Source organism: Streptococcus sp. TATVAM-FAB8, from assembly GCF_046592795.1.
In the GTDB taxonomy this organism is placed as follows: Bacteria; Bacillota; Bacilli; order Lactobacillales; family Streptococcaceae; genus Streptococcus; species Streptococcus ruminicola.
Genome location: NZ_JAWVPQ010000001.1, coordinates 1 through 57,671, shown reverse-complemented (window position 1 = coordinate 57,671; position 57,671 = coordinate 1). Strand labels below are relative to the sequence as shown.

The 57,671-nt window shown below is 38.5% G+C and carries 50 protein-coding genes, 1 tRNA gene, 1 pseudogene and 1 riboswitch (1 of these 53 running past the window's edge); of the genes and pseudogenes, 45 read left to right on the top strand and 7 right to left on the bottom strand.

Annotated elements, in window-relative coordinates:
* From SFC32_RS00260 to ftsX, 5 genes are all read left to right on the top strand, one after another.
* On the top strand, positions 1–353 hold the final stretch of the coding sequence (locus SFC32_RS00260) for a cation-translocating P-type ATPase (RefSeq protein ID WP_074564099.1). It extends 2,329 nt beyond the left edge of the window; the window shows 353 of its 2,682 coding nt (coding positions 2,330–2,682); the start codon falls outside the window, past its left edge; it ends in the stop codon at positions 351–353.
* A gap of 97 nt (positions 354–450) precedes the next feature.
* Complete coding sequence (locus SFC32_RS00255; RefSeq protein WP_074626435.1) at positions 451–1,098, top strand: HAD family hydrolase; 648 nt, start codon at positions 451–453, stop codon at positions 1,096–1,098.
* Positions 1,099–1,475: 377 nt separating this feature from the next.
* Positions 1,476–2,571 (top strand): peptide chain release factor 2 gene (prfB, locus tag SFC32_RS00250; protein WP_142349661.1). Its coding sequence is split into 2 segments (ribosomal slippage): positions 1,476–1,547 and positions 1,549–2,571, totalling 1,095 coding nucleotides; the frame shifts between segments, so codons are not numbered across the junction.
* A gap of 47 nt (positions 2,572–2,618) precedes the next feature.
* Positions 2,619–3,311, top strand: coding sequence for a cell division ATP-binding protein FtsE (ftsE, locus tag SFC32_RS00245; RefSeq protein ID WP_074481476.1), 693 nt, complete (start codon positions 2,619–2,621; stop codon positions 3,309–3,311).
* Positions 3,304–4,233, top strand: coding sequence for a permease-like cell division protein FtsX (gene ftsX, locus SFC32_RS00240; protein WP_039696556.1), 930 nt, complete (start codon positions 3,304–3,306; stop codon positions 4,231–4,233). Before ftsE ends, ftsX begins: the two co-directional genes overlap by 8 nt.
* Before the next feature lie 33 nt (positions 4,234–4,266).
* Here the strand turns inward: ftsX and SFC32_RS00235 are convergent, their stop codons facing one another.
* Positions 4,267–4,980, bottom strand: a complete 714-nt coding sequence (locus SFC32_RS00235) for an alpha/beta hydrolase (protein WP_205399397.1) — start codon at positions 4,978–4,980, stop codon at positions 4,267–4,269.
* Positions 4,977–5,618: an MBL fold metallo-hydrolase gene (locus SFC32_RS00230; RefSeq protein WP_074564091.1), complete on the bottom strand. Its 642-nt coding sequence runs from the start codon at positions 5,616–5,618 to the stop codon at positions 4,977–4,979. The genes SFC32_RS00235 and SFC32_RS00230 overlap by 4 nt, the downstream gene beginning before the upstream one ends.
* 125 nt (positions 5,619–5,743) lie before the next feature.
* Here SFC32_RS00230 and SFC32_RS00225 point away from each other — a divergent pair, with 125 nt between their 5' ends.
* From SFC32_RS00225 to SFC32_RS00200, 6 genes are all read left to right on the top strand, one after another.
* Positions 5,744–8,227 (top strand): bifunctional DnaQ family exonuclease/ATP-dependent helicase, encoded by a 2,484-nt coding sequence (locus tag SFC32_RS00225; protein WP_411049603.1) that lies wholly within the window; start codon positions 5,744–5,746, stop codon positions 8,225–8,227.
* A 30-nt stretch (positions 8,228–8,257) separates the two neighbouring features.
* A complete protein-coding gene (locus tag SFC32_RS00220; RefSeq protein WP_074560656.1) occupies positions 8,258–8,728 on the top strand; it encodes a DUF5590 domain-containing protein in 471 nt (156 codons plus the stop codon).
* On the top strand, positions 8,725–9,906 hold the full coding sequence (locus SFC32_RS00215) for a pyridoxal phosphate-dependent aminotransferase (protein ID WP_411049604.1): 1,182 nt from the start codon (positions 8,725–8,727) through the stop codon (positions 9,904–9,906). The genes SFC32_RS00220 and SFC32_RS00215 overlap by 4 nt, the downstream gene beginning before the upstream one ends.
* A 1-nt stretch (position 9,907) precedes the next feature.
* Positions 9,908–10,351 (top strand): protease inhibitor I42 family protein, encoded by a 444-nt coding sequence (locus tag SFC32_RS00210; protein ID WP_411049605.1) that lies wholly within the window; start codon positions 9,908–9,910, stop codon positions 10,349–10,351.
* An 18-nt stretch (positions 10,352–10,369) separates the two neighbouring features.
* On the top strand, positions 10,370–11,716 hold the full coding sequence (asnS, locus tag SFC32_RS00205) for an asparagine--tRNA ligase (protein ID WP_039696562.1): 1,347 nt from the start codon (positions 10,370–10,372) through the stop codon (positions 11,714–11,716).
* Positions 11,717–11,959: 243 nt separating this feature from the next.
* Entirely contained in the window at positions 11,960–12,244 is a 285-nt protein-coding gene (locus SFC32_RS00200) for a hypothetical protein (protein WP_074560653.1), read from the top strand.
* Positions 12,245–12,280: 36 nt separating this feature from the next.
* Here the strand turns inward: SFC32_RS00200 and SFC32_RS00195 are convergent, their stop codons facing one another.
* Together SFC32_RS00195 and SFC32_RS00190 are read right to left on the bottom strand one after the other, a co-directional pair.
* Entirely contained in the window at positions 12,281–12,838 is a 558-nt protein-coding gene (locus SFC32_RS00195; RefSeq protein WP_074965162.1) for a LytS/YhcK type 5TM receptor domain-containing protein, read from the bottom strand.
* Positions 12,839–12,841: 3 nt separating this feature from the next.
* Entirely contained in the window at positions 12,842–13,825 is a 984-nt protein-coding gene (locus SFC32_RS00190) for a nucleoside hydrolase (RefSeq protein ID WP_157629215.1), read from the bottom strand.
* Positions 13,826–13,934: 109 nt separating this feature from the next.
* Positions 13,935–13,978: riboswitch (PreQ1 riboswitch) on the bottom strand.
* Positions 13,979–14,134: 156 nt separating this feature from the next.
* Here SFC32_RS00190 and SFC32_RS00185 point away from each other — a divergent pair.
* On the top strand, positions 14,135–14,515 hold the full coding sequence (locus SFC32_RS00185; RefSeq protein WP_006532694.1) for a RidA family protein: 381 nt from the start codon (positions 14,135–14,137) through the stop codon (positions 14,513–14,515).
* Positions 14,516–14,592: 77 nt separating this feature from the next.
* On the opposite strand, the pseudogene SFC32_RS00180 reads toward SFC32_RS00185, so the two are convergent.
* Positions 14,593–18,963 (bottom strand): annotated as a pseudogene (locus tag SFC32_RS00180) (acyl-CoA dehydratase activase-related protein).
* 296 nt (positions 18,964–19,259) lie between these two features.
* Between SFC32_RS00180 and SFC32_RS00175 the strand changes: the two are divergent.
* From SFC32_RS00175 to SFC32_RS00140, 8 genes are all read left to right on the top strand, one after another.
* The gene (locus SFC32_RS00175) at positions 19,260–19,871 is read left to right on the top strand and encodes a TetR/AcrR family transcriptional regulator (RefSeq protein WP_039696567.1); all 612 of its coding nucleotides are present in this window, start codon (positions 19,260–19,262) and stop codon (positions 19,869–19,871) included.
* A 72-nt stretch (positions 19,872–19,943) separates the two neighbouring features.
* A complete protein-coding gene (locus SFC32_RS00170) occupies positions 19,944–20,714 on the top strand; it encodes a DUF1003 domain-containing protein (RefSeq protein WP_039696568.1) in 771 nt (256 codons plus the stop codon).
* Positions 20,707–21,597, top strand: coding sequence for an RNase adapter RapZ (rapZ, locus tag SFC32_RS00165; RefSeq protein ID WP_039696569.1), 891 nt, complete (start codon positions 20,707–20,709; stop codon positions 21,595–21,597). The genes SFC32_RS00170 and rapZ overlap by 8 nt, the downstream gene beginning before the upstream one ends.
* Entirely contained in the window at positions 21,594–22,571 is a 978-nt protein-coding gene (locus SFC32_RS00160; protein ID WP_204983066.1) for a YvcK family protein, read from the top strand. The genes rapZ and SFC32_RS00160 overlap by 4 nt, the downstream gene beginning before the upstream one ends.
* Entirely contained in the window at positions 22,568–23,479 is a 912-nt protein-coding gene (gene whiA, locus SFC32_RS00155; protein WP_074602435.1) for a DNA-binding protein WhiA, read from the top strand. Before SFC32_RS00160 ends, whiA begins: the two co-directional genes overlap by 4 nt.
* A 24-nt stretch (positions 23,480–23,503) precedes the next feature.
* Positions 23,504–24,901, top strand: a complete 1,398-nt coding sequence (locus SFC32_RS00150) for a C69 family dipeptidase (RefSeq protein WP_074602433.1) — start codon at positions 23,504–23,506, stop codon at positions 24,899–24,901.
* Between the two features lie 136 nt (positions 24,902–25,037).
* Entirely contained in the window at positions 25,038–26,558 is a 1,521-nt protein-coding gene (locus SFC32_RS00145; protein WP_411049606.1) for a zinc ABC transporter substrate-binding protein AdcA, read from the top strand.
* Positions 26,559–26,709: 151 nt separating this feature from the next.
* Entirely contained in the window at positions 26,710–27,468 is a 759-nt protein-coding gene (locus SFC32_RS00140) for a glucosaminidase domain-containing protein (RefSeq protein ID WP_411049607.1), read from the top strand.
* 96 nt (positions 27,469–27,564) lie between these two features.
* Here the strand turns inward: SFC32_RS00140 and SFC32_RS00135 are convergent, their stop codons facing one another.
* A complete protein-coding gene (locus tag SFC32_RS00135) occupies positions 27,565–27,810 on the bottom strand; it encodes a type B 50S ribosomal protein L31 (protein WP_021142736.1) in 246 nt (81 codons plus the stop codon).
* Between the two features lie 158 nt (positions 27,811–27,968).
* Positions 27,969–28,910, bottom strand: a complete 942-nt coding sequence (locus SFC32_RS00130; RefSeq protein ID WP_411049608.1) for a DHH family phosphoesterase — start codon at positions 28,908–28,910, stop codon at positions 27,969–27,971.
* Between the two features lie 177 nt (positions 28,911–29,087).
* Between SFC32_RS00130 and SFC32_RS00125 the strand changes: the two genes are divergently transcribed.
* From SFC32_RS00125 to SFC32_RS00005, 25 genes are all read left to right on the top strand, one after another.
* Positions 29,088–30,239, top strand: coding sequence for an iron-containing alcohol dehydrogenase (locus tag SFC32_RS00125; RefSeq protein WP_411049796.1), 1,152 nt, complete (start codon positions 29,088–29,090; stop codon positions 30,237–30,239).
* 122 nt (positions 30,240–30,361) lie between these two features.
* On the top strand, positions 30,362–31,381 hold the full coding sequence (gene add, locus SFC32_RS00120) for an adenosine deaminase (RefSeq protein WP_411049780.1): 1,020 nt from the start codon (positions 30,362–30,364) through the stop codon (positions 31,379–31,381).
* A gap of 41 nt (positions 31,382–31,422) precedes the next feature.
* Positions 31,423–31,866, top strand: coding sequence for a flavodoxin (locus tag SFC32_RS00115; protein WP_006532664.1), 444 nt, complete (start codon positions 31,423–31,425; stop codon positions 31,864–31,866).
* An 85-nt stretch (positions 31,867–31,951) separates the two neighbouring features.
* Positions 31,952–33,337 (top strand): Fe-S cluster assembly protein SufB, encoded by a 1,386-nt coding sequence (sufB, locus tag SFC32_RS00110; protein WP_039696579.1) that lies wholly within the window; start codon positions 31,952–31,954, stop codon positions 33,335–33,337.
* 84 nt (positions 33,338–33,421) lie between these two features.
* Positions 33,422–34,129: a TVP38/TMEM64 family protein gene (locus SFC32_RS00105; RefSeq protein ID WP_411049781.1), complete on the top strand. Its 708-nt coding sequence runs from the start codon at positions 33,422–33,424 to the stop codon at positions 34,127–34,129.
* 34 nt (positions 34,130–34,163) lie between these two features.
* Positions 34,164–34,451, top strand: a complete 288-nt coding sequence (locus SFC32_RS00100; RefSeq protein WP_133017885.1) for a chorismate mutase — start codon at positions 34,164–34,166, stop codon at positions 34,449–34,451.
* A 13-nt stretch (positions 34,452–34,464) separates the two neighbouring features.
* The gene (locus tag SFC32_RS00095) at positions 34,465–35,685 is read left to right on the top strand and encodes a chloride channel protein (protein ID WP_411049782.1); all 1,221 of its coding nucleotides are present in this window, start codon (positions 34,465–34,467) and stop codon (positions 35,683–35,685) included.
* A 146-nt stretch (positions 35,686–35,831) separates the two neighbouring features.
* Entirely contained in the window at positions 35,832–36,179 is a 348-nt protein-coding gene (gene rplS, locus SFC32_RS00090; protein WP_021142699.1) for a 50S ribosomal protein L19, read from the top strand.
* Between the two features lie 57 nt (positions 36,180–36,236).
* Positions 36,237–36,308, top strand: a tRNA-Arg gene (locus SFC32_RS00085).
* A 235-nt stretch (positions 36,309–36,543) separates the two neighbouring features.
* Positions 36,544–37,755 (top strand): FtsW/RodA/SpoVE family cell cycle protein, encoded by a 1,212-nt coding sequence (locus SFC32_RS00080; protein WP_074965172.1) that lies wholly within the window; start codon positions 36,544–36,546, stop codon positions 37,753–37,755.
* Between the two features lie 152 nt (positions 37,756–37,907).
* Entirely contained in the window at positions 37,908–38,468 is a 561-nt protein-coding gene (locus tag SFC32_RS00075; RefSeq protein WP_258250265.1) for an HAD-IA family hydrolase, read from the top strand.
* On the top strand, positions 38,469–40,421 hold the full coding sequence (gene gyrB / locus SFC32_RS00070; protein ID WP_074560621.1) for a DNA topoisomerase (ATP-hydrolyzing) subunit B: 1,953 nt from the start codon (positions 38,469–38,471) through the stop codon (positions 40,419–40,421).
* A 105-nt stretch (positions 40,422–40,526) separates the two neighbouring features.
* Entirely contained in the window at positions 40,527–42,251 is a 1,725-nt protein-coding gene (gene ezrA / locus SFC32_RS00065) for a septation ring formation regulator EzrA (RefSeq protein WP_074564051.1), read from the top strand.
* Positions 42,252–42,702: 451 nt separating this feature from the next.
* Positions 42,703–43,770, top strand: a complete 1,068-nt coding sequence (gene hisC / locus SFC32_RS00060) for a histidinol-phosphate transaminase (protein ID WP_074602410.1) — start codon at positions 42,703–42,705, stop codon at positions 43,768–43,770.
* A gap of 16 nt (positions 43,771–43,786) precedes the next feature.
* Positions 43,787–44,755, top strand: coding sequence for an ATP phosphoribosyltransferase regulatory subunit (locus tag SFC32_RS00055; RefSeq protein ID WP_411049783.1), 969 nt, complete (start codon positions 43,787–43,789; stop codon positions 44,753–44,755).
* Complete coding sequence (gene hisG, locus SFC32_RS00050) at positions 44,755–45,402, top strand: ATP phosphoribosyltransferase (protein ID WP_006532651.1); 648 nt, start codon at positions 44,755–44,757, stop codon at positions 45,400–45,402. The genes SFC32_RS00055 and hisG overlap by 1 nt, the downstream gene beginning before the upstream one ends.
* Positions 45,399–46,676 carry a histidinol dehydrogenase gene (hisD, locus tag SFC32_RS00045; RefSeq protein WP_411049784.1) on the top strand — a complete coding sequence of 426 codons (1,278 nt, stop codon included), beginning with the start codon at positions 45,399–45,401 and terminating at the stop codon, positions 46,674–46,676. Before hisG ends, hisD begins: the two co-directional genes overlap by 4 nt.
* Complete coding sequence (serB, locus tag SFC32_RS00040; protein WP_411049785.1) at positions 46,669–47,316, top strand: phosphoserine phosphatase SerB; 648 nt, start codon at positions 46,669–46,671, stop codon at positions 47,314–47,316. The genes hisD and serB overlap by 8 nt, the downstream gene beginning before the upstream one ends.
* 25 nt (positions 47,317–47,341) lie before the next feature.
* A complete protein-coding gene (gene hisB / locus SFC32_RS00035; protein ID WP_039696589.1) occupies positions 47,342–47,926 on the top strand; it encodes an imidazoleglycerol-phosphate dehydratase HisB in 585 nt (194 codons plus the stop codon).
* Between the two features lie 72 nt (positions 47,927–47,998).
* Positions 47,999–48,607, top strand: a complete 609-nt coding sequence (hisH, locus tag SFC32_RS00030) for an imidazole glycerol phosphate synthase subunit HisH (protein ID WP_411049786.1) — start codon at positions 47,999–48,001, stop codon at positions 48,605–48,607.
* 47 nt (positions 48,608–48,654) lie between these two features.
* A complete protein-coding gene (gene hisA, locus SFC32_RS00025; RefSeq protein ID WP_411049787.1) occupies positions 48,655–49,374 on the top strand; it encodes a 1-(5-phosphoribosyl)-5-[(5-phosphoribosylamino)methylideneamino]imidazole-4-carboxamide isomerase in 720 nt (239 codons plus the stop codon).
* A 3-nt stretch (positions 49,375–49,377) separates the two neighbouring features.
* Positions 49,378–50,136, top strand: a complete 759-nt coding sequence (hisF, locus tag SFC32_RS00020) for an imidazole glycerol phosphate synthase subunit HisF (protein WP_074965180.1) — start codon at positions 49,378–49,380, stop codon at positions 50,134–50,136.
* On the top strand, positions 50,133–50,453 hold the full coding sequence (hisI, locus tag SFC32_RS00015; RefSeq protein ID WP_039696592.1) for a phosphoribosyl-AMP cyclohydrolase: 321 nt from the start codon (positions 50,133–50,135) through the stop codon (positions 50,451–50,453). Before hisF ends, hisI begins: the two co-directional genes overlap by 4 nt.
* A gap of 11 nt (positions 50,454–50,464) precedes the next feature.
* Positions 50,465–50,779: a phosphoribosyl-ATP diphosphatase gene (gene hisE / locus SFC32_RS00010; RefSeq protein WP_074560609.1), complete on the top strand. Its 315-nt coding sequence runs from the start codon at positions 50,465–50,467 to the stop codon at positions 50,777–50,779.
* 204 nt (positions 50,780–50,983) lie between these two features.
* A complete protein-coding gene (locus SFC32_RS00005) occupies positions 50,984–57,640 on the top strand; it encodes a pullulanase (protein ID WP_411049788.1) in 6,657 nt (2,218 codons plus the stop codon).
* The last annotated feature ends 31 nt before the right edge of the window (positions 57,641–57,671 follow it).

Sequence of the window (57,671 nt, the reverse complement as noted above, 5' to 3'; positions counted from 1 at the left end):
TGTTCCCAGAACATGCTTCAAATCGTATGATGCACGAAGATGCTTTGACAATGGCATTTGCTACCCTTGGTTTGATTCAATTGCTTCATGCTTTTAACGTTAAATCTGTTTACCAATCAATCTTTACAGTTGGAGCTTTCAGAAATAGAACCTTTAACTGGGCAATTCCAGTAGCCTTCCTACTATTGATGGTAACTATTGCAGTACCTGGATTTAACCAATTATTCCACGTTTCACACTTGAGTGTGACACAATGGTTAGCAGTCATCATCGGAAGCTTGCTCATGGTTGTTTTGACAGAAATTGTCAAAGCTATCCAACGTGCCCTTGGTCAAGATGAAAAAGCTATTTAAAATATGCTAACTATTAGCTAGGACAAATTGTCCTAGCTTTTTTGCTTTCTGAAAATCTTTGAAAAAATTTATGGTAGAATATTCTGGGGAGGCTTTCATGATTAAAGCGATTATATTTGATATGGATGGTGTTTTATTTAACACTGAGAATTTTTATTTTGACCGTCGTGAGGCATTTTTAGGAAGCAAAGGCATTTCTATCAAGCATTTGCCACCTAAATTTTTTGTAGGTGGACGGATGGATCAGTTCTGGGAAAAAATTTTAGGTGACAAGATTTCAGACTATGATACAAAAGCTTTGGAAGCAGAGTACACTGCTTATAAAAATGTTCATCGACCAGATTATAGCCAATTAGTTTTTCCAGATGCCAAAAAAGTTTTAGCTGATTTAAAGGCAAAAGGATTTGTCTTAGCATTGGCTTCAAACACTGTGCGAAAAGATGTTGAACGAGCTTTGACGAAATGTGGTTTGATTGAATATTTTACCTACATTTTGACAGGTGATGATTTTAAAGAAGGTAAACCAAATCCTGCAATTTACAATGCTGCTTGTGCTAAATTAGGATTCGATAAAGGTAATATTGTTATTATTGAAGATAGTCAAAAAGGAATTCAAGCTGGAGTAGCAGCGGGAGTGCGAGTGATTGCTATTCGTGATAAAGTATTTGGCATTGATCAATCACAAGCTAGTGTCTTGGTTGATAGCTTAACAGAAGTTATGCAAGTGATTGAAAAAGAAGCTTAATGGCATTGTCATATTGAAAGGTAATTGTTTTAGGAATAGTAGCCTAAGCTAGGTAAAGAAAATGACTGCTAATGGTAGCCAATAGCAATTTTACAGCCTTTATGATAAAATAAAAAGGCAGTAAGGAAATCTATAAAAGCGTCAAAAAGTAAAGATAAACTGATTATAGATTTGATTAATTAAGTCTAAAAAGCAGAGTGAAAATTCCTATTTTCATCTTGCTTTCTTAACGGACTTAATATCTTATGTTAACTGAATACGTTCTACGAGTTGTGCAAAAAGATAATTTTTCCTAGAGCTTAAGAGCTCTTCGTCAAAATTCCTATTTTTGTTATACTCGTTTAACGAACTTAATATCTTAATAAAGGAGTTATCTCATGGAAGTGGCTGAAATCCGCCAAAAAATAGTAGAAAATCAAGAGAAGTTGACTAGCTTCAGGAGGTCTCTTTGACTTAGATCGTTTGGAAGAAGACATTGCGCTTCTTGAAAATAAAATGACTGAGCCAGATTTTTGGAATGACAACATTGCAGCACAGAAAACATCTCAAGAATTGAACGGTTTGAAACAAACCTATGAAACATTTAACGAGATGCAAGAATTGTCTGATGAGACAGAACTATATTTGGAAATGTTAGATGAAGATGATTCTATTCAAGCTGAGTTAGAAGAAACTCTTGAAAAACTTGATAAAATCATGACAAGTTATGAAATGACACTTCTTCTATCAGAACCTTATGACCGTAACAATGCTATCTTGGAAATTCACCCAGGATCAGGTGGTACGGAAGCTCAAGACTGGGCTGATATGCTTTTCCGTATGTACACACGTTATGGAAATGCCAAAGGCTTTAAAGTTGAAACCCTTGACTATCAAGCTGGTGATGAAGCTGGTATCAAATCAGTAACCCTTTCTTTTGAAGGACCAAATGCATATGGTCTTTTGAAATCAGAAATGGGTGTTCACCGTTTGGTTCGTATCTCACCATTTGATTCGGCGAAACGTCGTCACACATCATTCTCTTCTGTCGAAGTAATGCCAGAATTGGATGATACGATTGAAGTTGAAATTCGTGATGATGATATCAAGATGGATACTTTCCGTTCGGGTGGTGCTGGTGGACAAAACGTCAATAAGGTTTCAACCGGTGTTCGTTTGACTCACATTCCAACAGGAATCGTTGTTGCGTCAACTGTTGACCGTACACAATACGGTAACCGTGACCGCGCTATGAAAATGTTGCAAGCAAAACTTTATCAATTAGAACAAGAGAAAAAAGCGCAAGAAGTGGATGCTCTTAAAGGTGATAAAAAAGAAATCACTTGGGGAAGCCAAATCCGCTCATACGTCTTCACTCCATATACAATGGTTAAAGACCACCGTACAGGATATGAAGTTGCTCAAGTTGATAAAGTCATGGATGGTGACATTGACGGCTTCATCGATGCTTTCTTGAAATGGCGTATTGATTAACTCGAAAGTAAAATTTTAGGATAACAAAATCGTAAAGGAAAATACAAATGGCATTAATTGAAATGAAAGGTGTAACTAAAAAGTATCACCGCTCAACAACTGCTTTGAGAGATATCAATGTATCTGTCAACCCAGGTGAATTTGTTTATATTGTTGGTCCTTCTGGTGCTGGTAAATCAAGTTTCATTAAATTGCTTTACCGCGAAGAAAAAGTCTCTGCTGGAACACTTAAAGTTGGGGAATTTAACCTTACAAAAATGAAAAAACGTCAAATCCCAATTTTGCGTCGTAGCATTGGCGTTGTCTTCCAAGATTACAAACTTCTTCCTAAGAAGACTGTTTTTGAAAACGTTGCTTATGCCATGCAAGTAATTGGTGAAAAGCCACGTGAAATCAAAAAACGTGTGCCTGAAGTGCTTGAACTTGTCGGGCTTAAACACAAAATGCGTTCATTCCCTGATCAACTCTCTGGTGGTGAACAACAACGTGTGGCAATTGCGCGTGCCATCGTTAACAATCCAAAAGTTTTGATTGCTGACGAACCAACTGGTAACCTTGACCCAGAAATTTCTTGGGAAATCATGCAATTGTTAGAACGTATCAACCTTCAAGGAACAACCGTTCTAATGGCAACACACAACAAACAAATCGTTGATAACCTTCGCCATCGCGTTATCGCAATTGAAGAAGGACGTATTGTACGTGATGAAGAGGAAGGAGAATACGGATATAATGATTAGACACTTTTTCCGCCACTTATGGGAATCTATTAAAAGTTTAAAACGAAACATCTGGATGACCATTGCATCAGTCAGCTCAGTTGCGATTACATTGACACTTGTTGGTATTTTTGCAGCTGTGCTTTTGAACGTTGAAAAAATTGCTCAAGGTATTGAAAATAATATTCAAATTAGTGTTTATTTGGATGTTAACTCTGCTGATAATTCAGAAACAAAAACAAATGAAGTTGGTGAAACTGTTCAAAATGATGCTTATCACCAAGTTTATGACCAAATCAATGCACTTTCTGGTGTTAAATCAGTTACTTTCTCAAGTAAAGATGACCAATTAGCTAAGTTGAAAGAAACATATGGTGATGACTGGGCAATGTTTGATGGAGATTCAAATCCATTGCAAGATGTTTACGTTGTAGAAGCGACATCAGCATCAAAAGTTAAGAAAGTAGCTAATAAAATTTCTAAAATTGAAGGTGTTGAATCAGTTAACTATGGTGGTTCAAACTCAGATCAACTCTTCAAGATTTCTAAATTTATCCGCACATGGGGAGTTGCAGGTACTGTTCTTCTCGTTGTTGTAGCTATTTTCTTGATTTCAAATACGATTCGTATGACTATCATGTCTCGTCACCGTGATATTGAAATCATGCGTTTGGTTGGTGCGAAGAACTCTTATATCCGTGGCCCATTCTTCTTTGAAGGTGCTTGGGTTGGTTTGCTTGGGGCAATTGTTCCATCAATCATCATTTACTTTGGCTATAAAGCTGTTTACGCATCAGTAAATCCACAATTTGAAGTACAAGGATTGACTCTATATCCTGCGGATACATTCCTTCCAATGATTATTGGTGGTATGTTCGTTGTGGGTATTCTTATTGGATCACTTGGTTCAGTTATCTCAATGAGACGTTATCTTAAAATTTAATAAAAAAACAACTTCTGATTTTCAGAAGTTGTTTTAATTTATAAAGCTTGTAATAGCTGTAGCAATTTCTTTTTCTTGTTCTTTTTGAGAAATACTTGCTTTTCCGTCTTTTGCTTGGTGACCATAATCTCCAAATTCGCTGTGATTACCTCCAGAGATATTGACGTATTTTGTATCTTGCGGAAGTCTCTTTTTAGCTTTGTTATACTGGTTCCATTTAAGGATTTTATCTTTGCTAGCTGTGATTGAGAGAACTTTTAGCTTGTCTTTTGATAAGTCTGTTTTCTCACTTGGATAGCTTGCAAGAAGAATTAAACCAGTAACGTTTGTTTTGGCTGCATCAGCGTTCATGCAGGCAACAACGCCACCTAGTGAGTGCCCAGCGAGGTAGACATTTTTTAAGTTTTTTTCTTTGATGACGGCTAAAGCTTTTTTACTCGATAGCACAGGTAGATTTAGGGGTGTTTTCAAGATGTAAACATTATATCCTGATTCGGCTAAATCATTTGCTAAATTAGCGTAGGCTTTTTCCTCAACGAGAGCACCTTGGTAAAAGATAATAGTTGCTTTTGCGCTTTCTTTACTTTCAAAGAGTAGATAGTCTTTTGTGATTTTAGCGGATTTAGCAGCTGCCATAGAACTTTGATGCGCTTGGTAGGTTTTATAACGAATAAAACCAAGGCCTAGAACAAGCAGAGTTGTTAAACAAACTAAAAAGTAGAGTAGACATTTTTTAAGTTTTTTCATAGTGTGTTAAAATACGGGTTAAAATTCTTTTCATGTGCAATAGTCGTTTCACGACCATGACCAGGGTATACGGTGAAGTGATTTGGAAGACTAAAGAGTTCAGTTTTGATACTATTTAGTAATTGTTCTGCGTTACCAGTTGGCAAATCAGTTCGTCCAATGGTTTCACGAAAGAGCGCATCACCAGTGAGAACAAGGTCATCATCAGGGAAAACTAGCGAAACACTTCCCCATGAATGTCCTGGTGTTTGACGTGCTTGAAAACGAAAACCAGCTAATACATAATCTTCTTGATATTGAAAGTGGTGCTCGGCAGGTTTTAAAATCACATCATCCATGTCAGCATGACGGTCTAAGCCTGAGAAATTATCTTTGGGTGAATAAAGCCAAGACGCTTCTTTTTCAGAGATATAAACAGGAGGCTGTCCAAAAGCATCACGAATCACATCAAGCCCCATAATATGGTCATAATGAGCGTGTGTGATTAAGATAGCAGCTACGGGTTTATCAATAGCCGTAATTTTTTCTTTAATTTTATCTGTATTGCTACCAGGGTCAACAACAATGATAGCTTGGTCATTGACCAATAAGTAGGTATTTTCACGTGCAACGTGGTTTAATAATCTAAAAATCTTCATAAAAAAAGTGTATCAAAAAAGTCTTTAAAAGTCATACAATCTCTTTTGTCAAACGCAATTTTTTCGCTATCTTATTTTTTGGATTAGGTGAATGTGGGCTTTAAAAATGGTATAATTTAAATGTTATGATGCAAGTTAATTCTCAAAAATATGCTGTTGTGGATTTGGAGGCAACGGGTGCCCACGCAATGGCAGAAATTATTCAGGTTGGCATTGTCATTATTGAAAATGATCAGATTGTGAAGACCTATCAAACGGATGTTAATCCGCACGAGGCCTTAACTGACCACATTATTCATTTAACAGGGATAACAGATGAGCAATTGGCAAAAGCGCCAGATTTTTCACAAGTTGCTCAAGAAATTTATCACTTGATTTCGGACTGTGTATTTGTGGCTCACAATGTGAAATTTGATGCCAATCTTTTAGCAGAAAAATTATTCTTAGAAGGATACGAACTACGTACGCCGCTTGTCGATACGGTTGAGTTATCACAAGTTTTCTATCCGACCCTTGAAAAATATACGCTAGGTCACCTAGCAGATGTTTTACAACTAGATTTGACAGATGCGCACACGGCTATTTCCGATGCTTATGCGACTGCTCAGCTATTGTTAAAACTAAAAGAAAAAATGGAAAGTCTGCCAAAAGAATTGCTAGAACAACTCTTACCTTTTTCTGATAATCTCTTATTTGAAACGGGGATGTTGGTTGAGGAGAGCTTTAAAAAAGCGAAAGTCATGTCAAAAAAAGACTACCAAGAAGTTGGTGGCTTGATTTTACGACGTGCTAAAGCCATTGGCAGTGAACGTAAGTTGTCTGATGATTTTGAGTTAAATATGGCACTTCTAGGCTTGGATGCGCGTGAGAAGCAGAGCCGATTTGCTCAAATGGTTAAAGATGATTTTCAAAGTTCAAAAATCTCATTCTTAGAAGCTCAGGCTGGTCTCGGAAAAACTTATGGCTATCTTTTGCCACTTTTGCAGCTAGCACAAGATGAGCAAATTATTGTTTCAGTGCCAACAAAGATTTTACAAGACCAAATCATGGCTAATGAAGCTAAAAAGATTCAAGAAGTCTTTAACATTTCTTGCCAATCCATCAAAGGACCCGGCAACTATATTAAGTTGGATTCTTTTGCGGAAACCTTGCACCGAGAAGGGGACAATCGCCTAGTTAATCGTTATAAGATGCAATTGCTTGTCTGGTTAACAGAAACTTTAACGGGAGATTTGGATGAAATCAGACAGAAGCAGCGTTTTGAAGCTTATTTTGAACAGATTAAGCATGATGGTAATCTGAGTGAAAAATCCTTGTATAAGGATGTCGATTTTTGGAATCGTACTTATGAAAATGCTAAGCATAGTAAGCTTTTAATTATTAATCATGCGTATTTCTTAGAACGTGTTCAAGATGATAAGGCTTTTGCGGCTAAGAAAATTTTGGTATTTGACGAAGCGCAAAAATTGATTTTGAACCTAGAGCAATTTTCACGACGTCGTGTTAATGTAACGCAATTGGTTCAAAAACTTGAAAAGCATTTAGATGCTGCCCTGCCAACGCTTGAAAAACGTTTGATTGAGAGTCTTTCTTTCCAATTGAGTCATCTTGCCACACGTTTTTATCAAAATCAAGAAATTTATGTGACGACAGAAGATGCTCACCGAGTAGAACAAGCTGCTAAAGAGTTGCTTGCTCTTAATCCTGAGTGGCGTTATCTGTGCTTGGAAGATTTGTTATCCCTATTTGCACAGCCGTTCACAGATTTTTGGTTTGAGACAAGTTTTGAAAATGAAAAACGTCAGACTTACTTAAATGCAAGTAGTGATGAACTCTTGAATTTCCAAGAATTTTTGCCAGAAACACGCAAGACTTACATGGTTTCTGCGACACTGCACATCAGTCCGCAGGTTAGTCTTGCAGATTTGCTTGGTTTTGAGCAGTACCATTACATGAGCATTGAGCGAGACAAGCAAACGTCACAACGTATTTGGATTGATGAAGAAATGCCAAATGTTGCTGAAATTTCAGATGAAGCATACGCTGATGCGATTGCTGAGCGAATTTATCAGATTAGGCAATTAGATGAACAGATGTTGGTGCTCTTTAATTCTAAAAAAGCCATGTTTGATGTTTCAGAGCTTTTAGATGAGATGGACCTTCATCATTTGACACAAGAGAAAAACGGGACAGCTTATAATGTCAAACGTCGTTTTGAACGCGGAGAAAGTCATATCTTGCTTGGGACAGGCGCTTTCTGGGAAGGTGTGGATTTTGTACAATCCGATAAAATGATTGAGGTCATTACACGTTTACCATTTGAAAATCCAAAAGATTTATTCGTTCAGAAAATCAGTAACCATTTGCTAGCGCAAGCTAAATCACCGTTCAATGATTATTCTTTACCATTGGCTATTTTAAAACTAAAACAAGCTATTGGAAGAACCATGAGACGTGAAAATCAACGTTCGGCTGTGCTTTTGCTTGACCCACGAATTTTGACAAAATCATACGGAAAAATTATCAGTGATGCTTTATCTGAAGAATTTTACATTTCTCATCAAAAATTTTCAAAGAGTCTCACTGAAATAAAGAATTTTCTGCTATAATAAAAGGGATAAACAAAAAGGGAGAAGTAAATGAAAAAATTAACACCAGTAAAACAGTATTTACTTGGTTTTAGCTTGATTTTATTAGTTCTCTTGCTTTCTGCTGCGACTGTTTTGGATTTAGCGATTCAGCCAAAACGAAGAGCAGAAAAACTGGCGACCCAAGTAGCCATTGAAAAAGCTGATTTAGTTCAAACGTCTTCTGTTGACCTTTACAATGGTTCTAAGACATACTATAGTGTTTTTGGAACGACAGCATCAGGTGATCAGAAGATTGTTGCTGTAGGTGAAGACAATGGTAAGGTATTTGTTTATTCTGTAAACGATGGGATTAGTCGTAAACAAGCTGAGCAAGTAGCTGCAGCAAATGGGGCGACTGGTATTTCAAAAGTTGTTTATGGAATTGATGGCAAGACCCCAATTTGGGAAGTCACAGCTACTGATGGTTATTATCTTGTGAATTTTGAAACAAGTGAGCTCGTGAAGAAGGAGGGCATATGACAAACTTATCAAATCGCGTGTTGAACATGGAAGAAAGTGTGACTTTAGCAGCAAGTGCGCGTGCCAAAGCCTTGAAAGCGCAAGGGCGTGATATTTTATCACTAACATTGGGAGAACCTGATTTTGTAACTCCTAAGAATATCCAAGATGCAGCAGTTGAAGCTATTCAAAATGGTAAAGCAAGCTTCTACACTGTCGCTTCTGGTCTTCCAGAATTGAAGGATGCAATCAACAATTACATGGAAAAATTCTACGGTTACTCAGTTAATCGTAATCAAGTAGTTGTTGCAACAGGTGCTAAATACATTCTTTATACTTTCTTTACAACTGTTCTTAATCCAGGCGATGAGGTTATTATTCCAACACCATGTTGGGTGTCTTATGTCGATCAAGTTAAAATGGTTGATGGTGTTCCTGTAACAGTTGCGACAACTGAAGCAAATGACTTCAAAGCTACTGTAGAACAACTTGAAGCTGCTCGTACAGATAAAACAAAAGTTCTTTTATTGAATTCACCATCTAATCCAACTGGTATGATTTACAGCCGTGATGAATTAGAAGCAATTGGTAATTGGGCTGTTGAACACAATATCTTAATCTTGGCAGACGATATTTATGGTCGTTTGGTATATAATGGAAATGAATTCACACCAATTTCAACAATTTCTGAAGCTATCAGAAATCAAACAGTTGTTGTAAATGGTACTTCAAAAACTTATGCTATGACTGGTTGGCGTGTTGGTTTTGCGGTTGGTAATGAAGAAATCATCTCAGGTATGGCAAAAGTTATCAGCCAAACCACTTCAAACTTAACGGCAGTGTCACAATACGCAGCAATTGAAGCATTTACAGGTTCACAAGATTCTATTGAAGTTATGCGTAAGGCTTTCGAAGAACGTCTTAATACCATTTATCCATTGCTTTGCGAAGTTCCTGGTTTTGAAGTGATTAAACCTCAAGGTGCTTTCTATCTTTTCCCTAACGTGAAAAAAGCGATGGAAATGAAAGGCTTCACTGATGTGACTGCTTTTACAACAGCTATTCTTGAAGAGGCAGAAGTAGCTCTTGTTACTGGTGCTGGTTTCGGTGCTCCTGAGAATGTTCGTTTGAGCTATGCGACTGATATGGATACTTTGAAAGAAGCTGTAAGACGTTTGAAAGCATTCATGGAAAAATAAGATGTCCAAAAAACGAAAACTTATTATTGCATTAGTTGCTTTTTCAGGAATTGTTGCAGTTGGACTTGGCATTCATTTTAAACCAACTTCCCCAGAATTAACCAAACTGGGGGATTACTCGGTTACTTCCAAGGGCATGCGTTTTGAGATTGATCTGGCTAGCAATAGTACGACTGGTTATACTTGGACTGTTAGTGGCGTGGATAAGAATAACTGTAGTTTAGATGACATTGTTTATCAATCTTATCCAAGTAAAGATAATCGACTAGGTTCTTCTGGCTACAGTCGTGTGACCGGAAAAGTCAAAAAAGCTGGTCAGACGCAATTTCATTTAACCTATTGCCAAGATTGGGAAGGCGGTAAAAAAGAATTGACTTACCGCGTTACTATCAGTAGTTCAAAAACTAAAATTAATAAGATTAAACTGACAAAAGTGTCAGAGTAATATTTGAAAAGAGGAATTATGTCTAAAGATTACGTATCAATTATTGATGTTAAAGATCATGTTGGCGAAGAAGTCACAATCGGGGCTTGGGTAGCTAACAAATCAGGAAAAGGAAAAATTGCTTTCTTACAACTTCGTGACGGGACAGCATTCTTCCAAGCAGTTGCTTTCAAACCAAACTTTATTGAAAAATATGGTGAAGAAGAAGGAACTGAAAAATTCAACACAATTAAACACCTTAGCCAAGAAACTTCTATCCTTATCACTGGTATCGTTAAAGAAGATTCACGTTCAAAATTTGGTTACGAACTTGATGTGACTGACCTTAAAATCGTTGGCCATTCAGAAGATTACCCAATCACTCCAAAAGAACACGGTACTGATTTCTTGATGGATCACCGTCACTTGTGGTTGCGTTCACGTAAACAAATGGCTATCATGCAAATCCGTAACGCTATCATCTACGCTACATATGATTTCTTTGATAAAAATGGTTTCATCAAATTTGATAGCCCAATCTTGTCAGGAAACGCTGCTGAAGATTCAACAGAATTGTTTGAAACTGACTACTTTGGTACACCTGCTTACTTGAGCCAATCAGGTCAATTGTACCTTGAAGCTGGTGCTATGGCACTTGGTCGTGTCTTTGACTTTGGTCCTGTATTCCGTGCTGAAAAATCAAAAACTCGTCGTCACTTGACTGAGTTCTGGATGATGGATGCTGAATATTCATTCCTATCACACGAAGAATCACTTGATCTTCAAGAAGCTTATGTTAAAGCACTTATCCAAGGTGTTCTTGACCGTGCTCCTCAAGCACTTGAAATCTTGGAACGTGATGTTGATTTGCTTAAAAAATATATTGCAGAACCATTCAAACGTGTATCTTACGATGATGCTATCGATCTTCTTCAAGAACACGAAAATGATGAAGATGCTGATTACGAACACCTAGAACACGGAGACGACTTTGGTTCACCACATGAAACTTGGATTTCAAACTACTTTGGTGTACCTACATTTGTTATCAACTACCCTGCAAGCTTCAAAGCCTTCTACATGAAACCAGTTCCTGGTAACCCAGAACGCGTCTTGTGTGCTGACCTTCTTGCACCAGAAGGATACGGAGAAATCATCGGTGGTTCAGTCCGTGAAGATGACTACGATACACTTGTTGCTAAAATGGATGCTCTTGGTATGGATAAATCAGAATATGAATTCTACCTTGACCTTCGTAAATACGGTTCAGTGCCACACGCTGGATTCGGTATCGGTATCGAACGTATGGTAACATTCGTAGCTGGAACTAAACATATCCGTGAAGCTATTCCATTCCCACGTATGCTACACCGTATTAAACCTTAGAAAGTTGACCGCGACGCTTTTAGAATGAAAACGAAACTTTTTCATTCTAAAAGCCAGTCAGTCCTTTAGCTAAGTTCCAATAGGGCTTAGCGTGTCAAATCAGCAGAGCGAAGTGAGGCGAGATTTGACTAAGGAGTGGTATTAAACCTTAATAAATATTATTAAAGCCTGAACTTTTGAGTTCAGGCTTTTTAAGTTTATTTAAGAAATGTTTGCTAAAATCTCTCATGAGAGGTGATTAACATGATAACTTATATCGCGAAAATTACCTTTTTTGATAAGACATTTTGTATTGCACTAGACCTAAAAAGGGTGTCGCACCCGCTTCTAGAACAGATTAAACGACAAGTAGGTTTAGTTGAGCATGATTTACAAATCTGGCAAGAAGCTCTTTCAGATAGCTTTAAAAGCTTAGCAAGTGATACTTTCTTCAGTAAAACTTTTTTTATCCGAGCTTTGCAGGAACACTTTTCAGATTTAGGAAAGCACGAGGCAGTTGCTTCGATTACTTGCCAAACCTTGACATAAGTTAAAATCCCAGCCTAATTGGTTGGGATTTTTGTTTTAGTTTTTAGCAGTCATAAGGTTTGGCGCAAAAGTTTTGAGTGATTTGATGATAGCAAGTACCAAAGCAAGGCTAATGAGACGGTCTGCATAGTCAGTAATGGCTTGAACCAAAACTAAACTTGCTGTCATGTCAATGCCTAAGCCGTGAAGAATTTGTGCCAAGATGCCAGAACCACTTGAAGTAATACCATGGAAAAGAATGACTGTGATACTTGATGAAACAACTGTTCCAGGAAGTGAGACAAGTAAGCTTTTCCAGATTAGGTCTTTGGATTTGCTTGTTTCTTTAACTAAGAAACCTGTAATAAAAGCAGCTACGATAGCTACAGGTGCAAAGTAAATAGCAAAGATATCAGTCGTCATCCAGCTGATTAATGCGCTGACAATAGCAGCACCAGCACCAAGCCATGGTCCAAAGACCACAGCGACCAACAATGTTCCAATCATATCAAGGTAAATTGGCAGACGTAAGAATAAAGCGATATTTGCGCCAATATAGTTAATTGCAATGGCAATTGCCATAAAAGAAATGATACGAATTGATGAATTTTTCATAATTTAACTTTCTAACTTTAGATTTTTGAGATCATCTTGAATGATGTCTTTTTGTGCATCTAAAAGTACGGTTAGAAAATCTTCCCAGAATAGGCTTGGGTTAACTTGAGTCAAAATAGTACTGTTCTTAGGTTTGTGGTAAAAATCGTATTGATCGACGACAGTTTGCCCAATAGCGATGCCGTCAGTAACAACATCAGTGTAAGCCTCAAAACCTGAGCAGACCTCGCTGTTGACAAAATATGCCAATGCAAGAGGGTCATTAATCACACAGCCAATGATATGTTCGTATTGCCAGTGGAAATCAAAATAAAAACGGGTAATTTTGGTGATGAATGCTGTCATTTCAGCGTTTATACGACTCATATATTCTAAATGATTTGGTGTTAAGACAATGTGGCGAGTGACGTCAAGCCCGACCATTTCGACTTTGCGACCTAAACGTTCAAAAGTGATTTGTGCCGCATGAGGGTCGCACCAGTAGTTGTATTCAGCAACAGGTGAACAATTGCCGTGTGATTTGAAATTTCCTCCCATGCTGACAAAACGGTGACAGTTTTCGCCGAGCTTAGGATTTAGTTCAAGAGCTTTTGCGATATTAGTTAAAGGACCAAGGGCAATGATAGAAGTATCTTTAGGGTCTTTAAAGTAATCGGCTAAAAATTGCTCTGCTGATTTTTCTTGAACATGAGGAGTGTGTTTGAGTTGGAAATTATTTTCGCCAAGCCCGTCCATACCATGAGTATCTTGGGCAGAAACGTAATCGCGTGTTAGCGGAGTAGCAGCTCCTTGGTAGACAGGAACATCTAGTCGATCAAGCAGTTCCAAGCTTGTAAAAGCATTTTTTACACCTAGGTCTGTTGGACAATTTCCAGCGACGATGGTGATTGCAACGACTTCTAAATTTGGATGTTTAAGGGCATAAAGTAGTGCAAGTGTATCATCGATACCAGGATCACAATCGATAATAATTTTTTGCTTAGTCATCCTTTCCTCCTTTCTTAAAAAAATTTATAGAAAATAAAAAATGACCTTGTTTTCTATAAAACAAAGCCACTCAAAAAAGACGCTCAACAAAGAGCAGGTCTCAATTTGTAGATAGCTAGTTTTTTATTCTGGGAGTTTTCGAACCAGTCCAAAAGTAGTACTTTTGATTATGCACGCCTTCTATTATATAAACAATTTGCTTTTTTGTAAATATTTGAAAATAAATGCATTTTTATTTATTAATATGTTTCAATTTTCAGAATATTTTGTTATAATAATCCTAATCTATTTGAGAGAAGGTGAAAATTTATGGCGAAAACAATTCACACGGACAAAGCGCCAGCAGCAATTGGTCCTTACGTTCAAGGAAAAGTTGTTGGTAACTTCCTTTTTGCTTCAGGTCAAGTTCCTTTGTCACCTGAAACTGGTGAAGTTATTGGGACAAGCATTCAAGAACAAACCAAACAAGTCCTTAAAAATATTTCTGCTATCTTAGCAGAAGCAGGTACTGATTTTGACCATGTGGTTAAAACAACATGTTTCTTAAGCGACATGGATGACTTTGTTCCATTTAATGAAGTGTATGCTACGGCCTTTAAAGCTGATTTCCCAGCGCGCTCTGCTGTTGAAGTTGCTCGTTTGCCAAAAGACGTCAAGGTAGAAATTGAAGTCATCGCTTATCTCGACTAGATGTTCTCTTAATATTATTTGACACGAAAAAAGTTCGCTACTCTCTCGGCGAACTTTTTTCTATTGCGTTAGATTGATTAATTTGCTTTTTGCATTTTTTTGGCGGTTGTCATCATCAAGCGGATACGGTTCAATTGGTTAACTTCTGATGAACCTGGGTCGTAATCGATTGGTGAGATATTGGCACCTTTGAATTGTCGTCGGAGTTCTTTTAGCATTCCTTTTCCGACGATGTGGTTTGGAAGACAACCAAATGGTTGAAGACAAACGATATTTTTAACACCGTTATTTAGTAATTCAATCATTTCACCAGTCAAGAACCAACCTTCACCAGTGTGGTTACCGATTGAAACGACTTTTTCAGCACCTTTAGCGATGTCATAAATGGATTCGATTCCATCGAAACGCTCTGATTTTTCAAGAGCTTTGTTCATCGGCTTTTCAAGAAGATTGATGGCATCGATACCAAGTTTTGCTAGGCGTTTTGATTTTTGGCTCATATTGAGCTCATCAGCTTTCCAAATTTGGTTGAAGAGTGAGTAATTCATAAAGCCAATCAAGTCTGGAACAACGGCTTCCCCACCTTCATTTTCAATGATAGCGACAATGTCGTTGTTGGCTGTTGGAGCGTATTTGACAAGGATTTCTCCGACTACCCCAACACGTGGTTTTTGACCAAAGTCGATGGTTTCAAGATTATCGAAGTCTTTAATGATTCGTTTCATGTTATGGTTGAATTCGAAGTAAGAGCCGGATTTGACATTCTTACGAGCGATTTCAAGCCATTTTTCGTATAAGGCATTGGCAGAACCTGGAACGGCTTCATAAGGACGAACACGGTAAAGCACACGTTCAAAGAGGTCACCATAAAGCACACTGATAAGTAGACGTTTTACAAATGGTAAAGTAATATTCCAACCAGGTGTTTCTTCGGTACCCTGATTTCCCATAGAAACAGAAACAACAGGAATTTGAGGATATCCGGCATCTTTTAGAGCTTTTCGTAAGAGTGGGATATAGTTTGTTGCACGGCAACCACCACCTGTTTGCGTCATCATAACACTGGTATTTTCGAGATCGTACTTACCACTTTGAAGTGCTTCGAGCAATTGTCCGATAGTGATGATAGCAGGGTAGCAAGCATCGTTATGAACAAATTTTAGACCGACATCAACGGCTTTTCTGTCCATAGCTGGTAGAATGACAACATTATAACCGGCTTGTTTGAAGGCTTCTTCAATAAGACCGTTTTGGTGAATTGGTGAAAGCATTGGCATGAGAAGGGTGTGTTTCTTCTTCATATCTTTTGTAAAGATAGGTTCTTTACTTTCTTCATCAGCTTGGCTGGTAAATTGTGGAGTTTGGTTGAAAATGTGACTGAGATTAGCTTTTTTAGCTTTCTTGTCACGTTCTTCAACGGCAGCTTTAAGAGAACGAAGACGAATGCGGATGGCACCAAGGTTGCTTCCTTCGTCGATTTTTAAAACAGTGTAAAGCTTGTTGTGAGCTCGCATGATTTCTTCAACTTGGTCAGTTGTGACAGCATCAAGTCCGCAACCAAAGCTGTTTAATTGGACTAATTCAAGGTTAGGATTTTTAGAAACGACTTTAGCAGCAGCATAAAGACGTGAATGATAAACCCATTGGTTAACCACGCGCAAACCTGAAACTTCTTCAAGTCCAGCTACCATATCTTCTGTTAAAACGTGGAAACCTTCTTGGGTGATGATGTTAGCAATCCCGTGGTTGATTTCAGGGTCAAGGTGATATGGACGACCAGAAAGCACAATCGCTTTTTCATTGTTGAGGGCTAGCTTGCTAAGGAGCTCATCTGCCTTGTCTTGCAAATCTTTCTTGAAGTCAGCTAAGACTTGGTAACCATGTTCAACGGCTTCGCGAATATCAGCTTCTGTGATGTCATCATAATCAGCAAAGCTTTTGACAAGTGATTTGACAACAGATTCATGGTCGGCCAAGTTAACAAATGGATGGAAGTATTTGACCTCACCATTGCGGATAGGGTCCATGTTTTTTTCGATAACTTCTGGATAACTTTGGACGATTGGGCAGTTGTAGTGGTTAGGTGCTTTGCTATTTTCAATTTGTTCGTAAATGACACTAGGGTAGAAAATGGCATCTACTTTGCGGTCGATTAAACTTTGAATGTGACCGTGCACCATTTTGGCAGGGTAACAAACCGTATCACTTGGGATGGTTTCGATTCCCTTTTCAAATAAACGTTTGTCTGATTTTGGTGAGATTTGAACACGAAACTTCAAGTCAGTAAGGACCGTGTGCCAAAGTGGGTAATTTTCGTACATGTTGAGCACACGTGGAACTCCAACGACACCGTGTACAGCGTCACGTTTTGAGAGTGCTTTAAATTTAAAGAGTTTTTTATATTTGTAATCAACCAGATTTTCTTTTTGATTACTGCGGTCGAATTTGATTTTAGTTACTTTTTCAGCACCGCGTTCGCAGCGGTTACCAGTAACGAATTTTGAGCCGTCGTTGAAGATGGTAACAGTCAGTGCACAGTTGTTTTCACACATGCCGCAACGAGTGAATTCTTTTTGAGTAGTAAATTGATCGAGTTCTTCAAGCCCCATCAAACTTGACTTAGTGCGATTGGCTGTAAGTGATGTTTCAGTCATGCAATCCCTCCTTTACTGTACCGCGCTGACTTCAAGAGTAGCTTCTTGGTTGGCTAGTTCATCTTCGTATTTTTCTTTAGCGATAATAGCGCAGCCATAAGCTCCCATAAGTCCAGCAATGCTTGGTCGAACGACTTCGCGTTCGCTGACGAGTTCAAAGGCACGAAGAACAGCTTCATTGTAGAAAGTTCCACCTTGAACGACGATTTTCTCACCCAAATCTTCGGGACGTTTTAATTTGATAACTTTGTAAAGGGCGTTTTTGATGACAGAGTATGAAAGCCCTGCTGAAATATCAGCAACCGTAGCCCCTTCTTTTTGAACTTGTTTTACCTTAGAGTTCATAAAGACTGTGCAGCGTGACCCAAGGTCGACAGGGTGTTTTGCAAGAAGAGCGACTTTGGCAAAATCTTTGACATCGTATTTAAGAGATTTGGCAAAAGTTTCAATAAATGAGCCACAACCTGAAGAGCAAGCTTCGTTTAGTTGGATACTCGATAAAGCGCCATCGCGAACACTCATGGCTTTCATATCTTGACCACCAATATCAAGGATAAAATCAACTCCTGGGTTGAAGTAGTTAGCTGCTTTAAAGTGAGCAACGGTTTCAACTTCACCGTAGTCAACGTGAAGAGCAGCTTTAATCAAATTTTCACCATATCCAGTCACGCAAGAACGAGCAATGAAAGCATCTTCTGGCAATTGGTGGTAAAGTTCTTTTAGGATGGCAATGACATTTTCAAGAGGTTGCCCTTGGTTATTGCCGTAGTGTTGGAATAAAATAGCTCCTTTAGGATCTGTGAGGACAACTTTTGAAGTGGTTGATCCTGCATCGATACCAAGGAAAAGAGGCCCAGAAGCAGTGGTAATGTCTTTGTATTCAACGCTAGCTTCATCGTGACGGGCGCGCCAAGCATCCAGTTCAGCTTGATCTTTGAAAAGAACATCAAGAGTATTTTTAGGAACTAGGGATTTTGAAGTATTATTTTCTAAATTATGAATGATTCCAGATAAGTTGATTTGGGTTTGGTTCTCATCAAGAGCAGCTCCCATGGCAACGAAAAGTTGCGGATTTTCAGGGAAAATCACATGTTCTGGTTTGATATCAAGGGTTTCGATGAAACGCTTACGAAGTTCACTCATAAAAAAGAGCGGTCCACCAAGAAAGGCGATGTTTCCAGTGATTTTACGCCCAGAAGCTAATCCAGCAATGGTTTGATTGACAACAGCTTGGAAAATCGAAGCTGCAATGTCTTCTTTTCTGGCCCCTTCATTAATTAAGGGTTGGACGTCAGTTTTAGCAAATACCCCACAACGACTGGCAATTGGGTAAATGGTTTCGTAACCTTTGGCAAGTTCATTGACCCCGTTGGCATCTGTTTTTAAAAGTCCAGCCATTTGGTCGATGAAAGCTCCTGTACCGCCGGCACATGTTCCGTTCATGCGTTGTTCAAGAGTATCGCCAAAGAAGGTCATTTTGGCATCTTCACCACCAAGTTCGATTACTACATCAGTTTGTGGAATGAATTTTTCAACGGTAGTAGTCGCAGCAATAACTTCTTGGACGAAGGGAATTTCAGCCACATCAGCTAAGCCCATACCCCCAGAACCAGTAATGGCAATACTGACAGTTTGGTCGCCAATTTCAGAAATAGCTTCATTTAAAACCTTGATAGTTGCTGTTTTGACGTCTGAAAAGTGACGCTCATAACGTGAAAATAGTAACTGATAATTATCGTCGAAAATGACAACTTTAACAGTGGTCGATCCGACATCTATACCTGCTTTATACATTAATAAAAAACCTAAAAGTGTTAGAAGGTAGTAGATAAATATCATTCCTAAAAATGACTCATTATCTAGCAACGAATAATGTAGTTACGTCGACAGTTCTTTAACACTATTTCAATCCTTTCTTACTTATCTCACACGCTGTTAATGTCACAACAGAATGTTGCTTATTCAACAGAGTGTTTGTTATAATAGTATTATAAAACACTCATTGTCAATTGCAATCGCTAATTTTTTAACTTGTGTTGTTTAAACAACACATTCCCGACAATCTGTTGTTTATCTCGGAGGAATAGCTCATGAAACTTACTGATATTCGTTATTTGAGAACAGAAAAATTGATTTTTGATGCCTTTGCCAAACTTCTCAGCGAGAAACCTTATGAGAAAATTACAGTGCAAGATATTGCTGATGAGGCCATGATTAATCGTGCCACTTTTTATGCGCACTATGCTGATAAAGATGACCTTCAAAAAGGTATTCAACAACAAGTTCTAGAGCAAATGTCTGACATGATTGATGCAGCACAGATTACAAACGGTGAACGTGTAAAAGTTAAGCGAGCTGAGAAACTTTTAACGGAGTTTTATCATGGATTGGAAAAAAATGCTGCGATTGCTAAAATTGTTCTAAAAAGCATCTCTCAGGAAGTCATGCAAGAAGAATTTGGAAGTTTGGTACATGAAAAATACGACCATTTGCTTGCAAAACTAAATGTCACTGAATCTGGCGAGCAAGTGCCAACAGAATTTATCGTGGCCTATCTGACCAGTATTTTTTCAGGGACTTTACTTTGGTGGATTAAGTCAAATTTTTCAATGCCAGCAAAAGAATTAGCCCGCTTGGTTTTGACCTTGGTTAGTAACGGGCACCTTACCGTTATGGGTGTCATCATCGACCGAGAAGATTAGTAGAAAAGAGCTGAGAAGTCAGCTTTTTTGTTTTATTTCTGGTATAATGGAACAGACAGAAAGAAGGATCTTATGAGTCAAAAACAGCTAATGCAAGATAGCATTGATCATCGCGATTATCCAATTGAAGAGGGAGTTATCATCGATTCTCTGGATATTAGATTACAAGAGATTATCAAAAAGCAGCATCCTGATATTGCTAGTGGTGCCTTTATTAGCCATAAGAATCTGACTTATTACCGTCTTCTTTTTTTAGAGGAGATTATCGATAAAGCTAATCGTAAAAATGACTACGTCCGTGAAGCTGTCTACGACGCGACTAAGCACCAAGGTTATACAGCTTTAGATGTCCAAGACCAATTGGACAGAAAGATCACATTTGGACAAAAAATTGCGGATGATGTTGCTCGTTTTGGTGGATCTTGGACCTTTATTATTACCTTCATCTGCTTTATGGGAGCTTGGATGGCTTTGAATGTTTTGAAGCCTTTTGGCATTGTATTTGATAAATATCCATTTATTTTGTTAAATCTCGCCTTGTCAACACTAGCAGCGATTCAAGCCCCTTTGATTATGATGAGCCAGAACCGTGCTTCTGACTATGATCGCCTGCAAGCTAAGAATGATTACAATGTTAACAAGGTATCAGAAGAAGGCATTCGATTGTTACATACAAAATTGGATCACTTAGTTCAGCAAGATCAGTCGGATTTACTAGAAATTCAAAAATTACAAACGGAAATGTTAGCTTCTTTAACAAAACAACTAGTGAGTATGCAGGAAGAACAGGCACGTTTAGTGGGGCAAATTGAAAAAATGAGAAGGAGCGAAGAAAATGTCTGATAAAGAGATTAACTTAGTTATTGTAACTGGGATGAGCGGTGCTGGTAAGACAGTTGCCATTCAATCCTTTGAAGATTTAGGGTATTTTACCATCGATAACATGCCACCGACTTTGGTGCCAAAATTTATTGAATTAGTTGAAAAAACAAGTGACAATAATCGTGTTGCTCTTGTGGTGGACATGCGTAGTCGTCTTTTCTTCAACGAAATTACTTCTGTTTTAGATAAAATTGATTCAAATCCAAAAATTGACTTCAAGATTCTTTTCTTGGATGCAACAGATGGCGAACTGGTAGCTCGTTATAAAGAAACACGTCGCAGTCACCCATTGGCAGCTGATGGACGTATTTTAGATGGAATCAAGTTAGAACGTGAGTTGCTTGCACCTTTGAAAAACTTGAGCCAAAATGTGGTTGATACAACAGAATTAACCCCTCGTCAATTGCGTAAGACAATTTCTGAACAATTTTCAAGTGATGAAAATCAAGCTTCATTTCGTATTGAAGTCATGAGTTTTGGTTTCAAATATGGCTTGCCACTCGATGCAGACTTGGTATTTGACGTACGTTTCTTGCCAAATCCATACTACAAACCAGAACTTCGCAATCAAACAGGTCTTGAAAAAGATGTTTATGATTATGTCATGAATCATGAGGAATCAGAAGATTTCTACCAACATTTGATTGGTCTCATTAAACCTATTTTGCCAGGCTACAAAAAAGAAGGAAAATCTGTATTGACCATTGCTATTGGGTGTACAGGTGGTCAACACCGAAGTGTTGCCTTTGCTCATCGCTTAGCTGAAGAGTTAAAAGCGGATTGGGTGGTTAATGAAACCCACCGCGATAAAAATCGTCGCAAGGAGACTGTGAACCGTTCATGAGAAAACCTAAAATTACCGTTATCGGTGGAGGAACAGGGATTCCCGTTATTTTAAATAGTTTAAGGCACGAAGAGGTCGATATTACAGCCATCGTAACGGTCGCTGATGATGGCGGTAGTTCAGGAGCTTTGCGTTCGGTCATGCAATTGACGCCACCAGGAGACCTTAGGAATGTCCTCGTGGCTATGAGTGATATGCCTAAGTTTTACGAAAAAGTCTTTCAATATCGTTTTGCTGAAGGAGATGGTCCGCTTGCTGGCCACCCTCTTGGAAACCTTATTATTTCAGGAATCGCTGAAATGGAAGGCTCTACTTACAGCGCTATGCAGATTTTGACAAAATTTTTTCACGTTACAGGGAAAATTTACCCAGCAAGTGAAAATCCATTAACCTTGCATGCTGTTTTTAAAGATGGTTATGAAGTCGCTGGTGAGAGTCATATCGCTGGTTATCAAGGAATGATTGACCATGTTTATGTGACCAATACTTACAATGACGATGAACCAACTGCCAGTCGCAAAGTAGTTGATGCAATCATGGATAGTGACATGATTGTTCTTGGACCTGGTTCTTTATTTACATCAATTTTGCCAAACTTGGTTATTCCTGAAATCAAGCAGGCACTTATTGATACTAAAGCTGAGGTTGCTTATGTTTGTAACATCATGACGCAATATGGTGAAACCGAACATTTCACTGATGCTGACCACGTCGAAGTGCTTAATCGTCATCTTGGTAAAGATGTTATTGATACAGTTCTCGTCAATATTCAAAAAGTGCCGCAAGATTACATGGACCACAATAAATTTGATGAGTATTTGGTTCAAGTTGAGCATGATTTTGCAGGACTTCGTAAGCAAGTCAAACGAGTGATTTCATCTGATTTTCTTCGTTTGGAAAATGGCGGAGCTTTTCACAATGGCGACTATGTCGTTGAAGAATTAATGAACCTTGTGAGGGTGAAGAAGCGATGAGTTTTACAGTAAAAGTTAAAGAAGAATTGTTGAATTTGTCGCGATTCGATAAGAGTGAATTATCAGCTATTATCAAAATGTCAGGAAGCCTTGGTTTAACAGGTGCTGGACTGACCTTGTCAATCACAACAGAAAATGCCAAGGTAGCCCGTCATATCTATGAACTGATTGAAACGATTTACCACGTCCAGCCTGAAATCAAGTATCATCAAAAGACGAATCTACGCAAAAATCGTGTTTACAATGTTTTTGTGGCGACAAATGTCAGAGAGATTTTAACAGATTTGCAATTGGCGGATTCTTTCTTTGGTATTGAGATGGGCATTAATCCTAATATCCTTGAAGATGATGACAAGGGACGAGCTTATCTGCGTGGTGCTTTCTTGGCAACGGGTACTATTCGTGATCCAGAATCAGGAAAATATCAGCTGGAAATCTTTTCCGTTTATCAAGACCACGCCGAAGATTTGGCAAACTTGATGCGAAAATTTATCCTTGATGCCAAGGTTATTGAACATAAAAATGGAGCAGTGACCTATTTGCAAAAGGCTGAAGATATCATGGATTTCTTGATTGTCATCGGAGCCATGGAATGTAAAGAAAGCTTTGAAGAAGTTAAGATTATGCGTGAGACGCGCAATGACGTCAACCGTGCCAATAATGCGGAAACAGCTAACATTGCAAAAACCGTGACAGCCAGCATGAAGACTATCAATAATATCATTAAAATTATGGATACCGTTGGACTTGAGACCTTACCAATTGAATTGCAACAAGTGGCTAAGATTCGTGTAGAAAATCCTGATTACTCGATTCAGCAAATTGCAGACCACTTGGAAGGAACCTTGACCAAGAGCGGTGTTAATCATCGATTGCGTAAAATCAATAAAATTGCAAATGAATTATAGAAAAAAATAAGGAGAGAGTTTATTATGGCATGTACAACTATATTGGTCGGTAAAAAAGCGTCATATGATGGTTCTACCATCATTGCTCGAACTGAAGATTCACAAAGTGGTGATTTCACACCGAAACAATTTATCGTGGTTAACCCAGAAGACCAACCACGTCATTACAAATCAGTCTTGTCTTCATTTGAGATTGATTTGCCAGATAATCCAATGCGTTACACATCAGTGCCAGATGCTTTGCGTAAAGATGGTATCTGGGGAGAAGCTGGTATCAACGAAGCCAATGTTGCTATGAGTGAGACAGAAACTATCACGACAAATGCGCGTGTCTTGGGTGCTGACCCGCTTGTTGAATCTGGTATTGGTGAAGAAGATATGCTAACATTGGTGCTTCCATATGTCCGCACAGCGCGTGAAGGGGTAGAACGCCTCGGTGCGATCCTAGAAGAATACGGAACATACGAATCGAATGGTGTGGCTATTTCAGACGTTGATGAAATTTGGTGGTTAGAAACTGTCGGTGGACACCACTGGATTGCTCGTCGTGTGCCAGATGATTGTTATGTCACAAATCCAAACCAACTTGGTATTGACCATTTTGAATTTAACAACCCTGATGATTACATGTACTCAAGTGACTTGCGTGAATTCATCGAAGATAATAACTTGGATTTGACATACTCAAATGAACACTTCAATCCACGCTATGCTTTTGGTAGCCAACGTGATAAGGACCGCCACTACAACACACCACGTGCTTGGGCAATGCAACGTTTCTTGAATCCAGAAATCGAGCAAGACCCACGTAGTTTCTTTATTCCTTGGGCTCAAAAACCTTATCGTAAAGTCACTATCGAAGATGTCAAATACGTCTTGAGCAACCACTATCAAGATACTGAATTTGATCCATATGGTCCAGAAGGAAATGCTGTGACACAACGTACATTCCGTACAATTGGTATCAACCGCACAAGTCAAACAGCTATTCTTCAATTACGACCTGACCAACCACACGATACAACAGGTATTCAATGGTTGGCATACGGTTCAATGCCATTTGGAACAATGGTGCCATTCTTTACTCAAATTTCAACTACACCAGCTTATTTTGCAAATACTGGCGAAAATGCCTCAACAGATTCATTCTACTGGGTAAATCGTTTGATTGCAGCGATTGCTGACCCACACTTCCACCAACACGAAGGTGATATTGAAGCTTACGTGGAAAAAACAATGGCAGCAGGACATGCGCGTATCAAACGTGTTGATGCCGCTTTAGCTAATGGCGAAAGCGTTGATTTTGATGCTGAAAACCAAGCGATGAGTGATTACATCCAAGAAGAAACACAAAAACTATTGAATAAAATCCTCTTTGATGCAAGTAACCTCATGACAAACCGCTTCTCAGTAAGCGACTAATAACGAATCCTCTGAATATTTTTCAGAGGATTTTTTGTATGAAAGCGAAAAAATTTACAAAAAAAGCTTGCAAAAAGTTGAAAGTTTGGATATACTTTACTGGTAAACTATTAACTAGTTAAGAAAAGGAGCCATCATGAAGAAGAAATTTCTTTTGTTGATAAATGTACTTGCACTTTTGCTTGCTTGGCAAGTTAGCCACATTAAACAGGTTGCAGCAGATGACAAGATTAAAGTGGTAACAACTTTTTATCCTGTCTATGAATTCACGAAGGCTGTTTCAGGAGATACAGCTGATGTTACCATGCTGATTAAAGCAGGGACTGAACCACATGATTTTGAACCATCTACTAAAAATGTAGCTACGATTTCAGATGCTGATATGTTTGTCTACATGGATGATAGCATGGAAACATGGGTTAAGAAAGTCAAAAAATCAATTGATTCTGATAACCTAACTATCGTTCGAGCAAGTGGAGATATGCTTCTCATGGCTGGTACAGCTGAAGAAGAAGGCGAAGACCATGACGAGCATGAAGGACATAGTCATGAATATGACCCACATGTCTGGCTCTCACCAAAACGCGCGGTTACTTTGGTTGAAAATATCCGTGATGCTTTTGTTGCTAAATACCCTGATAAAGCTGATACTTTTAAAGCTAACAGTGCAGCTTACATTGAAAAACTCAATGACTTAGATAAAGCCTACACAGATGGACTTTCAAATGCTAAACAAAAAAGCTTCGTCACTCAGCATGCTGCTTTTGGTTATTTAGCACTTGATTATGGTTTGAATCAAATCTCGATTGCTGGAATTTCACCAGAAGTAGAACCTTCAGCAAAACGTATTGCAAGTCTTACAAAATACGTTAAAAAATACGATATCAAATACATTTACTTTGAAGAGAATGCGTCAAGTAAAGTTGCTGCAACGCTAGCAGATGAAGCTGGTGTAAAAACAAAAGTTTTAAATCCGCTAGAAAGCTTAACTAACAAACAAATCAAAGCTGGCGAAGATTACTTCTCGGTCATGAAAGAAAATCTGAAAGCTTTGAAATTGACAACTGACGTCAAAGGTAAAGAAATCAAAGCTGAAACAGATAACACCAAAACTGTTCAGCACGGCTATTTCAAAGATAAAGACGTTACTGATCGTAAATTAAGTGATTGGACAGGAAAATGGCAATCTGCTTACCCATACCTTCTTGATGGTACACTTGATCCTGTCTGGGATTATAAAGCCAAAGCTTCAAAAGGTGAACAAACTGCTCAAGAAGTAAAAGACTATTACACAAAAGGTTATCAAACGGACGTTGAACAAATCATCATCGATGGTAAGAAAAACAAAGTTACTTTTGTTCAAAATGGTGAAAAACACACCTACACTTACAAATACGTTGGTCACAAAATCTTGAAATACAAAAAAGGTAACCGTGGTGTTCGTTATCTTTTTGAAACAGATGACAAAGACGCTGGCGAATTCAAATACATTCAATTTAGCGACCACAATATCACCTCAACAGATGTTGAACATTTCCATCTTTTTTGGGGTAACAGTAGCCAAGACGAAATTCTAAAAGAAATGGAACATTGGCCAACTTACTTCCCAGCTAAAGAATCTGGTCAAGAAATTGCCCAACACCTTGTTGCTCACTAAAATAATGAAAGGCTTGAATCAAATGATTCAAGCCTTTTCTTTTTAAGGGAAGTGGTAAAAAGCTGATTTTTGAGAGCAGGAACTCGCGTTGCCAGCTTATGAAAACTTTGCTATAATGGGTTAAGATAGCACTTACATTTTAGGAGGCCACGTGAAAGACAAGCAAGTGACAAAATTCTTTTTAGCTTGTTCGACCTTAGTTACTTGTATAACATTGGGAATTAACCTCACTTTCAGACATGCAGCTCACGCTGTTATTGCTGAATCAGGACAAGTTTCCCCAACAGCGACAGCTGATTTTATTACAAGTATTGGCGAAACAGCTCGACAAATTGGTCAAGAAAGAAACCTTTATGCTTCAGTGATGATTGCTCAAGCTGTTTTAGAATCAAGTAGTGGCCAATCAGCACTTAGCCAAGAACCTTATTATAATTTCTTTGGGGTAAAAGGGGCTTATAATGGTAATTCAGTCGTCATGCAGACTTGGGAAGATGATGGCAGTGGAAACACTTATGAGATTGATCAAGCCTTTCGCTCATACAACAGCTTAGCAGATTCGCTCAATGACTATGCTAATTTATTGAGTTGGAATCTTTATGCGGATACTTGGAAGTCAAATACCTCTTCCTATCAAGATGCGACAGCAGCTCTGACTGGTCGTTATGCCACAGATACTGCTTACGCTGATAAGTTAAATGCCTTAATTGAGCAATACGGCTTAACAAGCTACGATGAGCCGTTGGTAACCAATGAAGCTCAAGAAACTACCGAACAAGATAACCAAACTCAACAAACCAATCAAGCTACTGAAACCGTTAATCCGAACCACGTTTGGAACAAATACCGCGGTTCATACACTAGTTCAGATATTCTAGCAGAAGACGAAGCTTGGTTAGCTTATATTAGATAAAAAGAGCGTAAGCTCTTTTTTTGTTGCCCCATTTACGGAAAAACAAAAAAGCCATTTCGATTGCTCGAAATGACTTCTTGTAGTAAATGCGATTTCTTATTTTGTGAAACCGTATTTTTTGTTGAAGCGATCCACACGACCATCTGCTTGAGTGAATTTTTGGCGACCAGTGTAGAATGGGTGAGAATCTGATGAGATTTCCACACGTACAAGTGGGTAAGTAGCGCCTTCAAATTCTACAGTTTCGTCAGAAGCTTTTGTAGAACCGCTAAGGAATTTGTAACCAGTAGTTGTGTCCATGAATACTACTGGACGGTATTCTGGGTGGATATTTTGTTTCATTGTTAAAAGATTTCCTTTCTGCCATGGTGATTTTTTACGCACCATAGTTATTTTAACTTCTATAGTTTATCAAATAATGCGATATTTGACAAGACTTTTGTGCAAATTAATTGAATTGAAATATAATTGTTAAAAATCGCTCTACAGCAGGCTTGAGCTTAGTTTTTTGAGGCTAGTAAATCTTTGATTTCTTGATAGATTTGCTCGTTTTCCTCAAGGCTGTAAGAATTGGCTCCGCTGGCAAGTGGGTGCCCTCCTCCGTCGTGACGTTTAGCAATCTCGTTGATGACCTGTGTTTTACTACGCAAGCGAACACGGTAGTTACCATTAGCTTGTTCAACGAAAATTGCCCAAGATTGAACACAATCAATACGACCTGGAGCTCCAACGATAGCAGAAGTTTCAGCTTCAGTGACATTGTATTTTTTCATAGTTTCTTGCGTTAACACCACACGCGCAGCCCCATTATCATCAACTTCTAAGTTATCATAGACAAAGCCTTGAAGTTTGGCAATTTTAAATGAAATAGAATCCATTTGGCGAGCTAGACTTGAAAAATCAAAGTCATATTCGCGAAGTTTACTTGCAATCATGAAGGTTTTGCTGCTTGTAGATGGGTATAAGAAACGTCCTGTGTCTCCAACAATACCAGAGTATAGAAGACGTGCAGCTTCGCTAGAAACTTTTAGACCAGTTGAAAAGGCGAAGTCTGAGATGATTTCGCTGGCACTTGATGCTTTAGTGTCTACATAGAGCAAGTCACCATAAACATCATCGTTAGGGTGGTGATCAATCTTAATAAGGAAATCACCATTTGTGTAGCGGTCATCATCGATACGAGGAGTATTTGCTGTATCTGTAACGATAACCAAAGCACCGTCGTAATCGCTGTCAGACACTTCATCCATTGTCGTAATCCATGCAAGAGTTGGCTCATCAAAACCAGTTGCCAAAACTTTTTTTGCTGGGAAATTATGTTTGATGAGTTCACGTAAACCAGCTTGGCTACCTAGAGCATCTGGGTCAGGTCTTTGGTGACGGTGAATGATAATAGTATCGTAAGCTTTAATTTTTTCTAAAATTTCTTCAAATGTATTCATATCTAAATTCCTTTGTAAGCTAGAGATTTACCCTATTATAGCATGAAATGACCGCGAGGTGGTAATGAGGATTTTTGAAATAAATCAAAGGTTTTATTTTTAATTTTTAGAAGCAAAGTGCTAGAATAATATATGTAAACGTTTTCTAAGATAAAAAATCATAAGGAGGTTATGCTCATGTCAGTATTTTATGTTCCATCTCAAAACCTTATTGGTCGCGGAGGGGTTAAAGAAATTGGTGGTTACATCAAGAGATATGGTTATAAGAAAGCTCTTTTGGTAACTGACCATTTTATTGCTAAGAGTGATATTTTGCCTAAAGTAACGGCACCGCTTGATGCTGAAAACATTGACTATGTTGTCTATAGTGATGTTGACCCTAACCCAACCGTTAAAAACGTTGAAGAAGGATTAGCAGCCCTAAAAGAAAATGGTTGTGATTTCATCATTTCTCTTGGAGGAGGTTCCCCTCAAGATGCTGCCAGCAGTATGTCTATCCTAGCTACTAATGGAGGTCGTCCTCAGGATTACGAAGGCGTTCATAAATCAGAAAAACAAGGCTTGCCAGTCATTGCTATTAATACAACGGCAGGAACATCAGCTGAAATTACAATCAATTACGTCATCACAGATGAAGAACGCAAAGTCAAAATGGTTATGGTTGATAAAAATAGCTTGGCTTTGATGTCAGTCAATGACCCAGAATTAATGGTTTCAATGCCTAAGTCATTAACTGCAGCAACTGGTATGGATGCATTAACTCACGCTATCGAAGCATTGGTAACACCAGGTGCTTATGCTGCAACGAAAAAACTTTCAGTTGGTGCAATTGAGTTAATCAAAGAATATTTGCCACGTGCAGTTGCTGATGGTCATGACCTTGAAGCGCGTGAAGCCATGGTTAATGCTATTTTCTTAGGTGGTATGGCATTTAATAATGCAGGACTTGGTTACGTGCATGCGATGGCTCACCAACTTGGTGCTGTTTATCATTTACCACATGGTGTTTGTTGTGCGATGATTTTACCAATTGTAGAACGCGAAAATGCCAAACATGTTCCAGCAGCTTTCCGTGATGTGGCTAAAGGCCTAGGGCTTCATACCGAAGATAAAAGCGACCAAGAATGTGCTGATTATGCTATCGCAGAAATCGAAAAATTGTCAGCAACCGTTGGTATTCCTAAGAAATTGACAGAACTTGATATCAAGGAAGAAGAATTCGACTTCGAATTTCTTTCTAAAAACGCTTTGCTTGATGCTTGCGCACCAGGCAATCCATTTATGCCAACACTTGAAGAAACAATCGAACTTTACAAACAGCTATTTTAAGCTAAAACTTGGATAAGTTGCAGGAAAAATCCTGTGACTTATTTTTTTAAGAAAAATTTCTTTGCAAAGTAAAAAGAATATGTTAAGATAGTAGCTAAAAAAATTTAATTAGGGAGGCTAACTTGGATACAACAACATTAAAAGACTTGGCAAAAACAGAACTTCATTGTCACTTGGACGGTTCTATCTCACTAGAGACAATTCGTCAATTAGCAGATATGGCAGATATTGCTGTTCCAGCAGCAGATGAAGATTTGAAAGACTTAGTTACCGCACCTGCTGAGGCAGAATCTTTGATGGATTATTTAAAAGCATTTGATTTTGTCCGTCCGCTTTTGCAGACGAAAGAAGCTCTTCATTTGGCTGCTTATGATGTTGCTAGACAAGCTGCGCAGGAAAATGTGATTTATACTGAAATTCGCTTTGCGCCTGAATTTTCAATGGACCAAGGCTTATCAGCTTCTGAAACCGTTGAAGCTGTACTTTCAGGTCTTAAAAAGGCAGAAGCAGATTTTGGCATTGTGGCTAAGGTTCTTGTCTGTGGCATGAAACAATCGCCTGCACATGTGACACGTGATATTTTTGACCATGTTATTCAGTTAGCTGACAAAGGATTAGTTGGTTTTGATTTTGCAGGAAATGAACTAGATTTTCCACCTGCAGAATTAGAGGCCATTATCAAGCACACTCAGGAGTTAGGACTTCCTTTGACATTTCACGCTGGTGAGTGTGGTTGCGCTCACTATATTGCAGATGCTATCGCCCTTGATATCAAGCGCCTTGGTCATACCACAGCTATTTATGACCAACCTGAAATGATTCAAGAATTTGTCAAAAAAGGTGTGACAGCTGAGTTATGCTTGACAAGTAATCTCCAAACCAAAGCTGCGAAATCTTTGGAAGAATTTTCTTTTCTTGCCTTGAAAAATGCTGGTGCTAAGATTACCATTAACACTGATAACCGTACGGTTTCTGATACTAATTTAACAAGAGAATACGCACTCTTTGTCAAACACTTTGGTGTTGGCATCGATGATTTCCTAACATTTAATAAAAATGCTATCCAAGCATCCTTTACAACAGAAGCCCAAAAAGCTGATTTATTATCGAAAATTGACAATTTATATAAAACATTTCTGTAAAAATATGCTACAATAGTGGTAATTTATGTTTGGAGGGAACTATGGCTTTAGTTAAGATTGTCTATGCCAGCATGACAGGAAATACTGAAGAAATTGCTGACATTGTTGGAAATAAGTTCGAAGAACTTGGACACACTGTCGAAGTAGACGAATGTACAACAGTTGATGCAGCTGATTTTGAAGATGCTGATGTTGCGATTGTTGCATCATACACATACGGTGATGGTGAATTGCCAGATGAAATCGTTGATTTTTACGAAGATCTTGCAGATGTTGATTTGACAGATAAAATCTTCGGTGTTGTTGGATCTGGTGATACTTTCTACGATTACTTCTGTAAAGCAGTTGACGAATTTGAAGCACAATTTGCCTTGACTGGTGCAACAAAAGGTGCGGATTCAGTTAAAGTTGACTTAGCTGCAGAAGATGAAGATATTGCAAATCTAGAAGCTTTCGCAGAAACTATTTCTGAAAAAGTAAACTAAATAAGAAACTGAGGTTGGAGTGTGCTCCAATCTCTTTTTTTCTCTTCCTTTCATAAATAATTTTTTTATAAAGTGAGGTGTCATTATGACTAAAAATAGAGATTACGATTATGGTTTTCACGATGATCTTACTCCGACTTATTCGACGGGTAAGGGGTTAACAGAAGAAATCGTGCGAAATATATCTGCTTACAAGCATGAACCCAAATGGATGCTTGATTATCGTTTGAAGAGCTTGGAGTTGTTTTATAAACTTCCTATGCCAGATTTTGGACCAGATTTATCTGGAATTGACTTTGATGATGTCATTTATTTTCAAAAGCTAGCAGATAAGAAGGTTAATGACTGGGATGATGTTCCAGATAAGATTAAAGAAACTTTTGAGCGTTTAGGGATTCCACAAGCAGAGCGTGACTACCTTTCTGGTGCTGTAGCTCAGTACGAGTCTGAAGTGGTTTATCATAATATGAAAGAAGAGTTCCAAAAACAAGGAATTATCTTTACAGATACTGACACAGCTCTGCAAGAATATCCAGACTTATTTAAGGAGTATTTTGGAAAAATTGTCTCAAATAGTGAGCATAAATTTGCCGCTTTAAATGGTGCTGTTTGGTCAGGTGGAACTTTTATTTACGTGCCAAAGGGCGTGCAGTGTGATATTCCAGTACAGACTTATTTTCGTATTAATGGTGAAAATGCAGGACAATTTGAACGTAGTTTGATTATTGTCGACGAAGGAGCTTCAATTCAATACATTGAAGGTTGCACCGCTCCCAATTACACAACCAATAGTCTTCACGCAGCAACGGTAGAAATTATTGTCAAACGTGATGCTAGTTTTCGTTACACGACCATGCAAAATTGGTCTGATAATGTCTACAACCTAGTAACTGAACGTGGTAAGGTCGAAGAAAACGGCATGTTAGAATGGATTGATGGTAACCTCGGAAGTAAGGTCAATATGAAATATCCATGTTCGATTTTAGACGGTCCACACGCCAAAACGTCAGTGCTTTCCATGGCATTTGCCAATTATGGTCAACACCTAGATGCTGGCTGTAAAGTTTATCACAATGCTCCACATACCTCATCAACCTTGATTTCAAAATCAGTGGCTAAGGATGGTGGCAAGACAGACTATCGTGGTTCAGTTTACTTTGGCAAGCATAGTGAAGGCTCAAAATCACACATTGAATGTGATACGATTTTAATGGATGATTTATCAAGTTCAGATACTATCCCATTTAATGAAATTCATAACTCAAATGTATCTTTGGAACACGAAGCTAAGGTTTCAAAAGTTTCTGAAGAACAACTTTACTACATGATGAGCCGAGGAATTTCTGAAGAAGAAGCAACAGCTATGATTGTTAATGGCTTTATGGAACCAATCACCAAAGAACTTCCAATGGAATATGCCGTCGAAATGAATAGTTTGATTACTATGAGTATGGAAGGTTCTGTTGGATAAATGTTTGAAAATTCTAAAAAATAATCTTTTTATCTCTTGAGTCTTCTTGTCAAGCTATAAACTTTTCTTTATAATGGAAACGATATGAAAAAACATGAGTACAAATATGGTCAGCTACGCAAGTTATTAGTAATTCTTGGTTTGCTTAGTATTTGTGGCTATTTTATGATTTATGTCATCAGGCACTGGCAATTGATTGTTTCTTTTTGGCAATCTAGCTCAAAGACAGCTTTGTCACAGTTTTTAATGCAGTTACGAACAAAAAATCTGCTGAATATCACTATTTTGCTATTTTTGACAGCTCTGACAGCAGTCATTCCTTTTATGTCGAATGCGATTTTTGCTATCTTTAATGGCTTGATTTACGGACCTGCTATTGGCTTTTTGATGAATCTCTCAGCAAATGTTCCTGGAAATTTTCTCTTTGTCAGAGTTCTGGAAATGATTGATTTGAAGGACAATGATAGCAAGTTGAAGAAACATTTTGCAGGATTTAAAAATGTCATCAATGCTGTTGAAAATCAAGAACTAGGCATTATGCTAGGTTACATGATTCCTGTGATTCCAACCCTGCTGATCAATTATCACGTGGCAAAAATCAAATTGCCTTGGCGCAGATGGGTTCTCTACGTTACAATCGGAGTATTGCCGAGTAGTTTATTGTATGCCTTAGGTGGTGATGCGGTCGTCGTGGGAAATTTAAGACTGATTATTGTACTGCTTGTTATTTTTATTGCCATCAGCTTATTGGGAACTTATATCAAACGAAAAAAGAATAAGTCATTTCTATAGTAGAAATTCAAAAAAAGATAAGGATAGAGAAAAAATGTCAGTAAAAGATTTGGATGTTATCCGTCAAGAAATTGATCAAGTGGATCAGGAATTAGTAGCACTTCTTGAAAAACGCATGACCTTGGTGAATCAAGTAGCAGCATATAAAAAAGCTACTGGAAAGGCTATTTTAGATACCAGTCGTGAAGATGCTGTCTTAAAAAAAGTTGCTAGTCGTGTTCAAAATAAAGCTTTTGAGGCAACATTAGTTGATACTTTTGCGGATATTATGAAAAATTCTCGCGATTATCAAGCTAAACAATTAAAGGCTGATTTAGATTAAGAAGGTAGCTCTAATGATTAAAAAGTTAAAAGATAACCAAGATTATTCTTATGGTGTCCTCTTAAAAGTTATCGGCGCAAGTTTTCTTATTGGAATTTTAATAGGCTGTGTCGATACTGTATTTGGTCGCGTCTTGTTAATGCTTAGTGCTTTTCGAACAGAAAACTTCAATTATGTGATTCCATTTTTGGGACTAATTGGGCTTGTTATTGTTTTTCTTTATCAAAAAGCGGACAGTCGAGCTAGCAAAGGAATGGGTCTACTTTTTGCGGTGAGTCAAGGAGATGAAAAGAAAATTCCCTTGGTCATGTTACCTTTGGTAACTGTAGCAACTTGGCTAACTCATCTTTTTGGAGGAAGTGCTGGTCGTGAAGGTGTTGCTGTCCAACTTGGGGCGACGATTTCACATGCTTTTAGTAAGTTTTTCTCTTTTGAAAATAGCTCCCGCTTGTTTCTTGTAACGGGTATGGCAGCTGGTTTTGCTGGTTTGTTTCAAACCCCTTTAGCGGCTGTCTTTTTTGGACTTGAGATATTAGTTCTTGGAAAATTGCAATTACCAGCTCTTTTACCAATGACAATTGCTTCATTTGTGGCAAGTGCAACATCGCACGCATTAGGATTAGAGAAATTTGCCCACTTTGTCAATGTTTCACTAACTTTTAATGCTTGGCTGTTTTGCAAACTTGCTTTGCTAGGACTTATTTTTGGACTAGTCGGCAATGCCTTTGCTGCTTTACTTGCCTATGCTAAGCAAAAAGCCAAAGAAGTTATGGAGAATCCCTACTATCGAATTTTGTTTGGTGGGATTGTGCTTAGTCTTCTTTTCTTGATGTTGTATCATGGGCGTTATTCAGGTCTTGGAACTAATCTGATTGATGCTAGCTTTTCTGGGAAAGACATTTACTTTTATGATTGGCTTTTGAAGTTGGTCTTGACTGTGGCAACTTTGGCAATTGGTTTTCAAGGTGGCGAAGTCACACCACTCTTTGCCATCGGTGCATCACTCGGTGTTGTTTTAGCAAATGTCTTTGGTTTGCCAGTTGAATTTGTTGCAGCGGCAGGTTACATCAGCGTCTTTGGTAGTGCCACAAACACACTTTTAGCTCCGATTTTTATTGGAGGAGAAGTCTTTGGTTTTGCCAATTTGCCATATTTTACTTTAGTTATGATTTTTGCTTACAGCCTTAATCGAAAACACTCTATTTACACAGGACAAGAAGTTCTAGCCTTCTAGAAAAAATACTCAAAAAAGTCAGCCATTTTGCTTTACAGTTATGGTGATTTTTGATAAAATACGAAGAGTGTGTAATGGACGCACTAAAATACGGCTAATCCGCTGGGACAAGCACCTAATGATTAGTAAGATAGGAGAATAAATAAATGAATCCATTAATTCAAAGTTTGACTGAAGGTCAACTACGTACTGACATCCCTGCATTCCAACCTGGTGATACTGTTCGTGTTCACGCAAAAGTTGTTGAAGGAAGCCGCGAACGTATCCAAATTTTCGAAGGTGTGGTAATTTCACGTAAAGGTCAAGGGATCTCAGAAATGTACACAGTTCGTAAAATTTCAAGTGGTATCGGTGTTGAACGTACATTCCCAGTTCACACTCCACGTGTAGAAAAAATCGAAGTTGTTCGTCACGGTAAAGTACGTCGTGCTAAACTTTACTACTTGCGTGCATTACAAGGTAAAGCTGCTCGTATTAAAGAAATCCGTCGTTAATTTTGACGATAAAGATTCGATAATAAAAATCTGTCCTTGCGACAGATTTTTTCATAGCTCCCCTTAGTTCAATGGATATAACAACTCCCTCCTAAGGAGTAGTTGCTGGTTCGATTCCGGCAGGGGAGAGAAGAGGCGAGTTTATTTAGGTCGTTCAGACTGAGCTAAATTGACTTGCTTGACCGGTAAAAGACTGAGCCTAATAGGGTTCAGTTTTTTTAGTTTTCTTGAAAATGTACAGGGAAATCCCTGAAAAATACAGCTTAAATTTTTCTGAAAAATTCTCGTATTTTCACCAGCTTTTTTCCTCAATTCTAATTAAAAAATGATATAATATTTTTTGACTAGAAACGAAGGAAGTAAGATGGCAAGAAAAAAATATTCTATTGATAGTCGAATCGACTATTCTGTAATTTTACCTGTTTTTTTTCTTTTGCTAATTGGTTTGGTAGCCGTTTATATTGCAACGTCAAATGACTATCCTGGAACAATTGCAAAAGTAATGACACAACAAGGTGTTTGGATCTTTTTAGGGTGTGTAGTTGCCTTTGTTGTTATGCTCTTTAGTACTGAATTTTTATGGAAAGTCACCCCTTATTTGTATGGCTTAGGCTTGGCTTTGATGATTTTACCTTTGATTTTTTATAGTCCAGAATTGGTAGAATCAACCGGTGCCAAAAACTGGGTAACCATTGGGTCGGTAACCTTATTTCAACCTTCCGAATTCATGAAGGTCTCTTACATTTTGATGCTAGCTCGAGCATCGATTTGGTTTAGACACAAAGTACCAGAAGATAATTTAAAAAACGATTGGAAGCTTCTTGGAATCTTTGCTTTGATTACCTTGCCGGTCATGGTGTTATTAGGTTTGCAAAAAGACCTTGGGACAGCCATGGTATTCTCTGCTATTCTAGCAGGTTTGATTTTATTGTCAGGAATTTCTTGGTGGATTATCTTGCCTGTTGTAATTGCGGTAGCAGTGATTATTGGAGGTTTTCTAGCCCTTTTTCTATCACCGCATGGCAAAGATATTTTCTATGGCTTGGGGATGGATACCTATCAAATTAATCGTATTTCAGCTTGGTTAGATCCATTTTCATACGCTAAATCAATTGCTTACCAACAAACTCAAGGTATGATTTCAATTGGTAGCGGTGGGCTTAGTGGTAAAGGTTTTAATGTTATTGACCTTGCTGTTCCAGTTCGTGAAAGTGACATGATTTTCACAGTTATTGCTGAAGATTTTGGATTTATTGGCTGTGCTGTTGTCATGACCTTGTATCTTGTTTTGATTTATCGCATGATTCGTGTGACTTTTGAATCAAACAACCGATTCTACACTTACATTTCAACTGGATTTATCATGATGATTTTGTTCCATATTTTTGAAAATATTGGTGCTGCTGTTGGTATCTTACCTTTGACTGGTATTCCATTGCCATTCATCTCACAGGGTGGTTCATCATTGATTACTAACTTGATTTGTGTTGGTTTGATTCTCTCAATGAGTTATCAAAATAATTTGCACCATGAGCAAGAAGTTGAAGAACATTTCAGACGAAGTGAACGTTATTAAAAAAGGTTTTGGAAAATTCTTCCAAGCCTTTTTTGTTGGCTAAAAAGTTATTTTTCCAGTCAAAAAATAATTTGAAAATTTTGTTCTCTGGTGTTGGAAATTGATGAGGTAGAGACTATAAAAAAATGTAAAATTGTGATATAATATTGGTTATGAATTACCATGATTATATCTGGGATTTGGGTGGCACTTTACTCGATAATTACGAAATGTCCACTCAGGCTTTTGTGAAAACTTTAGCTGATTTTGGCTGTCAAGCATCGCATGATGATGTCTATGAAAAGCTGAAGGAATCAACAGATGCCGCTATTAAAAAATTTATCCCAAACCAACCACAATTTTTGAAAGCATATAAAGCATTAGAAGCCGATTATTTGAAAACACCGGTTCTTTTTACAGGCGCCAGCGAGGTTTTGCAGGTAATTGTGGCTAGCGGTGGGAGAAATTTTTTGGTTTCTCATCGAAATAAACAAGTCCTTGATATTTTAGAAAAAACAAAGGTACTTCCCTATTTCACTGAAGTCGTGACATCAGAAAGCGGCTTTGCTCGTAAACCAAATCCAGAGTCAATGTTATACCTCAAAGAAAAGTATAAGATTGATAATGCTTTGGTTATTGGAGATCGTGAAATTGATAAAGAAGCAGGTCAGGCTGCTGGCTTTGATACCTTGTTAGTTGATGGAAAAAAATCCTTATTGGAGATAGTGAAGTAAATGACGGAAGAAAATAAAAATTTAGCAGAATTAGCGAAAGAGTACGACGCCAGTCAGATTCAGGTCCTAGAGGGACTTGAAGCTGTACGCATGCGCCCAGGAATGTATATCGGTTCAACCTCAAAAGAAGGATTGCACCACTTAGTCTGGGAAATTGTCGATAACTCAATCGATGAAGCCTTGGCAGGATTTGCCACACACATTGAGGTTTTCATCGAGAAAGATAATTCTATTACAGTTGTCGATGATGGGCGTGGTATTCCTGTTGATATTCAAGAAAAAACAGGTCGTCCAGCCGTTGAAACGGTCTTTACAGTATTGCACGCCGGTGGTAAATTCGGCGGTGGCGGTTATAAAGTATCAGGTGGTCTCCACGGGGTAGGTTCATCTGTTGTTAACGCCCTTTCAACACAATTGGATGTGTCTGTTTATCGTGATGGAAAAATCCATTATCAAGAATATCGCCGCGGTCATGTTGTTGATGATTTGAAAGTTATTGGTGATACAGATCGTCACGGTACAACCGTTCACTTCACTCCAGACGGTGAAATCTTTACAGAAACAACAGTATTTGATTTTGATAAATTGGCTAAACGTATTCAAGAACTTGCTTTCTTGAACCGTGGTTTGCGCATCTCAATTACTGACAAACGTGAAGGTATTGAACAAGAGCAACATTATCACTACGAAGGTGGTATCTCAAGTTACGTTGAATTTATCAACGAAAACAAAGATGTTATCTTTGATAAACCTATTTACACTGATGGTGAAATGGATGGTATCTCAGTTGAAGTTGCTATGCAATATACAACTGGTTACCACGAGACAGTGATGAGCTTTGCTAACAACATCCATACACACGAAGGTGGTACTCACGAACAAGGTTTTCGTACAGCATTGACACGTGTGATTAATGATTATGCTCGTCAAAATAAATTGCTTAAAGAAAAAGACGATAATCTAACTGGTGACGATGTTCGTGAAGGGTTGACAGCAGTTATCTCTGTTAAACACCCAAATCCACAATTTGAAGGGCAAACCAAAACAAAACTTGGTAACTCAGAAGTTGTCAAAATTACCAACCGTTTGTTTAGTGATGCTTTTGGACGTTTCTTGTTAGAAAATCCTCAAATTGCTAAGAAAATCGTTGAAAAAGGAATTCTTGCTTCTAAAGCGCGTATCGCTGCGAAACGTGCACGTGAGGTAACACGTAAGAAATCAGGTCTTGAAATTTCAAACTTGCCTGGTAAATTGGCAGACTGTTCTTCAAACGACGCAACAATGAATGAATTGTTCATCGTCGAAGGGGACTCTGCGGGTGGTTCTGCAAAATCAGGACGTGACCGCGAGCACCAAGCAATTCTACCAATTCGTGGTAAAATCTTGAACGTTGAAAAAGCAAGTATGGATAAAATTCTTGCTAACGAAGAAATCCGTAGCTTGTTTACAGCTATGGGAACAGGTTTTGGAGCAGATTTTGATGTGACAAAAGCTCGTTACCACAAACTAGTTATCATGACCGATGCCGACGTCGATGGAGCTCACATTCGTACTTTGCTCTTGACATTGATTTACCGCTTCATGCGTCCTGTATTGGAAGCAGGATACGTATACATCGCACAACCACCAATTTATGGTGTTAAAGTGGGGAGTGAAATTAAAGAATACATCCAACCTGGTGCTAATCAGGAAGTTGAACTACAAGCAGCAATTGAGCGCTATAGTAATGGTCGTTCAAAACCATCTGTTCAACGTTACAAAGGACTTGGTGAAATGGATGACCACCAACTCTGGGCAACAACAATGGATCCAGAAAATCGCTTAATGGCGCGTGTATCTGTTGATGATGCTGCCGAAGCAGATAAGATTTTTGATATGCTTATGGGAGATAAGGTTGAACCACGTCGTGAGTTCATTGAAGAAAATGCGGTTTACAGTACGCTTGATATTTAATCGAATATTAACATAAAAATACTGCACACAATCTCTAAGTATGTTATAATCGTAATGTTATAGCTATTTTTTACGATAAAAAAGACAATTTATAAGGAGTTTTAAATGTCGAGCGGAATTATTTTACTGCTTGTAGCAATAGTTGTTTTAGTCATTATTGCTTATCTAGTTGGCGTCATCGTACGCAAACGAAATGATTCATTGATTGCAAGTTTGGAAGAAAGAAAGCAATCGTTATTTGGATTACCAGTCAATGAAGAAGTCGAAGCTGTTAAAAATCTTCATCTTATCGGGCAAAGTCAAACAACATTTCGTGAATGGAACCAAAAATGGGTTGACCTTTCATTAAATTCTTTCTCAGATATTGAAAATCATATTTTTGAAGCTGAAGATCTTAACGATAGCTTCAAGTTTATCAGTGCGAAACATGAAATTGACAATGTTGAAAGCCAATTGAACTTGGTTGAAGAAGATATCAATGCAATTCGTGAAGCACTTGCTGTTTTGAAAGAACAAGAAGAAAAGAACAGTGCGCGTGTGAAGCATGCTTTGGACTTATATGAAACTCTTCAAGCTTCTATTTCAGAAAAAGAAGACAATTTTGGTTCAACAATGCCTGAGATTGAAAAACAATTGAAGAACATCGAAGCTGAGTTCTCTCAATTTGTAACACTTAACTCAACAGGTGACCCAGTTGAAGCCTCTGAAGTGCTTGATCGTGCTGAAGAACATACTATTGCACTTGGTCAAATTTCAGAACAAATTCCAGCAATCGTTGCTAAATTGGAAGATGATTTCCCAGATCAACTTGATGATTTGGAACAAGGTTACCGTCGTCTGCTTGAACAAAATTACCACTTCGCTGAAAAAGACATTGAAGCTCGTTTCCAAGAAGTGCGTGATGCAATCCGTGCTAATTCATCAGAACTTGTGACTTTGGATCTTGATCGTGCTCGTGATGAAAATGAACACATCCAAGAAAAAATCGATTCATTGTATGAATTGTTTGAACGTGAAATTGCTGCTCACAAAGCTGCGCTTAAAGACAGTAAAATCATTCCAGATTATTTGGCACACGCTAAAGCCAATAACGAAAAATTGGAACACGAAATCAAACGCTTGTCTCACAAGTATATCTTGAATGACAATGAAAACTTGAGCCTTCGTTCATTTACTAAAAACTTGGAAGAAATCGAACAAGAAACATTGCCAATCGTTGAAGTTTTTGATAACCAAGATAAACCATTCTCTGAACTTCAATTGATTTTTGATCGCACATTGAAAACTCTTGATGCGGTTGAAGAAGGTCAAATGCAAGTCTTCGAACAAGTTAAAAATATTGAACAAATCGAAAGCGTTGCTCGTCAAAGCTTAGATCAATACATTAATCGTTTGCACTCAATCAAACGTTACATGGAAAAACGTAACTTGCCTGGAATTCCTCAAGATTTCTTGAGCGCATTTTTCACAACAAGTAAACAGTTGGAAGTTTTGATCGATGAGCTTAGCCGTGGTCGTATTGATATTGAAGCAGTTTCTCGTTTGACAGATGTTGCTACTGCAGCAATTGCTAATCTTGAAGAAGCAACTTATCAAGTTGTTCAAAATGCAACATTGACTGAACAGTTGTTACAATACTCTAACCGTTACCGTAGCTTCGAGCCAAGCGTTCAGAGTAGCTTTGAACATGCTTTGCATCTCTTTGAAGTGGACAACAATTATCAAGCATCATTTGATGAAATCTCATATGCACTTGAAACAGTTGAACCAGGTGTAACAGATCGTTTCGTATCATCATACGAAAAAACACGTGAACAAATTCGTTTCTAAGATGATATGTCATATAAGAAAAAGGTTTAGAAATTTTCTAAGCCTTTTTTTGTGCCTCATTTTCTGTATCTGGTTAAGTCTGCTTAAATTTTTTGGTATAAATATAAAAAATTCTAAAAATTTAGCTTGATATTTTCAGAATTTTCTTGTAAAATAGCTTTAATATAAAAAAGCGATGATAGAAAAAGCCTAAGACAACAGACAGAGAGTGCTTGGTGGTGAGAAAAGCATGCAATCCTTAGGCGACACATTCTTGAGTGCGTGTGCGAATGCTTCTAGCTAGTAGTGCACGACGGATGGATCCACGTTACGGATTAGAAGTCTAGTACTTCATGAGAGCAGTTAAGGTGACTTGCTGTTGAATCAAAGGTGGAACCACGTTGTTAACGTCCTTGCAAAGTTTTTTTGCGAGGGCGTCTTTTTTATATCAGAAAATAGAAAGGATCTTATTATGACAACTATTAAAGGATTGAGAGAAATTGAACCTTACGTTGCCGGAAGCCAACCAAGCGGTGAAAATTTAATTAAACTAAATACAAATGAAAATGCTTATGGACCAAGTCCAAAAGTAGCAGAAGTTTTTTCACAGTTTGATGTCCATCAATTGCGAAAATATTCGACCTTGGATCAAAAATCATTACGTATTGCGCTTGCTAAGCAACATGGCCTTGATCCTGATCAGATTATCGTTGGTAATGGTTCAGATGATATTTTATCAATGGCATTTCTAGCATTTTTTAATAGTGATGATCCGGTTTTGTTTCCTGATTTAACTTATGGATTTTACAAGGTTTGGGCGGATTTATATCACGTGAATTACCATGAAATTCCATTGAATGAGCAGTTTGAGATTGATTCTAGTGATTACATTGCTGACAATGGTGGAATTATCATTACAAATCCTAATGCGCCAACTGGCATTTATAAATCGCTTGATGAGCTTGAAAAGATTATTCGTGCTAATCAAGATGTGGTGGTTATTATTGATGAAGCCTACATTAATTTTGGTGGTCAAACAGCTCTGCCACTGCTTAAAAAATATGAAAATGTTTTTATCACACGAACATTTTCAAAAGATGCTTCACTTGCTGGTTTGCGAGTTGGCTATGGTATGGGAAGTCCAAAATTAATGGCAGTGATTAATGCGGTTAAGAATTCCGTTAATCCATATAATGTTGATTTGATTGCTGAAAAATTGGCGCTAGCTGCTGTTGAATCTTGGGATTACTACGAAGACACTTGCCAAAAAATCATGTCAACCAGAGATTGGTTTGCAAAAGAGTTGAGATTTTTAGACTTTAAGGTTTTAGAATCAAAAACAAATTTTGTCTTAGCAGAATGTCCAGATAACGGCGCAGCCTTATTATTTGACTACTTACAAGCTAAAAATATTTATGTTCGCTATTTCCCAAAAGTTGAACGCATTAAAAATCATTTGCGTATTTCGATTGGTCGACAAGATGAAATGGAAGAAGTGCTTAAGGCGATTAAAGAATTCTTGGCTGTAGGTTTGAAATGATTTGAGGAGTGATGGAATGAAAAAAACGACTTTACCAGTAGGGATGCACGATAAATTATTCAAACGCGCACGTGTAACCTACAAAATTGAACGAGATATCAGTGATTTCTTGATGAGTCAAGGCTTTAATCGTATTGAAACACCGACCTTGGAACATTTTGAAGTCTTTAGCGATACGCTTAATAAAAATAATTATAATTTTTTTGATAAAAGTGGCGAACTGTTGACCCTTCGTCCGGATATTACTAGTCAGATTGGACGTGTGATTGCTTCAACCCAAGTTGAAACGCCGATTAAATTTTCATATTCAGGCAAGGTCTTCAAATACAATGAAGAAATGCGTGGCTTGATGAACGAGCACACACAAGCAGGGATTGAAATCGTTGGTTATCCAGCTAAAGAGGCGGTTTATGAAGCCATCGCTTCAGCAAAAGCATCGCTTGATAAGGCAGATATCCCATCTTACCAATTTGAGTTTTCACATGCTGGTATTTTACAAACGATTTTTGATGATTTGAACTTACCAGCTGCAGCGGAAAAAGAATTGGACGTGGCACTTAAAGACAAAAATATCACGCAATTAAATGAGTTAACGAAGAAATATCCAAGTGAATTTGATGATTTCTTGAAAAATTTGCCTTATCTTTTTGGTGAAAGTCATCAAGTGCTTAGCAAAGCTCGTAATCTTGTTAAAAATGAGTCTGTCTTAGCTGCTTTGACTGATTTGGAAGATTTGTTGGCACAGGTCTCTGATATTTTACCTGAGAGTCATATTGATTTAGCTCAAATTCCATCTATGCCATACTACACTGGTGTGATGTTTAAAGTCTTTGGGGACAAAGTTCCAGATGCTTTTGCTTCAGGTGGACGCTACGACAAGTTATTTGAACGTTTTGGCGCTAAAAAATTAACAGCGGTTGGTTGGGCAGTAGATATTGATGCCATTTACCAAGCAGTACACGATAGTTTAGAAGGAGGTGCCTAATGGAAAATCAAATTACGATCGCTTTGACCAAAGGACGTATTGAAAAAGATACCGTAAAACTTTTGGAAAAAGCTGGTTTTGACATGTCTTTTATGGCGGATAAGGGACGCAACTTAATTTTTGAAAGTCCAGACAAGAAATTCCGCTTTTTGCTTGTTAAGGCACCAGATGTGACGACTTATGTTCGTCATGGTGTTGCTGATCTTGGGGTGGTCGGAAAAGACTTGCTTATTGAGCATCCAATTGGTTATCTTGAAATGCTTGATTTGAACTTTGGTTTGTGTAAGTTTTCTGTTGCTTCAACGGATGCCTACAAACCACATGACCACAAGCGCAAGCGTATTGCCACAAAATACCCAACAATTGCCACTGATTACTTTAATAAAAAGGGCGAAGATGTTGAAATTATTTCAATTCAAGGGAGTGTCGAAATTGCTCCAGTTATCGGTTTAGCAGATGCTATTGTTGATATTGTAGAAACGGGAAATACTTTGGTTGCAAATGGTCTCAAGGTTTATGAAGACATTTGTCGTATCTCAGCTCGCCTGATTGTCAATAAGGCAGCTTTGAAAAATAATCCAGAAATCATGCCATTTATCCAGAAATTGGAAAGTATCGTTGGAAATGAGGAGGTAGCTTTTAAATGAAAGTTTTAACAGGAACGACAGAAGACATTTCAAAAATTCTCTATCAAGAGCAACTGGAATTAAGCAAAGAAAACCTTGATGTCGACGATGCGGTTCGTCAAATTTTGGAAGATGTCAAGAAAAATGGGGATAAGGCTTTAAAAGCTTACTCTGAAAAATTCGACAAGATTGCTTTGGATGACTTTGAAGTGAGTCAAGATTTGATTGACCAAGCCTTTGAAGAGATTGATCCAGAAGTCTTAGAAGCACTTAAAAATGCGAAAGTAAACATTGAAAGTTATCACAAACAACAATTGGAATCAGGTTTTGAAGACCAACCGACTGATGGTGTTATTCGTGGTCAATTGATTCGTCCAATCGAACGAGCTGGGGTTTATGTGCCAGGTGGAACGGCGGCTTATCCATCGTCAGTTTTGATGAATGTGATTCCAGCGAAAATTGCTGGCGTTAAAGAAATCATTATGATTACACCACCTCAAAAGCATTTCGAACCAGCTATTTTGGTAGCTGCATCGCTTGCTGGTGTTGATAAGATTTACCAAGTTGGCGGTGCTCAAGGTGTTGCGGCTCTTGCTTATGGTACAGAAACGATTCCTCGTGTTGATAAGATTACAGGACCTGGAAATATCTTTGTTGCGACAGCTAAGAAAATGGTCTACGGTCTTGTTGGAATTGACATGATTGCAGGGCCATCAGAAATTGGAGTGATTGCAGACAGCTCAGCTAATCCTAAATACGTTGCTGCAGACTTGCTTTCTCAAGCGGAACACGATGTGCGTGCTCGCGCGATTTTGGTAACTGATTCAGCTGAATTGGCTGAGGCTGTTGAAGTAGAGATTGAAGAGCAACTTAAACGTTTGCCACGTGAAAACATTGCTCGCCCGTCAGTTGAAAATAACGGTCGCATTATCATTGCAGATTCTGTTGATGCGATGTTTGATTTGATGAATCAAGTGGCACCAGAACACTTGGAATTGGCTATGGATAATGCTTATGATTACCTTGATAAAGTACAAAATGCAGGATCTGTTTTCCTAGGTCATTTCACAAGTGAACCGATTGGTGATTACTATGCTGGAGCTAATCACGTCTTGCCAACAACAAGTACCAGTCGTTTTTCATCAGCGCTTGGAGTGCATGATTTTGTGAAACGAATTCAGTACATGCAGTACTCAAAATCAGCTGTCAATACGGCTAGTCACGATATTACAACACTTGCGTATGCTGAAGGTTTGCAAGCACATGCTAAAGCAATCGAGGTGCGTCATGACTAAGGTAAAAGGATTATTAGTGATGGATGTGGATTCTACGCTCATCCAAGAAGAAGGGATTGACTTGCTTGGTGAGGAAGCAGGTGTTGGTGAAAAAATCGCTGATATTACGGCGCGTGCCATGAATGGCGAGCTTGATTTTAAAGAAGCTTTGGAGGAACGCGTTGGTTTGCTAAAAGGATTGCCAGAGACGATTTTTGATAAAGTTTTAGCTCGCATGCATTTTACAAATGGTGCTGAAAAATTGGTGGCTGAACTTCATCATCGTGGCTATAAAGTTGCTGTGGTATCGGGTGGTTTTCATGAAACTGTTGATGTCTTGGCTAAGCGCATCGGTCTTGATTATGTTAAAGCTAATCGTTTAGAAGTTAAAGATGGCGTTTTGACAGGAAAAGTGCTTGGTGATGTGGTTACCAAAGATGTCAAAAAAGCAAGCCTTATCGAATGGGCAGCTGAAAATGACTTAGATTTAAGTCAAACCATTGCTATGGGAGATGGAGCCAATGACCTTCCGATGATTAAAACAGCTGGTATCGGAATTGCCTTTTGTGCCAAGCCAGTTGTACGAAAAGAAGCCCCTTACCAAATTAATGAAGCAAATTTGTATAAAGTGATTGATATTTTAGATAGTCAAAACGGATAGACAAAAGTATCAAAAAGGAGTTGTTATGAGACAAGCAGAGATTGAACGTAATACCTTTGAAACTAAAATTAAATTGAGCCTTAATCTTGATGCCCAAGAGCCAGTTTCTATTGATACTGGTGTTGGTTTCTTTGACCATATGCTGACTCTTTTTGCAAGACACAGCCGCATGTCTCTTGTAGTTAAAGCCGACGGAGACCTTCATGTTGATAGTCACCACACGGTTGAAGATGTTGGGATTGTTTTAGGTCAAGCTTTGAAAGAAGCTTTGGGCGATAAAGCGGGTATTAACCGTTACGGAACATCATTTGTTCCAATGGATGAAACACTTGGAATGGCAAGTCTTGATTTGTCAGGACGTAGTTACCTTGTTTTTGATTGTGAATTCGATAATCCAAAACTTGGCAATTTTGATACAGAGCTCGTGGAAGAATTCTTCCAAGCCTTTGCTTTTAATGTTCAGATGAATTTGCACTTGAAGATTTTACACGGTAAAAATAACCACCATAAATCAGAAAGTCTTTTCAAAGCAACAGGACGTGCTCTTCGCGAAGCTATTACCATTAACCCAGAAATTCACGGGGTTAACTCAACAAAAGGCTTGTTGTAATTAAAACTAGAAAGGAAAATCAGCCGAAACACTCTTATTTAGTGGTGTTTGCAAGGTTTGATAACTTAGCTTATGATTATTGTAATTGATTATGATGCAGGAAATACTGCTAATGTCTTAAGGGCTTTGAAAAAAATTGGTGTTCAGGCTGAATTATCCAGTGACCCGACAAAAATTTTAGCAGCTAGAGGTCTTATACTACCTGGTGTTGGAGCGTATCCAGCTGCCATGGCAGAGCTGACTAAGCGTGGTTTGGTTCCAGTAATTAAAGAAGCAGTTGCTAAAGGAGTACCGCTACTTGGTATTTGCCTTGGAATGCAAGTCTTGACAGAAGTTGGTTTAGAACATCAAGAAACGAAAGGACTTGGTTTTATTCCAGGTGTTTGTAGAGAAATCAAAGCAACCAAAAACATGCCAGTGCCCCACATGGGCTGGAATAATTTAACAGTTAAACATGAAAGTCTTTTAACGGATGGTCTTGAAGGACAGTCTGTTTATTTTGTTCACAGTTATTTTACAGATGTTCCAAAAGAATACATCGATGTGACTGCAAATTATGGCATTGATGTGCCAGCTATGATTCACAAGGACAATGTTTATGGTGCCCAGTTCCACCCAGAAAAATCTGGTGATGTGGGCTTAGGAATTCTAAAAAAATTTATTGCACTGTGTGAGAAATAAGTTTCACAGTTTTTGGGTAGCATTTTAAAAGAGAAAAGGAGTTTTATATGCAGATTCTTCCAGCGATTGATATCAAAGAAGGACAGGCGGTTCGTCTTTTTAAAGGTGATTTTAATCAAAAGACTGTTGTTAACCCTGATGTTATTGGGCAGTCTAAAATCTTTGCGCAAGCTGGCATTGACTTTATTCATGTTGTTGATTTAGATGGAGCTCTTGATGGACGAGCTACAAACCGTGATTTGATTGCCAAATTGAAAAAAGAATCTGGACTTGGTGTGGAAGTTGGTGGCGGTATTCGCACGCTTGAACAGATTGAAGATTATCTTGCGGTAGGTATTGACCGTGTGATCATTGGTTCAATGGCCGTGAAAAATCCAGACTTTGTCAAAGCTGCTTTGGAAAAATTTGGTAGTGACAAAATCGTTGTCGGTATCGATGCCAAGAATGGCATGGTGGCTACAGAAGGTTGGCTTGAAACAAGTAATGTTGATTACATCAGCTTAGCTAAAGCCATGGAAAAAATTGGGGTGATTCTCTTTGTCTACACAGATGTTGATCGAGATGGGACACTAACAGGACCTAATTTTGAACACTATGAGCGTTTGGTGGCTGAGTTGACAACAGCTAAAGTCATTGCTTCAGGTGGTATTGCTGAACAGTCTGACTTGGTGAAATTGCAGGAAATCGGAGTTGCTGGAACAATCGTCGGTAAAGCTTACTATAATGGCAACATTAGTCTTGAAGAATTGAAAGCTTTTGGAGGATAGCTTATGCTGAAAAAACGCATTATTCCATGTCTTGATGTCAAAGATGGACGTGTGGTCAAGGGGGTTAATTTTGTTAATTTAACGGATGTTGGTGACCCAGTTGATGCCGCGCGTGCTTATTATGAAGCTGGATGTGATGAATTGGTGTTCTTGGATATTACAGCGACGCATGAAAAACGTGATACGACAGTTGATATGGTAAGACGTGTTGCGGATCAAGTTTTTATTCCTTTTACAGTCGGCGGTGGTATTCGTTCTGTTGAGGATATGAATAAAATGCTAAAAGCAGGTGCCGATAAAGTAGCTGTTAATTCCTCGGCTGTTGCCAATCCACAACTCATCAAAGAATGTGCTGAAAAGTTCGGTAATCAGTGTGTGGTATCAGCTATTGATGCTCGTAAGGAAGCAGATGGCACTTGGCATGTCTATGTTGCTGGTGGTCGCAAAGACACTGGTATTGATTTGATTGAGTGGGCTAAAAAAGTAGTCAGTCTTGGTGCGGGCGAAATTCTTCTAACTAGCATGGACAAAGATGGCACAAAATCTGGCTTTGATTTGGAAATGTTAAACGCTGTTGCTGATGTGGTGAATGTTCCTATTATCGCTTCAGGTGGTGCTGGAAATATTGAGCACATGGTTGAAGTCTTTGAAAAGACAACGGCTACAGGTGCTTTAGCTGCTTCTATTTTTCATTATGGCGAGGTATCGATTGCAGATACTAAAGCGGCTATGGCTGAAGCTGGAATTGAGGTGAGACGATGAGTGATATTAAACTTGATTTTGCCAAACAAGATGGACTTCTTCCAGTAATTGTCACTGACTACAAGACTGGTCAAGTGTTAATGTTGGCTTACATGAATGAAGAAGCTTATCGATTAACCTTGGAAACCAAGCAAATGCACTACTGGAGCCGTTCGCGCAATGAACTTTGGCACAAAGGAGCAACAAGTGGTCACTATCAATACGTTAAATCCATTAAAACCGATTGTGATTGTGACACGCTACTTGTGGCTGTAAAACAAGAAGGAGCAGCTTGTCACACAGGTGCTTACAGCTGTTTCTTCAATGATATTTTATAGAAAGGGAAACTATGTTAGAAACACTTTATAAAGAAGCCTTAGACCGTAAAGAAAATCCTAAAGAAGGTTCTTACACTAATTACCTTTTTGACAAAGGCTTGGATAAGATTTTGAAAAAAGTTGGTGAGGAAGCAACTGAAGTTGTTATCGCTGCTAAAAATGCTGACAAAGATGAAATCGCTAATGAAACGGCAGATGTTTTGTATCACTTGGCTGTCATGCTAGTTGAAACAGGTGTTACAACTGATGATGTAGAAGCTGTTTTGAAAGCTCGCCAAGGCAAAAAAAGTAACGTTCACGACCGACCAGAAATCACAAATTACTAAGCAGAAGAGGTAGGAAAATATTTCCTACTTTTTCTTTATACCCTAAAAGCAATCGATTGCACTAATTCTGGGTAATACGTTATAAATAAACTATAATTAGTTGTCTAAAAACGAAATTTATTTTACGAAAACGCTTGCGCAAATATAAAGTATTTTGTATACTGAAAGCATAAAATACTACTAATTTTAAGACGGAGGTCTTCTATGAAAAAGGTGAGTCGGCTTTCTTTCCCAGAAAAGCGGGAGTACTTTGGGATTCGTAAACTAAAAGTTGGTGTTGCTTCGGTTGCAATTGCGACTGCACTTTTTTGGGGTGCTGGATTAACAAGCGTTTCAGCAGATCAGATTACTGTTCAAGTAGCTTCTTCAGAAGTAGTCAGTGAGACGTCTTCCACAGATGATAGCAGTGAGGCGCTTCTTGAGTCAGAGAAAGCTGCAAATGCTAATCAAACTATCGAAACAGTTACTTCTTCTGACGTAGTTGATAATAGCGAAAGTCAATCAACTGAGCCAGAGAGTCCAGTGGTAGAAGAAACTGAGCCAGAGTCACAGCCTCAAGAAGTTATTTCACAGACACAAGAGGTTCAAGGGACAGTAGCAACAGCTGAAATTGCTGATGTAAAAACAGTGACAAGTGCTGAAAACAGCAATCAGGTGAATCTCCTAAAATCTTCTCAACCTGGTAATCAAGTGTCAAATCCTCCAATTGCTGAAGATACGATTCGTGTGCATTTCCAATCAGTTACGGATGATAATTACACTCAGTATGGCTTGTGGACTTGGGGAGCCGTAGCTGAACCGTCTGATGGTAATAATTGGCCATCGGCTGCAACGCCATTTTCAGCAAATCAAAAAGATGACTTTGGTTATTATATTGATGTGAGACAGGCAGCCAGTCACGGTGATATTGGTTACCTCCTTCTTAAAAATGGCGAGAAAACTAGCGACTCTGACCAAAGTATTAAACCTTTATCAAAAGATGTAAATGAAGTTTGGGTTACGTCTGATTTTACGACTTACAGCTATAAGCCGCTGGCAGATGACCGCATTATTCGGATTAATTATAAGCGTGATGATGGTAATTATGACGGTTGGGGTCTCTGGGCTTGGGGTGATGTAGCTGGGCAATTTGGTGCATGGCCATCAGATGCTCTTGATTTCACTCAGGAAGGTGCTTATGGTCGCTACATCGACTTACCTTTGTCAAAATTATTAGATTCAAATATTGGTTTTTTATTGGTCAATCAAAATGACCCAGAAAAAGCTGGCAATAAAACGCTTGATATGAGCTTTTCTGACCGTGACATCCATAGTCAAATCTTCTTGCATAATGATGATACGACTGTTTATACCAATCCGTACTATATTGCTACGGTGACAGGACAAGATTTTTCAAAAGCGACACCTGGAGTCCATAATATTTCAGTATCAGCAAGTAGCTATCGCCCTTTTAATTATAATGAAACTGATTTAATTGATGTGACAGTTACTAATCCAGAAAATGTTGAGATTACACGCATGCAAATTGATACCGCACAAATCGGTGGTGGGGTTATTGAGATTTCGCCAGAGCTCAATCGTGTCACAATTACAGCAACGTCAGATACTCAGCCAGGAACTTATGACTTACCAGTTCGAGTCTTTGATAAGGATAACGGTTATTACGATACAACAGTATCAGTTACGGTAACGAAACGTGTTAAACAAGCTGGAGAAGTAGACTGGGATGAACAAGTAATTTACTTCATGTTAACTGACCGCTTTTATAACGGAGACCCAAGTAATGACAACCCATATCATCAAGATTACGCTGGCGCAGTTAATCAAGCCGGTGTTTATAAAGGTGGAGACTTTAAAGGGGTGACTGCAAAGCTTGATTACCTCAAACAACTTGGTGTGACAAGTATTTGGGTTACACCAATCGTTGATAATATTCCGCAAAATGTTAGCACAGAAGCTGGTAAAGAATATTATGCCTACCATGGTTATTGGGCAGATGATTTTGAAAAGCTTAATCCGCATCTCGGCACGCTTGATGATTTCCATGAGTTAATTGACCAAGCTGCTGAACGTGGCATTAACATCATTGTCGATGTAGTGCTTAACCATTCGGGTTATGGTACGGAAGATAAATTTACCGGAATGGTGCGCACGCCAGAAGAAGACAAAGGTGATGATATTCAAGGGTCACAATCTGGCCTACCTGATTTTAAAACAGAAGAGAAAGCTGTGCGAGAGCAATTAGTTGCTTGGCAGACAGCTTGGCTTGAAAAATCAACAACAGCCAAAGGAAATAGCATTTATGCTTTTCGTGTCGACACTGTTAAACACGTTGATGACACGACTTGGCAGTATTTCAAAAATGAGCTAGCGCTAAAAGATGCTGATTTCCATCTAGTTGGAGAAAGTTGGGGTGCCAATTACAAAGATACCAAGGGTGATTTAGGCACTGGTAGCATGGATAGTTTGCTTGATTTTGGATTTAAAGATATTGCTAAGTTGCTAGTTAATGGTCGCTTGAAAGAAGCAAATGATGAATTGATTGCCAGAAATGATACACTTACTAGCGCTTATACCTTGGCGCAATTTCTTGGAAGTCATGATGAAGATGGTTTCTTGTACAGTATTGGTGGCGATTTAAATAAACTAAAACTAGCAGCGACGCTCTTACTAACAGCCAAAGGACAGCCAGTCATTTATTACGGTGAAGAATTAGGTCAATCTGGTGCTAATAACTGGCCATATTATGATAATCGTTATGAGTTCGACTGGGACGACGTGGCTGGAAATGCAATTTTAGAACACTATCAAAAATTATTAGCCTTCCGTCGTGATAACAGTGAATTGTTGGCGCGTGGTAGTCACAGTACAGTAGCAGTTAACGATAGCCAAGGCTGGCTTCTTGCCAAACGAGCAAATGATTCAGATGCAGCTTATATTTTGTACAATTTGAAAGACCAGTCACAAAAACTTCACTTACTTTTATCTGAGGCAGCAACGGTGACTGATTATTACACAGGAGCAACTTATCAAGCTCTCCTTGGACAAGATGGTCAGTATTATCTTGATATTGAAGCGCCAGCCATTTCAAAAGGTGGTACCATGTTGCTAAAAGTGTCTGCAGGCGCTATTACACAGGCTTTTATCGCTCAGACAGAAGAAGAGCCAATTGCTGAAAATACGCTGCGCGTTCACTTTAAGACCTTGCCATCAGATGATTTAGCCAGTCTTGGTTTGTGGACTTGGGAAGATGTCGAACATCCCTCTGAATCTTGGCCAAATGGTGCGATTAATCTTTCTAATCTTAAACACGACGCTTACGGTTATTACATCGATGTGAAATTGGTCGATGGTAATCGTCACAAAGTTGGGTTGCTCATCAATAATACTAGTGGTGAGAATGTTTCAGGGGATAAAGTGGTGAATCTTATCAGCCAGGACATGAATGAAGTTTGGTTTGATGAGGATTATAATGCTAACTATTACGCCCCACTTGAAAAAGGAAAAATCCGTATTAATTACTATCGTAGTGATGGTAATTACAAGAATTTGGCAATTTGGTTGTGGGGAAGTGCAGACAGTTCCATCACTAGTCGCTTAGGTTCTTGGCCTGATGGTGTTGATTTTGAAAACTTTGGCAAATACGGTGCTTATATCGATGTGCCACTAGCCGATTTTAATGAGCTTGGTTTCTTGCTCCTTGATGAATCAAAAGAAGGCGATGCGGCTAAGATTCAACCAGACAATTACACCTTTAAGGATTTAGCTAATCAAACACAAATTTTCTTGAAAGATGAGGATAAGACCATTTATACGAATCCATATTTTGTAAGCACTATTCGCTTAACATCCGCACAACAAATTAGTCAATCAGAACTTGTCGCCATTATCAGCAATCTAGCAGACGCCGATAAAGCTGAACTTCTAGAAAATCTTAAAGTGACTGATAAAGCTGGCAATGTCGTTGCTATTACAGATATTACTCTCGATAAGGCAAGTAATAAAGTTATTATCGAAGGTGATTTTTCAAGTGATGGTCTCTATACAGTAAGCTACAATGGCGATCAATACCAAGCACAGCAAAGTTGGCAGTACACAGATTCTAAATACGCCTACGATGGTGATTTAGGAGCACGTGTTTTTGATAATGGAGCGCGTGTTGATTTGACCGTTTGGTCACCAAGTGCAGACAGTGTTTCTGTTGTTCTTTATGATAAGAATGACCAAACCAAAGTCGTTGGCAAAATCGCTATGACTAAAGGGGATAAAGGTCAATGGTCGGCTAGCTTAACACCAAGTCTTGGTTTAGGTATTAGTGATTATCGTGGCTATTATTACCACTATGAAATCACTCGCGGAAAAGAGACTGTTCTGGCACTTGACCCTTATGCTAAATCATTAGCTGAGTGGAATAGTGATTTGATTGGAACTGATCCATCTTATAAAGTGGCTAAGGCAGCTATTGTTGATACCAGTGCTATCGGCAATCAAGACTTGACTTATGCGGATATCAAGGGCTACAAAGATCGTGAAGATGCTATTATCTACGAAGCGCATGTGCGTGACTTTACGTCAGATACAGCTATTTCAGAAGAACTTCGCAATCAATTTGGTACCTTTGCAGCGTTTGCTGAAAAATTAGATTATCTTCAAAGCCTAGGTGTCACTCATATTCAATTGCTTCCTGTTATGAGTTATTACTACGTTAACGAAGTGATGAATAACAAGCGCTTAACAGATTATGCCTCAAGTAATACAAACTACAATTGGGGTTATGACCCACAAAGTTACTTTGCTTTGACAGGGATGTATTCTGAAAATCCAGCTGACCCAGCAAAACGTATCGAAGAATTTAAAAACTTGATTAATGAAATTCACAAACGTGGCATGGGAGTTATCCTAGACGTCGTTTATAACCATACAGCTGACCTTGCTATTCTTGAAGATTTGGAACCAAATTATTATCACTTCATGGAAGCTGATGGCAAGGCTAAGACAAGCTTTGGTGGTGGTCGCCCGGGAACAACTCACTATATGACACGTCGCATGGTGCTTGATTCAATTGCTTATTGGACAAAAGAATTTAAAGTGGATGGCTTCCGTTTTGATATGATGGGTGACTTGGATGCTGAGACTGTTCAAATGGCTTATGACAAAGCAAAAGCTTTGAATCCAAATGTTATCATGCTTGGTGAAGGTTGGATTACTTATGCTGGTGATGCCAATGATAGCCGTCAACCTGCTGACCAAACTTGGATGGCACACACAGACAGTGTGGCTTCATTCTCTGATGATATTCGTAATCTCCTTAAATCAGGGTATCCAAGTGAAGGTGCACCATGCTTTATTACAGGTGGGGTTAAAAATTTACAAGAGCTCTTTAATAGCATAAAGGCTCAGCCAAATAATTTCACAGCAGATGATCCAGGTGATGTGATTCAATACATTGCAGCTCATGACAATCTAACCCTTCACGATATTATTGCTAAATCAATCCACAAAGACCCATCAGTAGCAGAAAATGAAGCTGAAATTTTACGTCGTCAACGCTTGGGAAATCTTATTATCTTGACTTCTCAAGGAACAGCCTTCATCCATTCTGGTCAAGAATATGGTCGTACCAAACAATTCCGTGATGAAGCTTATAAGACACCAGTAGCAGCTGATCAAGTCCCAGCAAAATCAGATTTGCTAACAAATGCAGATGGTACACCGTTTGAATATCCTTACTTTATCAGTGATTCTTACGATTCTACGGATGCTATTAATCATTTTGATTGGGCAAAAGCAACTGACAGCAAGGCTTACCCAGAAAATGCTAAAACGCAAGCTTATACCAAAGGGCTCATCGCTCTTCGTCGTTCAACAGATGCCTTTACCCTTAAGACAAAAGCTGATGTTGATAGCAAGGTCAAACTCATCACCATTCCAAATGAAAATGGAGTTGGTCAAGAAGATTTGGTTATTGCCTATCAAACACAAGCAAGTAACGGAGATATTTATGCTGTCTTTATCAATGCTGATAGCAAAGCGCGTGAGTTTGTCTTGTCAGATGATTATAAAGCTCTGTTGAACGCAGAAGTTCTTGCTGACGCTGATACTGCAGGTGTCGATGCTATCTTGAATCCAAAAGGTGTGGCGTTTACGGAAAACAGCATTACCCTTAATCCGCTAACAGCAACAATCCTACGTTTGAGAAAGGCAACTGCAGAAACAGAGCGTACCCTTTATGACCAAGCAAGTGGTGTAAGTGTCATTTTAGCTCCAGGTGAACGTGAAGAGATTACACAGATTGAAGTTCATCACAAGGAAACAAATGACAGTCAAATCCCTTCAGTCTTGCAAGGTAAAGACTATGATTTATATGATATCGAGCCTGAAGATGCTTATGGCCATGTTGTTAGCACAACTCAAAAAGATCAAGTCATCTTACCAATTGATGCTGGTAAAGCTGTTGCAGAAGTTTTCTATCTTCCAGAAAATGCACAACCGCAACTTCTAGCCTTTAGAGAAGTTAGCAAGTTAGTGGCTGGGCAAGTCGTTAAATTCGTCATCTTTGATGTTGACCACTTCAGCCAATATGGCATTGTTTATCAAGACCAAGTGGCAAAAACTGAAGTGCCAGCTAATTCGAATCAAGTGTCGAAAGCTACAGCGCCAGCCCAAACTCAGACTGGAGTCCGAAATCAAGCTGCTTCTCGAGTCCTTTCTGACCTTCAAAAAGTTGCTGTTACTGAAAATAGCACGGTTGCCTTGCCAGAAACTGGTCAAAAAGATAGTAAAACTCTAACGTTTGTTGGTCTTCTAAGTCTTGCCAGTCTAGCAGTGTTAGAAGTTAAAAGACGTCAAAAAAGTCATTAACATTTAAATACATTACTTTCCTTATATAAAG

What these genes read in the sequence shown, in the direction of transcription:
- SFC32_RS00255 (WP_074626435.1), top strand. Translation starts at nt 451, where the DNA reads ATGATTAAAGCGATTATATTTGATATGGATGGTGTTTTATTTAACACT.
- ftsE (WP_074481476.1), top strand. Translation starts at nt 2,619, where the DNA reads ATGGCATTAATTGAAATGAAAGGTGTAACTAAAAAGTATCACCGCTCA.
- ftsX (WP_039696556.1), top strand. Translation starts at nt 3,304, where the DNA reads ATGATTAGACACTTTTTCCGCCACTTATGGGAATCTATTAAAAGTTTA.
- SFC32_RS00235 (WP_205399397.1), bottom strand. Translation starts at nt 4,980, where the DNA reads ATGAAAAAACTTAAAAAATGTCTACTCTACTTTTTAGTTTGTTTAACA.
- SFC32_RS00230 (WP_074564091.1), bottom strand. Translation starts at nt 5,618, where the DNA reads ATGAAGATTTTTAGATTATTAAACCACGTTGCACGTGAAAATACCTAC.
- SFC32_RS00225 (WP_411049603.1), top strand. Translation starts at nt 5,744, where the DNA reads ATGATGCAAGTTAATTCTCAAAAATATGCTGTTGTGGATTTGGAGGCA.
- SFC32_RS00220 (WP_074560656.1), top strand. Translation starts at nt 8,258, where the DNA reads ATGAAAAAATTAACACCAGTAAAACAGTATTTACTTGGTTTTAGCTTG.
- SFC32_RS00215 (WP_411049604.1), top strand. Translation starts at nt 8,725, where the DNA reads ATGACAAACTTATCAAATCGCGTGTTGAACATGGAAGAAAGTGTGACT.
- SFC32_RS00210 (WP_411049605.1), top strand. Translation starts at nt 9,908, where the DNA reads ATGTCCAAAAAACGAAAACTTATTATTGCATTAGTTGCTTTTTCAGGA.
- asnS (WP_039696562.1), top strand. Translation starts at nt 10,370, where the DNA reads ATGTCTAAAGATTACGTATCAATTATTGATGTTAAAGATCATGTTGGC.
- SFC32_RS00200 (WP_074560653.1), top strand. Translation starts at nt 11,960, where the DNA reads ATGATAACTTATATCGCGAAAATTACCTTTTTTGATAAGACATTTTGT.
- SFC32_RS00195 (WP_074965162.1), bottom strand. Translation starts at nt 12,838, where the DNA reads ATGAAAAATTCATCAATTCGTATCATTTCTTTTATGGCAATTGCCATT.
- SFC32_RS00190 (WP_157629215.1), bottom strand. Translation starts at nt 13,825, where the DNA reads ATGACTAAGCAAAAAATTATTATCGATTGTGATCCTGGTATCGATGAT.
- SFC32_RS00185 (WP_006532694.1), top strand. Translation starts at nt 14,135, where the DNA reads ATGGCGAAAACAATTCACACGGACAAAGCGCCAGCAGCAATTGGTCCT.
- SFC32_RS00175 (WP_039696567.1), top strand. Translation starts at nt 19,260, where the DNA reads ATGAAACTTACTGATATTCGTTATTTGAGAACAGAAAAATTGATTTTT.
- SFC32_RS00170 (WP_039696568.1), top strand. Translation starts at nt 19,944, where the DNA reads ATGAGTCAAAAACAGCTAATGCAAGATAGCATTGATCATCGCGATTAT.
- rapZ (WP_039696569.1), top strand. Translation starts at nt 20,707, where the DNA reads ATGTCTGATAAAGAGATTAACTTAGTTATTGTAACTGGGATGAGCGGT.
- SFC32_RS00160 (WP_204983066.1), top strand. Translation starts at nt 21,594, where the DNA reads ATGAGAAAACCTAAAATTACCGTTATCGGTGGAGGAACAGGGATTCCC.
- whiA (WP_074602435.1), top strand. Translation starts at nt 22,568, where the DNA reads ATGAGTTTTACAGTAAAAGTTAAAGAAGAATTGTTGAATTTGTCGCGA.
- SFC32_RS00150 (WP_074602433.1), top strand. Translation starts at nt 23,504, where the DNA reads ATGGCATGTACAACTATATTGGTCGGTAAAAAAGCGTCATATGATGGT.
- SFC32_RS00145 (WP_411049606.1), top strand. Translation starts at nt 25,038, where the DNA reads ATGAAGAAGAAATTTCTTTTGTTGATAAATGTACTTGCACTTTTGCTT.
- SFC32_RS00135 (WP_021142736.1), bottom strand. Translation starts at nt 27,810, where the DNA reads ATGAAACAAAATATCCACCCAGAATACCGTCCAGTAGTATTCATGGAC.
- SFC32_RS00130 (WP_411049608.1), bottom strand. Translation starts at nt 28,910, where the DNA reads ATGAATACATTTGAAGAAATTTTAGAAAAAATTAAAGCTTACGATACT.
- SFC32_RS00125 (WP_411049796.1), top strand. Translation starts at nt 29,088, where the DNA reads ATGTCAGTATTTTATGTTCCATCTCAAAACCTTATTGGTCGCGGAGGG.
- SFC32_RS00115 (WP_006532664.1), top strand. Translation starts at nt 31,423, where the DNA reads ATGGCTTTAGTTAAGATTGTCTATGCCAGCATGACAGGAAATACTGAA.
- sufB (WP_039696579.1), top strand. Translation starts at nt 31,952, where the DNA reads ATGACTAAAAATAGAGATTACGATTATGGTTTTCACGATGATCTTACT.
- SFC32_RS00105 (WP_411049781.1), top strand. Translation starts at nt 33,422, where the DNA reads ATGAAAAAACATGAGTACAAATATGGTCAGCTACGCAAGTTATTAGTA.
- SFC32_RS00100 (WP_133017885.1), top strand. Translation starts at nt 34,164, where the DNA reads ATGTCAGTAAAAGATTTGGATGTTATCCGTCAAGAAATTGATCAAGTG.
- SFC32_RS00095 (WP_411049782.1), top strand. Translation starts at nt 34,465, where the DNA reads ATGATTAAAAAGTTAAAAGATAACCAAGATTATTCTTATGGTGTCCTC.
- rplS (WP_021142699.1), top strand. Translation starts at nt 35,832, where the DNA reads ATGAATCCATTAATTCAAAGTTTGACTGAAGGTCAACTACGTACTGAC.
- SFC32_RS00080 (WP_074965172.1), top strand. Translation starts at nt 36,544, where the DNA reads ATGGCAAGAAAAAAATATTCTATTGATAGTCGAATCGACTATTCTGTA.
- SFC32_RS00075 (WP_258250265.1), top strand. Translation starts at nt 37,908, where the DNA reads ATGAATTACCATGATTATATCTGGGATTTGGGTGGCACTTTACTCGAT.
- gyrB (WP_074560621.1), top strand. Translation starts at nt 38,469, where the DNA reads ATGACGGAAGAAAATAAAAATTTAGCAGAATTAGCGAAAGAGTACGAC.
- ezrA (WP_074564051.1), top strand. Translation starts at nt 40,527, where the DNA reads ATGTCGAGCGGAATTATTTTACTGCTTGTAGCAATAGTTGTTTTAGTC.
- hisC (WP_074602410.1), top strand. Translation starts at nt 42,703, where the DNA reads ATGACAACTATTAAAGGATTGAGAGAAATTGAACCTTACGTTGCCGGA.
- SFC32_RS00055 (WP_411049783.1), top strand. Translation starts at nt 43,787, where the DNA reads ATGAAAAAAACGACTTTACCAGTAGGGATGCACGATAAATTATTCAAA.
- hisG (WP_006532651.1), top strand. Translation starts at nt 44,755, where the DNA reads ATGGAAAATCAAATTACGATCGCTTTGACCAAAGGACGTATTGAAAAA.
- hisD (WP_411049784.1), top strand. Translation starts at nt 45,399, where the DNA reads ATGAAAGTTTTAACAGGAACGACAGAAGACATTTCAAAAATTCTCTAT.
- serB (WP_411049785.1), top strand. Translation starts at nt 46,669, where the DNA reads ATGACTAAGGTAAAAGGATTATTAGTGATGGATGTGGATTCTACGCTC.
- hisB (WP_039696589.1), top strand. Translation starts at nt 47,342, where the DNA reads ATGAGACAAGCAGAGATTGAACGTAATACCTTTGAAACTAAAATTAAA.
- hisH (WP_411049786.1), top strand. Translation starts at nt 47,999, where the DNA reads ATGATTATTGTAATTGATTATGATGCAGGAAATACTGCTAATGTCTTA.
- hisA (WP_411049787.1), top strand. Translation starts at nt 48,655, where the DNA reads ATGCAGATTCTTCCAGCGATTGATATCAAAGAAGGACAGGCGGTTCGT.
- hisF (WP_074965180.1), top strand. Translation starts at nt 49,378, where the DNA reads ATGCTGAAAAAACGCATTATTCCATGTCTTGATGTCAAAGATGGACGT.
- hisI (WP_039696592.1), top strand. Translation starts at nt 50,133, where the DNA reads ATGAGTGATATTAAACTTGATTTTGCCAAACAAGATGGACTTCTTCCA.
- hisE (WP_074560609.1), top strand. Translation starts at nt 50,465, where the DNA reads ATGTTAGAAACACTTTATAAAGAAGCCTTAGACCGTAAAGAAAATCCT.
- SFC32_RS00005 (WP_411049788.1), top strand. Translation starts at nt 50,984, where the DNA reads ATGAAAAAGGTGAGTCGGCTTTCTTTCCCAGAAAAGCGGGAGTACTTT.